This is a genomic window from Psychrobacter arcticus 273-4, assembly GCF_000012305.1.
Taxonomy (GTDB): Bacteria; Pseudomonadota; Gammaproteobacteria; order Pseudomonadales; family Moraxellaceae; genus Psychrobacter; species Psychrobacter arcticus.
In genome coordinates this window covers 1557130-1614800 of sequence record NC_007204.1, presented here as the reverse complement: position 1 = coordinate 1614800, position 57671 = coordinate 1557130, and the positions used below count along the sequence as shown (strand labels likewise).

At 42.6% G+C, this 57671-nt stretch carries 46 protein-coding genes and 1 pseudogene (2 of these 47 only partly in view); 32 read left to right on the top strand and 15 right to left on the bottom strand.

All coding sequences use genetic code 11. From position 1 onward, the window contains the following. Positions 1-651 carry the beginning of a phosphoenolpyruvate synthase gene (gene ppsA, locus PSYC_RS06920; protein ID WP_011280607.1) on the bottom strand. The gene continues 1734 nt to the left of window position 1, outside the view, so the window shows 651 of its 2385 coding nt (coding positions 1-651); it begins with the start codon at positions 649-651; the stop codon falls past the left edge of the window. A gap of 416 nt (positions 652-1067) precedes the next feature. Between ppsA and PSYC_RS06915 the strand changes: the two genes are divergently transcribed. Further along, positions 1068-1916 carry a posphoenolpyruvate synthetase regulatory kinase/phosphorylase PpsR gene (locus PSYC_RS06915; RefSeq protein WP_041753451.1) on the top strand — a complete coding sequence of 283 codons (849 nt, stop codon included), beginning with the start codon at positions 1068-1070 and terminating at the stop codon, positions 1914-1916. Between the two features lie 196 nt (positions 1917-2112). Further along, entirely contained in the window at positions 2113-3756 is a 1644-nt protein-coding gene (gene sthA, locus PSYC_RS06910; protein ID WP_011280605.1) for a Si-specific NAD(P)(+) transhydrogenase, read from the top strand. An 81-nt stretch (positions 3757-3837) separates the two neighbouring features. Here sthA and PSYC_RS12020 read toward each other — a convergent pair. Further along, positions 3838-3888: pseudogene (locus PSYC_RS12020) on the bottom strand (IS3 family transposase); the annotation flags it as partial. A gap of 379 nt (positions 3889-4267) precedes the next feature. Between PSYC_RS12020 and glpK the strand changes: the two are divergent. The 6 genes from glpK (at position 4268) to PSYC_RS06880 (ending at position 14628) form a co-directional block, all read left to right on the top strand. After that, a complete protein-coding gene (gene glpK / locus PSYC_RS06905; RefSeq protein WP_011280604.1) occupies positions 4268-5884 on the top strand; it encodes a glycerol kinase GlpK in 1617 nt (538 codons plus the stop codon). Positions 5885-6375: 491 nt separating this feature from the next. After that, positions 6376-6846 (top strand): hypothetical protein, encoded by a 471-nt coding sequence (locus PSYC_RS06900; protein ID WP_227500372.1) that lies wholly within the window; start codon positions 6376-6378, stop codon positions 6844-6846. 485 nt (positions 6847-7331) lie between these two features. Further along, the gene (locus PSYC_RS06895; RefSeq protein WP_011280602.1) at positions 7332-8357 is read left to right on the top strand and encodes an endonuclease/exonuclease/phosphatase family protein; all 1026 of its coding nucleotides are present in this window, start codon (positions 7332-7334) and stop codon (positions 8355-8357) included. A gap of 213 nt (positions 8358-8570) precedes the next feature. After that, on the top strand, positions 8571-9263 hold the full coding sequence (locus PSYC_RS06890; RefSeq protein ID WP_041757701.1) for a TetR/AcrR family transcriptional regulator: 693 nt from the start codon (positions 8571-8573) through the stop codon (positions 9261-9263). A 789-nt stretch (positions 9264-10052) separates the two neighbouring features. Beyond that, positions 10053-12866 carry a pyruvate dehydrogenase (acetyl-transferring), homodimeric type gene (aceE, locus tag PSYC_RS06885; RefSeq protein WP_011280600.1) on the top strand — a complete coding sequence of 938 codons (2814 nt, stop codon included), beginning with the start codon at positions 10053-10055 and terminating at the stop codon, positions 12864-12866. A gap of 25 nt (positions 12867-12891) precedes the next feature. Continuing rightward, positions 12892-14628: a 2-oxo acid dehydrogenase subunit E2 gene (locus PSYC_RS06880; protein WP_011280599.1), complete on the top strand. Its 1737-nt coding sequence runs from the start codon at positions 12892-12894 to the stop codon at positions 14626-14628. Between the two features lie 300 nt (positions 14629-14928). Here PSYC_RS06880 and PSYC_RS06875 read toward each other — a convergent pair whose 3' ends face one another. Next, entirely contained in the window at positions 14929-15558 is a 630-nt protein-coding gene (locus tag PSYC_RS06875) for an OmpW/AlkL family protein (protein ID WP_011280598.1), read from the bottom strand. A 278-nt stretch (positions 15559-15836) separates the two neighbouring features. On the opposite strand from PSYC_RS06875, the gene PSYC_RS11680 reads away from it, so the two are divergent. After that, positions 15837-15989: a hypothetical protein gene (locus tag PSYC_RS11680; RefSeq protein WP_187147091.1), complete on the top strand. Its 153-nt coding sequence runs from the start codon at positions 15837-15839 to the stop codon at positions 15987-15989. A gap of 146 nt (positions 15990-16135) precedes the next feature. After that, positions 16136-17113, top strand: a complete 978-nt coding sequence (locus PSYC_RS06870) for an ion transporter (protein ID WP_011280597.1) — start codon at positions 16136-16138, stop codon at positions 17111-17113. 265 nt (positions 17114-17378) lie between these two features. Here PSYC_RS06870 and PSYC_RS06865 read toward each other — a convergent pair whose 3' ends face one another. The 3 genes from PSYC_RS06865 to PSYC_RS06855 all read right to left on the bottom strand — a co-directional run bounded on the left by PSYC_RS06865 (position 17379) and on the right by PSYC_RS06855 (position 22229). Next, positions 17379-18047: a TerD family protein gene (locus PSYC_RS06865; RefSeq protein ID WP_011280596.1), complete on the bottom strand. Its 669-nt coding sequence runs from the start codon at positions 18045-18047 to the stop codon at positions 17379-17381. Positions 18048-18116: 69 nt separating this feature from the next. Next, on the bottom strand, positions 18117-19268 hold the full coding sequence (locus tag PSYC_RS06860) for a helix-turn-helix transcriptional regulator (RefSeq protein ID WP_011280595.1): 1152 nt from the start codon (positions 19266-19268) through the stop codon (positions 18117-18119). Between the two features lie 105 nt (positions 19269-19373). Further along, the gene (locus PSYC_RS06855; protein WP_011280594.1) at positions 19374-22229 is read right to left on the bottom strand and encodes an ATP-binding protein; all 2856 of its coding nucleotides are present in this window, start codon (positions 22227-22229) and stop codon (positions 19374-19376) included. Positions 22230-22593: 364 nt separating this feature from the next. Between PSYC_RS06855 and rsmG the strand changes: the two genes are divergently transcribed. The 11 genes from rsmG (at position 22594) to PSYC_RS11675 (ending at position 32688) form a co-directional block, all read left to right on the top strand. After that, the gene (gene rsmG / locus PSYC_RS06850; RefSeq protein WP_011280593.1) at positions 22594-23310 is read left to right on the top strand and encodes a 16S rRNA (guanine(527)-N(7))-methyltransferase RsmG; all 717 of its coding nucleotides are present in this window, start codon (positions 22594-22596) and stop codon (positions 23308-23310) included. Between the two features lie 133 nt (positions 23311-23443). Then, a complete protein-coding gene (locus tag PSYC_RS06845) occupies positions 23444-24223 on the top strand; it encodes a ParA family protein (protein ID WP_011280592.1) in 780 nt (259 codons plus the stop codon). Positions 24224-24370: 147 nt separating this feature from the next. After that, positions 24371-25498 carry a ParB/RepB/Spo0J family partition protein gene (locus PSYC_RS06840; protein WP_011280591.1) on the top strand — a complete coding sequence of 376 codons (1128 nt, stop codon included), beginning with the start codon at positions 24371-24373 and terminating at the stop codon, positions 25496-25498. An 88-nt stretch (positions 25499-25586) separates the two neighbouring features. After that, positions 25587-26231, top strand: coding sequence for a MotA/TolQ/ExbB proton channel family protein (locus PSYC_RS06835; protein WP_011280590.1), 645 nt, complete (start codon positions 25587-25589; stop codon positions 26229-26231). 178 nt (positions 26232-26409) lie between these two features. After that, complete coding sequence (locus PSYC_RS06830; protein ID WP_011280589.1) at positions 26410-26841, top strand: ExbD/TolR family protein; 432 nt, start codon at positions 26410-26412, stop codon at positions 26839-26841. Between the two features lie 135 nt (positions 26842-26976). Beyond that, positions 26977-28764 (top strand): lipid A export permease/ATP-binding protein MsbA, encoded by a 1788-nt coding sequence (gene msbA / locus PSYC_RS06825; protein WP_011280588.1) that lies wholly within the window; start codon positions 26977-26979, stop codon positions 28762-28764. Positions 28765-28773: 9 nt separating this feature from the next. Beyond that, positions 28774-29931 (top strand): tetraacyldisaccharide 4'-kinase, encoded by a 1158-nt coding sequence (gene lpxK, locus PSYC_RS06820; protein WP_011280587.1) that lies wholly within the window; start codon positions 28774-28776, stop codon positions 29929-29931. Positions 29932-29974: 43 nt separating this feature from the next. Then, positions 29975-30781, top strand: coding sequence for a 3-deoxy-manno-octulosonate cytidylyltransferase (kdsB, locus tag PSYC_RS06815; protein ID WP_011280586.1), 807 nt, complete (start codon positions 29975-29977; stop codon positions 30779-30781). Positions 30782-30925: 144 nt separating this feature from the next. Then, positions 30926-32044: a DNA polymerase III subunit delta' gene (locus PSYC_RS06810; RefSeq protein WP_041757699.1), complete on the top strand. Its 1119-nt coding sequence runs from the start codon at positions 30926-30928 to the stop codon at positions 32042-32044. A 138-nt stretch (positions 32045-32182) separates the two neighbouring features. Then, complete coding sequence (locus PSYC_RS06805; protein ID WP_011280584.1) at positions 32183-32530, top strand: PilZ domain-containing protein; 348 nt, start codon at positions 32183-32185, stop codon at positions 32528-32530. A 5-nt stretch (positions 32531-32535) separates the two neighbouring features. Continuing rightward, positions 32536-32688, top strand: a complete 153-nt coding sequence (locus PSYC_RS11675) for a hypothetical protein (RefSeq protein WP_187147090.1) — start codon at positions 32536-32538, stop codon at positions 32686-32688. Positions 32689-32714: 26 nt separating this feature from the next. Here the strand turns inward: PSYC_RS11675 and ppk2 are convergent, their stop codons facing one another. After that, a complete protein-coding gene (gene ppk2, locus PSYC_RS06800; protein WP_011280583.1) occupies positions 32715-33794 on the bottom strand; it encodes a polyphosphate kinase 2 in 1080 nt (359 codons plus the stop codon). Between the two features lie 155 nt (positions 33795-33949). Continuing rightward, entirely contained in the window at positions 33950-35530 is a 1581-nt protein-coding gene (locus PSYC_RS06795) for an acetyl-CoA C-acetyltransferase (protein ID WP_011280582.1), read from the bottom strand. A gap of 665 nt (positions 35531-36195) precedes the next feature. Between PSYC_RS06795 and PSYC_RS06790 the strand changes: the two genes are divergently transcribed. The 4 genes from PSYC_RS06790 to PSYC_RS06775 all read left to right on the top strand — a co-directional run bounded on the left by PSYC_RS06790 (position 36196) and on the right by PSYC_RS06775 (position 40893). Continuing rightward, the gene (locus PSYC_RS06790; RefSeq protein WP_011280581.1) at positions 36196-37596 is read left to right on the top strand and encodes a 3-oxoacyl-ACP reductase; all 1401 of its coding nucleotides are present in this window, start codon (positions 36196-36198) and stop codon (positions 37594-37596) included. 190 nt (positions 37597-37786) lie between these two features. Continuing rightward, on the top strand, positions 37787-38704 hold the full coding sequence (locus PSYC_RS06785; protein WP_011280580.1) for a MaoC family dehydratase: 918 nt from the start codon (positions 37787-37789) through the stop codon (positions 38702-38704). A 49-nt stretch (positions 38705-38753) separates the two neighbouring features. After that, positions 38754-39311, top strand: a complete 558-nt coding sequence (locus PSYC_RS06780; RefSeq protein WP_041757697.1) for a beta-lactamase hydrolase domain-containing protein — start codon at positions 38754-38756, stop codon at positions 39309-39311. 109 nt (positions 39312-39420) lie between these two features. Further along, positions 39421-40893 carry a serine hydrolase domain-containing protein gene (locus PSYC_RS06775; RefSeq protein WP_011280578.1) on the top strand — a complete coding sequence of 491 codons (1473 nt, stop codon included), beginning with the start codon at positions 39421-39423 and terminating at the stop codon, positions 40891-40893. A 196-nt stretch (positions 40894-41089) separates the two neighbouring features. Here the strand turns inward: PSYC_RS06775 and PSYC_RS06770 are convergent, their stop codons facing one another. The 3 genes from PSYC_RS06770 to PSYC_RS06760 form a co-directional block, all read right to left on the bottom strand. Continuing rightward, entirely contained in the window at positions 41090-42337 is a 1248-nt protein-coding gene (locus tag PSYC_RS06770; RefSeq protein WP_011280577.1) for a cation:proton antiporter, read from the bottom strand. Between the two features lie 347 nt (positions 42338-42684). Next, positions 42685-44571: a dihydroxy-acid dehydratase gene (gene ilvD / locus PSYC_RS06765; protein ID WP_011280576.1), complete on the bottom strand. Its 1887-nt coding sequence runs from the start codon at positions 44569-44571 to the stop codon at positions 42685-42687. Between the two features lie 180 nt (positions 44572-44751). Beyond that, positions 44752-45567 carry a hypothetical protein gene (locus PSYC_RS06760; protein WP_011280575.1) on the bottom strand — a complete coding sequence of 272 codons (816 nt, stop codon included), beginning with the start codon at positions 45565-45567 and terminating at the stop codon, positions 44752-44754. Between the two features lie 196 nt (positions 45568-45763). On the opposite strand from PSYC_RS06760, the gene PSYC_RS06755 reads away from it, so the two are divergent. The 5 genes from PSYC_RS06755 (at position 45764) to PSYC_RS06735 (ending at position 51342) form a co-directional block, all read left to right on the top strand. Beyond that, positions 45764-46204, top strand: coding sequence for an HIT family protein (locus PSYC_RS06755; protein WP_011280574.1), 441 nt, complete (start codon positions 45764-45766; stop codon positions 46202-46204). A gap of 221 nt (positions 46205-46425) precedes the next feature. Further along, entirely contained in the window at positions 46426-48474 is a 2049-nt protein-coding gene (locus PSYC_RS06750; protein WP_011280573.1) for a BCCT family transporter, read from the top strand. A gap of 143 nt (positions 48475-48617) precedes the next feature. After that, the gene (gene dusB / locus PSYC_RS06745) at positions 48618-49649 is read left to right on the top strand and encodes a tRNA dihydrouridine synthase DusB (RefSeq protein WP_011280572.1); all 1032 of its coding nucleotides are present in this window, start codon (positions 48618-48620) and stop codon (positions 49647-49649) included. Positions 49650-49869: 220 nt separating this feature from the next. Further along, positions 49870-50757: an SDR family NAD(P)-dependent oxidoreductase gene (locus tag PSYC_RS06740; RefSeq protein WP_011280571.1), complete on the top strand. Its 888-nt coding sequence runs from the start codon at positions 49870-49872 to the stop codon at positions 50755-50757. Positions 50758-51102: 345 nt separating this feature from the next. Next, positions 51103-51342 (top strand): hypothetical protein, encoded by a 240-nt coding sequence (locus PSYC_RS06735; protein ID WP_041757694.1) that lies wholly within the window; start codon positions 51103-51105, stop codon positions 51340-51342. 282 nt (positions 51343-51624) lie between these two features. On the opposite strand, the gene PSYC_RS06730 is transcribed toward PSYC_RS06735, so the two are convergent. From PSYC_RS06730 to PSYC_RS06715, 4 genes are all read right to left on the bottom strand, one after another. Further along, positions 51625-52020: a hypothetical protein gene (locus PSYC_RS06730; protein ID WP_011280570.1), complete on the bottom strand. Its 396-nt coding sequence runs from the start codon at positions 52018-52020 to the stop codon at positions 51625-51627. A gap of 111 nt (positions 52021-52131) precedes the next feature. Continuing rightward, positions 52132-52596 carry a hypothetical protein gene (locus PSYC_RS06725; protein ID WP_011280569.1) on the bottom strand — a complete coding sequence of 155 codons (465 nt, stop codon included), beginning with the start codon at positions 52594-52596 and terminating at the stop codon, positions 52132-52134. A 136-nt stretch (positions 52597-52732) separates the two neighbouring features. Beyond that, positions 52733-53263, bottom strand: coding sequence for an inorganic diphosphatase (locus PSYC_RS06720; protein WP_011280568.1), 531 nt, complete (start codon positions 53261-53263; stop codon positions 52733-52735). Positions 53264-53459: 196 nt separating this feature from the next. Further along, entirely contained in the window at positions 53460-54320 is an 861-nt protein-coding gene (locus PSYC_RS06715; RefSeq protein WP_011280567.1) for a lipoyl protein ligase domain-containing protein, read from the bottom strand. A gap of 523 nt (positions 54321-54843) precedes the next feature. Here PSYC_RS06715 and PSYC_RS06710 point away from each other — a divergent pair. Together PSYC_RS06710 and pncB are read left to right on the top strand one after the other, a co-directional pair. After that, on the top strand, positions 54844-56379 hold the full coding sequence (locus PSYC_RS06710) for a coniferyl aldehyde dehydrogenase (RefSeq protein ID WP_011280566.1): 1536 nt from the start codon (positions 54844-54846) through the stop codon (positions 56377-56379). 537 nt (positions 56380-56916) lie between these two features. Beyond that, positions 56917-57671 carry the 5' portion of a nicotinate phosphoribosyltransferase gene (gene pncB, locus PSYC_RS06705; RefSeq protein WP_011280565.1) on the top strand. 487 nt of this gene lie beyond the right edge of the window, so only the first 755 of its 1242 coding nucleotides appear in the window; its start codon is at positions 56917-56919; its stop codon lies beyond the right edge, outside the window.

The window sequence follows — 57671 nt, the reverse complement described above, 5'->3', positions numbered from 1 at the left end:
GACCACTTGATCAAAGCCACTTTCTGTATCTAGCGTGAACATAACACCAGCCGCGCCAGTTTCTGAACGTACCATACGCTGTACGGCAGCAGATAAAGCAACGCCTTCGTGCTCAAAGCCTTTGTGTACACGATAAGAGATCGCGCGGTCATTATAAAGAGAAGCAAATACTTCTTTAATCGCAATAAGGACGTTATCAATACCACGAATATTCAAGAAAGTTTCTTGCTGACCAGCAAATGAGGCATCTGGCAAATCTTCAGCAGTCGCAGAAGAACGTACAGCAACCGCAATCTCTTTACCATCGCTCATCTCTTCAAATGATTCACGCACTGCTTGCTCAAGATCTTTTGGCAGTTCTTGCTCAATAATCCAAGTACGGATTTTTTTGCCAGTTTCAGCAAGTTTGTTGACATCGTTAACATCTAAGGTTTTAAGCTCGCTGTTAATTTTGTCAAGTAAGCCAGTTTCTGTTAGAAACTGGTTAAAAGCATTTGAAGTTGTGGCAAAGCCGCCTGGAACACTAACGCCCAAATCAGATAGATGGCTGATCATTTCACCAAGTGAAGCGTTTTTGCCACCGACCATTTCAATGTCGTCTTTTCCTAACTGATCAAGGTTAATTACAAGTGCTGTAGATTGCGCTGCCATGATAACTCCAGAAAATAAGGTTATTTAGTAAAGATTATAATGGTCGATTATACCTCTATATTTTGAGAAATTCGAGAGGTTGAAGCAAAAAAATGATGAAAAAGGTACAAATTGTGAGATTTGCTACCTATTTATTAGGATAGGTCATAAATTTTGGCGCAATTAATGTTGATTTTGCTATGAGCTGCGATGTAAGTCTAAGTCTGTAACATTGGTTACTATTGCGCGCCTATTATGCGTATAATATTGCGTATAATATAAGGCATAAATTTGAGATGCATACGACCAAACTATGAGGCGCTAGATGCTAAAAATTAAAGGCTGCTATTGAGTTCTCAACAAAGGATTTAAACAAAGGTATCAACGTTATGTACGTAAACCATTCGTCACCACAACCCAATTCTACGATTCAAAATATGAAAGCACTAGAAGTTGATAACGCTCAAAACATAAGAACGGCGTTTTTTATCTCTGATGGCACGGCGATTACAGCAGAAACGCTTGGCCGTGCTATTTTAAGCCAATTTGCTTCAGTGCCCTTTGAGACTCGAGTGTTGCCTTATGTGGATAATTTAGAACGTGCTGAAGATGCGGTTGTGCAAATCAATACTGCCTATCAGCGAGATGGCTTGCTGCCACTGGTGTTTGATACCATTGTCAGTCCTGAGATTCGTGAGAAAATCAATTCGGCGCACAGCTGCAATTTGGATATGTATGAAGGTCTAATCGGTCGCGTAGCAGAAGAGACCGGCGTGGAGCCAGATGGGCATTCAGGTCATGCGCATGATAACGTTGACTCTGAGACTTACAAAGAGCGTATCGATGCGGTGCATTTTGCCTTAGATAACGATGACGGCGCGCGTACCCGTCATTATCATGCGGCAGATATTATTTTGATTGGCGTTTCACGCTCTGGTAAAACCCCAACGTCATTATATTTGGCATTACAATTTGGTATCCGAGCGGCCAATTATCCCTTAACCGAAGAAGACCTTAACGACAATCAGCTACCAAAAGCATTGCGTGAGCATAAACACAAGCTCTTTGGTCTGATTATCGATACGGATCGCTTGGTGAAAATCCGCCAAGAGCGCCGCGCAGGTAGTCGTTATTCAAGTTACCAGCAATGTCAGCAAGAGCAGCGCGCGATACAAGGAATTTATACCTCGCAAGGTATTCCAAGTCTCGATGTGTCAGAGATGTCCGTTGAAGAGATTGCCACGCGCATATTACAGATGACCGGTCTAAAGCGTCGTATTGGCTAATTAAGATCAATCACTATTTTTCGAAAAGTAGTATTTTAAAAAATAGCAGTGGCAGTCGTGGCTATATTGCAAAATAACGTATCACCACGTATGGTGAACAAACTTTAGTGCTATGAATATTTTTATCTAAACACTTATAAAGATAAAAGCATCCGTGAGCCAAAAAACAGATTCATAAATTAATAAAGAGGATACGATGGGAAGCAAAACGATAGGCGATGCGACTAATGATACTGGTAAAGACACTGAAACTGAGGTGTCTAATAAAGAAAGTGGTCGTGTGCTAAACCCTGAGCATACTGAAGGTAAAAATAAGAAAGAGAGAGTCGAGCAAACGCATGAACAGGTCAATGACGACATCATGCACCATCCAGACTTGGTCAATCCACTAGATGATACTCGTATTGATGTAAAATCGGGCTTTACAAAGGACTCACAACGTCTAAAAAGTGATAAGCACGAGTTTGAGTACGATGCTGTCGTATTAGGTGCAGGTCCTGCTGGTGAAGCGGCTGCCATGAAACTTGCCAAATCGGGCAAGAAAGTGGTGGTTATCGACCCGCGCGAGCAAGTAGGCGGTAACTGTACTCACGTTGGTACGATTCCAAGTAAGGCTTTGCGTCAGTCGGTCTTTAACTTGATTAACTTTCGCCGTGACCAGATGTTTACCAAAGCAATGGACTATCATCAAGTCCCGCTGAATATCGTACTTGCCAAAGCTCGAAAAGTGATTCTTCAGCAGGTTCAAACTCACACCCGCTTTTATGAGCGCAACCAAATCGAAGTGATTCATGGTTGGGCAAATTTCATCGATAAAAACACCATACGTATCGAGATTGATGAGAATACTTTTGAAACCATTACCTTTAATAAGGCGATTATTACGGTAGGTAGCCGTCCGTACCGACCTGATATCTTAGACTTTGATCATCCGCGCGTGTTTGATTCTGATAAAATCCTCCAGATGGATTATGTGGTTAAGAAAATCATTATTTATGGCGCGGGTGTGATTGGTTGTGAATATGCCTCTATTTTCACCGGTCTTGGCTATAAAGTGGATTTGATTAATAATCAAAACCAGCTGTTGAGCTATCTGGACAGTGAAATCAGTGACGCCATTGCTCATGACTTCCGTCAGTTCGGCGTAGTCATCCGCAGCAATGAAGAGATTGACCATTTAGAGACGCATGATGACTGTGTGATTTTGCATCTAAAAAGTGGCAAGAAAATCAAGTCAGATGCCATTTTATGGTCAAATGGACGCTCGGGTAACACTGAAGGGTTGAATTTAGAATGCTTAGGTCTAAAGGCTAATAGCCGTGGTCAGCTTAAAGTCGATGATACTTACTGTACCGAAGTTGAAAATATCTATGCTGCTGGTGACGTTATCGGTTGGCCGTCATTAGCTTCTGCGGCTTATGACCAAGGGCGCTGTGCTGCTGCCTTTATGGTCGGTGACCGTGATGCAGAGCCAGTATCAAGCGTACCGACGGGTATCTATACCATACCTGAAATCTCATGTATCGGTAAAACGGAACAAGAATTAACCGATGCTAAAGTGCCCTATGAAGTGGGTCAGGCATTCTTTAAACATCTGGCACGCGCGCAAATCATCGGTGAGCGTTCAGGGGTTTTAAAGATCTTATTCCACCGTGAGACGTTAGAGATTTTAGGGATTCACTGCTACGGCAATCATGCCTCAGAGATTATTCATATTGGGCAAGCAGTGATGAAATGTAATGCCACGCTTGAATACTTTGTGAATACGACCTTTAACTATCCAACGATGGCAGAAGCCTATCGCGTTGCCGCATTGAACGGTCTTAATCGTGTGTTCTAGCGATTAACGATATTAAAGCGAGTCAATAAAAAAGCCCTCTCAATAAAATGAGCTGACCCCCAAATTTTGGACGGTTTACGTTTATTTCAAGGACTGAGTTCTGTACTGTACAGGACTCAGTCCTTTTAGTTTAAGCTAAATACGTTCATGATGGTAGTAATGAATATATAGTTGAAATACTTTAAAGTCGCTACCGTATTGCTGGTGTAAATTTTTTGCAGCCTCTGTCTGCGTAGGCACAGCAAGCAAGAAAAATTTGCACCAGCAATACGTGTTGTATCGATATTACTTTTCACCGACTATACTTATGTTATCGATGATTATAAAGATAATTAGGGGATCGAGCCTATCTGCAGAATCCTACCGATTGCCCCATCAACCTATGGTTATGTGTCGCTTTTTGAGTTTGAAAGACGGTATTATGATAGTTTAATCCTGTCAGGCATCGCTGCTTGACTCAAGTAAATTAGCCTCCGATAAAGTCGGGGCGGTTCAGGACGGGATGTGAGCGATGGCAGGATATATTTTAGCTTTAGATCAAGGGACAACCTCGAGTCGAGCGATATTGTACGATGATCATGCGTGCCCAATTAAAATGGCACAACAGCCAACGATTTTAAAAACGCCGCAAGCAGGCTTTGTTGAGCAAGATGCCCAGCAAATTTGGCAGACGCAAATCAGCTGCGCCCATGACGTCATTAATCAGGCGGGGCTGCTCGCTACCGATGTTAGTGGTATTGCGATTACCAATCAGCGTGAGTCTATTGTCATATGGGATAAGCACACAGGTAAGCCGCTTGCGCCAGCCATTATTTGGCAAGACAGACGTACGGCGAGTTACTGTCAATTGCTTGCTGATGAAAACTTAATGGCCACGACGCAAGTTGTTACAGGTATTAGCAATAACAGCAGCCAAGGCAATATGGCAAGTGAAGTACAACGTATCACAGGTTTGCGCTTAGATCCGTATTTTAGTGCCAGCAAAATCGCTTGGCTATTAGAGCACAACCCTAAGTTGAGCGTACGCGCCAGTAAAGGTGAGATAGCGGTTGGCACGATAGACAGCTGGCTGATATATAAGCTAACAGGCGGTGAGCATGTCATTGATGTAACCAACGCTTCTCGTACCTTGTTATATGATATCCATAAGCTGGCATGGTCGGAGGAGTTGTGTGCCCGATTTGGTATACCCATAAATATTTTGCCTAAAGTTCTACCATCTGATGGCGACTTTGGCAAAACTAAAAAAGGGCTGTTTGCTAAGCAAATTCCTATACATGCGGTATTGGGCGATCAGCAAGCGGCGCTTTTTGGGCAAGGCTGTCTTGAGGCAGGTATGGCAAAAAATACTTACGGTACGGGCTGTTTTATGTTGATGAATATCGGTCAAAAACCGATGCTTAGTGAGCATAAGCTATTGACGACCATTGCATGGCAACGAAAATCAGCACCAACTCGTCCCGACCATTTATCATTTGAGCAAATCGTGCAATCTGGTAAACGTATGCTACAGCCTCCCAACAGAGAAGTGACTTATGCGTTAGAAGGCAGTGTATTTATGGCAGGCGCAATCGTACAGTGGCTGCGTGATAATCTGGGTATGTTCCAAAAGAGCGGGGAAGTGGAAGATTTAGCGCGGCAAGTTGAGAGTAGTGAGGAGGTAGTGTTACTACCAGCATTTACGGGACTGGGTGCCCCTTATTGGCGCTCAGACATCAGTGCCAGTATTACTGGTATGAGCCGCGGTACGACCAAAGCGCATATTGCACGGGCGGCATTAGAGGCTATTGCTTATCAGACGTATGATGTGCTCATCGCCATGCAAAAAGACAGCCCGCAGGCACTCACTGAGCTAAGAGTAGATGGCGGCGCAGCAAATAATGATTTGCTGATGCAGTTTCAAGCAGATTTACTAGGCGTGCCGGTACTACGCCCAAAAGACACAGAGATTACAGCAAAAGGGGTTGCGTTACTTGCTGGTTTAAAGACAGGTTTATATGATGATACCACGATGCAAGCCTCCTGGCAGGTGGATCGAATTTTTGAGCCTAGCATGTCTATAGATGTGCGTGAGCAGCATCTTAATAAATGGCAACAAGCTATCAGTAGAGCGTTAATGACTCCTTGATTGCTATGATAGATATTATTTTGCATATTGTTTTAATAGCCGTTTTCAGTATTGTGTAGTCAATTCACCTAAAAACTACGTCAGCCGACAAAATATTGGTAGAGATACAGACTGTAACGCAATATCATCGCAATTTTGACACAGTTTACATATTCGACCTATCTGTGTTTGCAATCAGCTCCTATACTTTAGGAGATTTAATAAAACGCTTAATCTAGCTTATATTGCTATTAAGTGGATTGATGATAAATAGAATATATAACAAATCAATTAAGGAAGATCTTATGAATAACGATGGCCGCATTACGGACCCTAATAACCGTGTAATTACTGATGACTATCTTGAAGTTGGCGACAGAGAGCGTATCATCGATGACAATGAGCGCCGATTGACTGGTAGTGATCATGTCATCAATAATACTGTTATTAGACATGAAAATGACAATATCATAGAGGATCATGATGCGATTGATCGTAAAGCTATCAAACATATGTCAAAAGAAACCAGAGATGATTTGAATGCTGACCCAATTACAGGTGAGCCAGGCTCACATCCAGTAGGTACAGGTGTCGGTAGTATTGGCGGCGCAGCAGCAGGCGCAGCTATAGGTACAATAGCTGGCCCACTTGGAACGCTGATTGGCGGAGCCATTGGTGCAATCGTTGGTGGCGGCGCAGGTCATGCGGCAGCCGAAGCGATTGATCCAACGCGTGAAGAAGCGTATTGGCGTGCAGAGTATGCCAATGCCGATTACTATCAAGAAGGTCATGACTTCGACCGTGACTTACATCCAGCCTATGCGGTAGGTTATGCAAACCGTGCACGTTATCCTGCCGATGCCCGTTTTGAAGATCATGAGGCAGAGTTAGAGCGCTCATGGTTCAATGTGAAAGGTGAATCACGTATGGAGTGGAATGAGGCACGTAGAGCGTCTCGTGATGCGTGGAATCGTATTTCTTAATGTGTTTATGCTGATTTTAATAAGACATTAAGTACTCAGGTTAGATGGTTTATCAAAGCAGTAAGCGAATAATATAATTGAAATACTTTAAAGTCGCTACCGTATTGCTGGTGTAAATTTTGTGCAGCCTCTGTCTGCGTAGGCACAGCAAGCAAGAAAAATTTGCACCAGCAGTACGTGTTATATCGATATTACTTTTCACCGACTATATTTAAGTGCTGCTAATGGTTTACTTGCTTCAAGTAAGTAAACACGACTAAAGCTTACTGTCTTATTACTAGATTTAGTTCGATTGTAGATGTTTTTTTGTTAGCAGACGCAATAATTCGAATTTATGCTATTTTAAAGCCTCCAAAGATTTCTTTGGAGGCTTTTTTTCTATATATTACTATGTATGAATATATAGTATTTAATATGCTTTATTGTTAAAATTAGCCAATAAGTAATCATTAAAAACCGTATTTCAAAATAATAATAGGCAGTTTATGACCAATAATAATGAAAGTAATCATAAGCAGTTTTATATAGCAACAGCCAACCTGCTCAATTTTGCCAATCCAAATCGTCTCTATTATCCAAATGCACCTGCTTACAGTAATCATGAATACGAACATAAGTTGCGTGGTATCACAGATCTACTATCAAAGGCACATGCTGATATCATTGCGGTACAAGAAGTATGGGACAGTGAGGCGCTAATCGCATTGGCCGTATCATTAGGTTTTAAACCTGAGCATGTGGTTATTCCGCTGGCAAGTAATGATAGTGCAAGCCCCTATACGCAAGGCAAAGGGGCGCAGAATACCCCTGCTGTTGGGATCATTAGTCGGTTTGCGCACTTAGAGAGTCGCTTACTTGAAGATATTTTGCCAAAAGCCATCATTAATATTCCAGATATAGGTCCTTATCAACGCTTTAATCGTCCGCCACTTGTATTACGCGTCGATGCGTTTGGTCAGCCGATAACGATTATTACCGCTCATCTGAAAAGTAAACGTGCTTTTTTCTTACGTGATGAGGCAGGTAATTTGTTGGAAGATATGGATGATCCAAATATTCGTATTCGTGCCAAGCTGCGTAGTTTGTGTATGCGTGCTGCAGAAGCGGCTTCTATCAGGCTTTCTATCATAGATAGGTTACAGCATACTCGTGAGCCTTTGATTTTGCTTGGTGATATGAATGATGTGACCGAAAGCGTTACCACTCAGTTGATGACTGAGACTGGTGAAGTTAATTATGACAAGAGCATGCGCGACGTTGCCCTGTTTGATGCTGCTCGTATTCAAGCCCGTTATGGTTGGATGAAAGATGTGGCATATACCCACATTTACCAAGGTATGCCAGAAGTGATTGATCAATTATTTGTCTCTGAAGAATTTCTACCTGATAGCAAGTTTTCGCTCGGTCAGGTTGAACGCGTTGACTATTTTAACGACCATTTAAAGTGGGATTATGCAGATAGAGTGATTGATCATGGTATTATAAGAGCGAAAATAAAGCTTCACAATTAACGCTATTTTATAATTAATTGCTGAATTGTTTTTTAACCTATTCTTGTCCCTTGCTTGATAGTGTACAAGCGTTTATTATGCCTCCTCGTTGAGTATAGTAGCGGTACTATCATCCGACATTCAGTTGATAGAAATGGTCCTTTTATTTAGGGCGCATACTATCCGATGAACACTATATTTATAAAGATAGGGCATAACATTAAGAGATTTATCATGAGTGAAAATAAAGACGACAAAATTGAAGATGTACTGGTAGACTCGGAGCTGGCAAAAAAGTTGGTGCCTAATAAGTTTAAATTTACTAGTCAGCAAGGTCGCGCGCGCCGTCAAAAATTATTGATGGGTGCTAAAAAGTTGAGTGAAACCCAATCTATCAATGATATTACGCTTGCCGCTGTCTGCGAAGAAGCGGGTATTCCAAGAGCGTCTGCTTATCATTTCTTCCCTAATATTGAAGCCATATTTTTAGCGCTGCGTTTTTTAAATGCTATTGATATCTTAGACGTATTAAGAACGGTTGAGACGGTTAAATATGATAGATGGCAGGGATATCTCACGGCGCTAATTGATCGCTGTGTACAAATTTTTGATGAAGATCAAACCAAAGCTAAATTGATTTATGATACCAATACACCTGATTTTGAAGGCGACAGTTTTGGTGAGCATATGGATCACCAAGTGGTCAGATTGGTGTATGATCGTTTGGCTGAACGCTATGAAGTACCTAAGTTTGAAGATATTCAAGATGTATTATTGATTGCTTTTAGTATTGTAAATGCTATTTTTACGGTTTCTTATCGTCGTCATGAGCGCATTACCGATAAATATTTGCAAGAAGCGAATACCGCATCTATCGCTTATCTGCGTTGCTATTTGCCAGAGAAGCTACCGCGTAAAAACCGTTAAGCTGTATATTAAGTTTTGCAGATAGATATTGAAAAAATCCGACATATAAATGTCGGATTTTTTTTATTTTTCAACTTATATGCATGAGCTTTATAAAAAACTTACAGCGGTAGCCCATTATATAGTCGGTGAAAAGTAATATCGATACAACACGTACTACTGGTGCAAATTTTTCTTGCTTGCTGTGCCTACGCAGACAGAGGCTGCAAAAAATTTACACCAGTAGTACTGTAGCGACTTTAAAGTATTTCAACTATACATTTGATCGGGTGGCGATAATACTTGACCTGAACCGCCCCATATTAAGCAATAATTTTGTAAATTTCTCAGAAAGCAGATGAGTGGCAGACTTATTATGACCAAATACATTTTTGTGCTAAATATAACTTTCATTACTCATTGCAAAGAACTTCCCAACAAACTTCTTAAATATCTCCAAAAAAATAATCACTATTTATTTTAAAAATACTTGTCATATTGGCATTTCTCTATAGCTATAAACAATCTGTTAATAAACCCCTATAATAAAGCGTCAATATCATTTGATGATGAAAGTCGCATATCGGCTGTCGTTTACTTTTACTACGATGTCTGTTTGAACCCCATGCCAAGCTACAGTTACTGTTTATTAGTAACTGGTCTGTAAGAACCACGACATATAATGGAATGACGAGATGCAGCAAGGAAGGCATTAGGTAAATCGTTTGCTTACGAAAATATGTATAACTCTGTGATTTAATAATACCCTGCCATCGTGTAGGGATGACTGATAAAAAAGGATTAAGAAAGATGAATTATTACAAGGATGCTGATAGCAGCGAAACGCAGGAATGGCTGCAAGCTTTTGAGTCTGTGATTAAGCATGCTGATAAAGATCGTGCGCAGTTCTTATTAAAAGCCTTATACAATATGGGGGTGCAAGAAGGCCTGCCATTTAACCGTTTAGATACGGCTTATATCAATACCATCGCCGTTGAAGATGAACCAATGTACCCAGGTGACTTGACGATCGAGCGCAAAATTCGTGCTCTGATTCGCTACAATGCTTTGGCAATGGTAATGCGTGCCAATAAAAACGACGATGATTTAGGCGGTCACTTAGCGACATTTGCTTCAAGTGCTACCCTTTATGAGACAGGTTTTAATCACTTTTTTCGTGCTGCCAGTGATCATTTCGGTGGTGATATGATTTATTACCAAGGTCACTCAGCGCCTGGTATCTATGCACGTTCTTATCTAGAAGGGCGCTTAACTGAAGAGCAGCTAGACAATTTCCGCCGTGAAGTTGGTGGTAAAGGTCTGTCAAGCTATCCGCACCCGTACCTAATGCCTGATTATTGGCAGTTCCCAACGGTTTCAATGGGCTTAGGTCCTATCATGTCGATCTACCATGCCCACGTCCATCGTTACATGGAAAACCGTGGTCTGCTTGAAAAAGAAGGTCGTAAAATTTGGACCTTCTTAGGCGATGGCGAAACCGATGAGCCAGAAAGCTTAGGTGCAATCTCGCTTGCTGGTCGTGAAAAATTGGATAATCTTATTTGGGTGGTCAACTGTAACTTGCAGCGCCTTGATGGTCCTGTTCGCGGTAATGGTAAAATCATTCAGGAACTTGAATCAGTATTCCGCGGCGCAGGCTGGCGTGTGATTAAAGTTGTCTGGGGCGGTCAGTGGGATACTTTGCTTGATAAAGACGTCTCAGGTGCTCTTAAATACCGTATGGAAGAAGTGGTCGATGGCGAGTATCAGCTATATGAAGCGCGTACGGCTGAATTTACTCGCGAGCATTTCTTTAACAAGTATCCTGAGTTAAAAGAGATGGCAGACGCCTTGACGGATGAAGATATCTCACGCCTAAACCGTGGTGGTCATGATCCTATGAAAGTTTACGCGGCGTTTAGTGAAGCCATGAAAACCAAAGGTCAGCCAACCGTTGTTTTGGTCAAAACTGTTAAAGGCTATGGTCTATCTACCCAAACCCAAGCGGTGAATAAATCGCATCAGGTCAAAAAACTTGATCAAGAAGCCTTGATGTATTTCCGCGATCGTTTTGATTTGCCGTTTACCGATGAGCAATTAGAGACGTTACCGTTTTATCGCCCTGAAGAAGGTTCAGCGGAGATGAAATATCTCAAAGGTCGCCGTGAAGCCTTGGGTGGTCATCTTCCAAATCGTCGCAGTGGACATATTCCATTGAATATTCCTGATTTGTCTATCTTTGATCGTGTCTTAAAAGGCAGTAACGGTAAAGAGCAATCAACCACCATGGTGTTTGTGCGTCTATTATCAGCGATGCTAAAGAATAAAGACATCCAAGATCGCGTTGTACCTATCGTTCCTGATGAAGCCCGTACTTTTGGTCTAGAAGGGATGTTCCGTCAATTGGGTATCTATTCGGCAGTTGGTCAAAAATATACGCCAGAAGATAGTGAAGCCTTGATGGGTTATAAAGAAGCCATCGATGGTCATATGTTAGAAGAAGGCATCAACGAAGCGGGCGCGATGAGTGCTTGGATTGCATTGGCAACCAGTTATTCTGTCAATGCGTTACCGATGATTCCGATGTATATCTATTACTCGATGTTTGGTTTCCAACGTATTGGTGATCTAGCATGGGCGGCAGGTGATTGTCAGGCTCAGGGTTTCTTACTGGGCGCTACCGCAGGTCGTACGACGTTGAACGGTGAAGGCTTGCAACATCAAGACGGTCATTCACAAATTCTATTTAACGTGGTACCAAACTGCGTAACCTATGATCCTTGCTTTGGTTATGAGTTGGCAGTGGTGATGCATGATGGTCTGCGCCGTATGTATGGTGAAGGCGAGCGCGTTTATTATTACTTGACCTTGATGAATGAAAACTATGAACAGCCTGAAATGCCAGAAGGCGTAGAGGAAGGCATTAAGCGCGGTATGTATTTACTAGAAGATAATAGCTCAGCGCAAGTTCAGTTATTAGGTTCTGGTGTCATCTTACGTGAAGTACAAAAAGCATCACAAATTCTAAAAGACGATTTCAATATTACTTCAAATGTTTGGAGTGTGACCAGCTTTAACGAATTGACTCGTGATGGTATGGCTTGTGATGATTATAACCGCTTGCATCCGATGGAAGAAGAGATAGTACCTTGGGTTACTGAGCAGTTGGCGCCGCACGAAGGTATCGTCGTTGCCGCAACAGATTATATGCGTAACTACTCAGAGCAAATCCGTGCTTGGTTACCTGACAACCGTCCTTATACCACGCTTGGTACAGATGGCTATGGTCGCTCAGATACCCGTGAGAATCTCCGTAGCTTCTTCCATGTTGATGCCGCACACATCGTTGTCGCTACGCTAAAACGCTTGGCAGATGAAGGCGAAGTTGAGATGCGCTTAGTCAAAGATGCGATTTCAAGCTTTGGTATTGAAGCCGATCAGCCACCTGCATGGCAGCAGCAGTCTTATTATGATCAATTCCCAGATGCACCAGCACCTGATAATGTTAATCCAAGTCCGGTACCTGAGTTTATTAGTGAAGAGGATGAAGAGATAAGCAGTGAAGGGCGCGCCGAAGACAAAGCCGATGCGACCTTACTTAATAATGATGACGTCACAGAATAATAACCATAAGACAAGGAGAACAAGGATGGAAATTAAAGCCCCCGATTTGGGTGTTGATAGCGCCGAAGTCAGTGAAATTATGGTTGCAGTTGGTGATGTCATCGCAAAAGACGATAATATTATTTTGCTTGAGTCAGATAAAGCGTCAGTTGAAGTACCAAGCTCTGCTGCTGGCAAAGTAACTAAAATTAGCGTTGCGGTTGGCGATCAAGTCAGCGAAGGTATGGTGCTGATTGAGCTTGAAAGCGAGACTGAGAATCAAGATGATAGCCAAAGCACAGAAGCAGCTGTCGCTGATACTCAAGATAAGTCTCGTGATACTGAGCAAGAAGAAACGCAAAAAGAAGAGCAGAGTGATAAAGTAACAGCTGAGTCAAATACCGCTCAGCCTGCTCAACAAGCCGCAACAGCAACCACTCATGCGCTACCAGATTTAGGCGTCGATGAAGCGCAAGTTTCTGAGATTATGGTTAGTGTCGGTGATATGGTCACTGCCGATCAGTCTATCTTGCTGATTGAGTCGGATAAAGCTTCGGTTGAAGTACCAGCGCCGCAAGCAGGCAAAGTTGAAAAAATACTGGTACAAACTGGCGATATGGTTGCCAATGGTCAAGACTTTATTGTCATCATTGGTCAAAGCTCAGATAATACCAATATTACAAGTGAAGCCAAAGCAGAAGATGCGCAGTCGCAAGATCCAAAACCAGCGGCTACTGATGAAAAGGCTGATGCCAGTCAGAAAGCAGATAAGCAAGTAACGACTGCACCTAAACAAGCCGCTAATGCGACGACCAGCGCAAGTAATAAGCTGACCGAAGCACAAGTCAATGAAAAAATGGTTGATGTCTATGCTGGTCCAGCTGTCCGTAAGCTTGCGCGTCAGTTGGGTGTGGATATTAGTGAGGTGGCAGGTTCAGCACTGAATGCGCGTATCTTAAAAGAAGATTTATTTGCGCATGTCAAACAAAGCCTAACGACACAGCAAGCTTCTCCAGCTACTGCAACCGGTGCATCTAGAGCCAGCTTACCAAGCTTGCCTGATATGAGTAACGTTGAAATTTGGGGTGAAACGGAAACCCAAGATTTAACACGCTTGCAAAAGGTGTCTATACCGCAGCTTAATTACAATACTTACTTGCCACAAGTGACGCAGTTTGATTTGTCTGATATTACTGAGACAGAGCAGCTGCGTAGCGAACTTAAAGGTGGTATGAAAGCTGAAGGTATTGGACTGACAATTTTGGCTTTTATCGTCAAGGCAACTGCTTATGCATTGACCCAGCATCCACGCTTTAACAGTCATTTAAGCGATGACAATACGCAGGTTATCCTACGTAAAAGCGTGAATATGGGTATTGCGGTAGCAACAGATGATGGGTTAATCGTGCCAGTGATTAAAAATGCTCACGAAAAAGGCATTAAGCAAATTGCGATTGAAATCGGCGAGTTGGCAATCAAAGCCCGTGATAAAAAGCTGAGCACCAAAGACTTACAAGGTGCTAGCTTTACCATATCAAGTCAAGGCATCTTGGGTGGTACGGCGTTTACGCCATTGGTAAACTGGCCGCAAGTAGGTATTTTGGGTGCATCAGAAGCGACTATGCAACCGAAATGGAATGCTGCTAAGCAAGCCTTTGAGCCGCGCCTCATGTTGCCATTGTCATTATCATACGATCACCGTGTGATTAACGGTGCTGATGCGGCAGTATTTACCCGCTATGTCGCAACATTGCTTGCTGACCCGCGCCGCATTTTGCTATAGGTTTTACGACTACTTAAAATAATATGAATAATAAAAAGACTGTCTGCGGATGGTCTTTTTTATATTTGCTATTTCATCAGAATATATAGTCGGTGAAAAGTAATATCGATACAACACGTACTACTGGTGCAAATTTTTCTTGCTTGCTGTGCCTACGCAGACAGAGGCTGCAAAAAATTTACACCAGCAATACGGTAGCGACTTTAAAGTATTTCAACTATAGATAAATGACAGACACTAAAAAGCCAGCAATTAAGCTGGCTTTTTTATTCATAATCTTTAGCTTATGATACGGCTAAATTAGAACTGTTTGACAAACGCAACGCCATAAACCCAAGGGCTAATGTCGATTTCACCAATATCAGTACCATTTAGAGTAGCATCAGTTTTGATGTCCATATAACGCGCATCGATACGGAAAGCCTCAGTTGGGGCAAAAGGTATGTCTAGACCGATATGACCAGCTATACCAACATTATCGTCAAGCTTTAGATCAGCGCCAGGCTGATTAAGTTTTTCCTTGAAGAAAGTCGTATAGTTCACACCAACACCTATAAACGGTTTCACATTCATAGGCAAGTTATAATCATCGAAGTGATATTGTAGAGAAAGCGTTGGTGGTAAATGTTGAGTTTTCCCTGTAAGTATTTCTTTACCAGTAGCATCATTTAGTGTGAAATCATGATGAAAAGGAATTGCAGCTAGTAGTTCAACACCAACGTTATTAGCGATAAAGTATTCACCACTGATAGTTGGGCGTACATCGCCATCAACATCAACAGATAAACCATTGTTTAAAGTACCGTTATCACTTTTTGGGTCAACATAGTGTGCACCAGCGGCAACTGTCCAAGTACCTGCAGGCACAGCAAAAGCAGTGGTCATAGTAAGGGCAGTAGCAGCAGCTAAAACTAGGGATTGTAGTTTCATCGTTTAATTCCTCAACGTTATAAATGATGGTCGCTAACTCATGAGGGATGGCATAAGTTGGCGATACATAATGTTAGGCTAGGGATTAACCTGTAACATCTGCTATCTATTATAGTACAAAATCCTTACTAAAAGTAAGGTTTTAATCTGAAGGTTAAGATATTTATGCGTAAAGTTACAACTAGAAGGGTTTGGATACGTTAAAATTTAGAACATATCATATGTTTATTTAGCGTTTTTGATATTATTAATGCGCTGTTACTGTTTAAAGGAGTTGGTTGTTAATGATGTTGGGCTACTGTAGTAATTCTCCGCTGCGCTGTGCAAATGCTCGCTCATTAAAAGTGTTGGATGAGATAGATTCCTGTTGCCCAGATTATGGGTTGTTTTTAGTACCTGCGCAAAAACTCAGTCATGAGCTGCGTGCTTAAGAGCGATTATTACGCATGGCTGTTTTTGCAGTTGCCATCATATTGGTCTTGGTCACGCACATTTATTACATAAAGTTAGTATAATAAAACTCTCATAACGGCTTTTTTGTTCATCCAAGCTCGGTGTTACACCGCATAGGGACGGCATGCTATTCCAATCTATACGGCGCTTGCGTCTTTTTGTCTATAACATTTTGCAAAACGATGAGCATGACACGCTCTTTAGTCGCTGTGTTGATTATTTTCTTATTTTTTTGATTATGGCAAACGTCACTGCGGTTATCGCCGAGTCTGTTGACACTTGGTACTACCCTTATCAAGAGTACTTTACGTGGTTTGAGAACTTCTCTATTGTGATATTTTCCATTGAATATCTGCTTCGTCTATGGAGTGTCGCTGAAGCCAAGCCAAGCAATACTACGTGGCGACAGCGCTGGGATTGGCTAAAAAGTCCGTCAGCATTAATCGATTTGATTGCCATTGCCCCTGCATTTTTGAACTTCTTTGTCAGTATAGACTTGCGTTTTTTACGCATTTTGCGCCTGTTCCGTATTCTTAAGCTCACCCGTTATTTTGCTTCATTACGTATTTTGTTAGTGGTGATTAGTAAAGAAAAAGGCTCGTTTCAAGCTGTTATTTTTATCTTGATAATCATGATTGTGACGGCCTCTAGTGGGATTTATTTGGTAGAAAATCATGCACAGCCAGAGGAGTTTGAGTCGATACCAAAAGCCATGTGGTGGGCGGTAGTCACTTTAACGACAGTGGGTTATGGTGATGTGACGCCGATTACTAATGCGGGCAAAATATTAGGGGCTATCATTACTATACTGGGTGTAGGTATAGCAGCATTGCCTGCCGGTATTTTGGCAACGGGCTTGGCAAATGAGCTCAGTCAGCGCCGTGAAGAGCTTGAACAAGACTTTCGGGGACAACTTATTGATAGTGATTTTGATTTGGTACAAAATCAGATGATGATTGAGAAAATCCGCCGCGAGCTTGGCTTAGATAAAGAGCAAGCACAGGACATTGTGCTGCAAGTACTGCGTGAGCAAGAGCTTGAGCGCCGTGAAAGAGACGTGCAGCAAAAGAATTTTTGTCCGCATTGCGGCGAGCGCTTATAGTAAAAAAATATCAGTTATCAGCGATTCTCTTTTATATCCTAGGTTATAAAATAAGGAACTGTATATAAAATAAAAGATGGTCAATTGCTTTGTATAGCGATTGAGCATTTTTTATTAAGCGTAAAGCACTATTTTAGAATATAGTTGAAATACTTTAAAATCGCTACCGTATTGCTGGTGTAAATTTTTTGCAGCCTCTGTCTGCGTAGGCACAGCAAGCAAGAAAAATTTGCACCAGTAGTAGGTGTTGTATCGATATTATTTTTCACCGACTATAGATTGCTTGTGGAATCGGTAAGGCACGAGCCAATTCGTGCGCCACTTGCTGAGCCGCTAGCGCCAAATCTGTCGCAGGGAGCGGTAGATTCTGTAGCGTTAGATGCCAGTCATCTACTTCTCGGCGCAAATGTGCCACCCATAGCGTCAGGCAATCACGCGGCAGCTGTTTTAAGTTGACCTCAAAAGAGCGGTTGCCTTCATCATCGCTTAGATGAATCTCACCCTTTTTAACTCTGGTAAAGGGCTGTCCGTGATAGGAGTTGGCAATCAAAGCAATGTGGGTGATATGAGCAGGGATTTCATCCAGATATAGCCGGATTTGCTCTTGATCAAGGGGTGCAAGGTACATGGCTTGGTCACCGCGGTCTTTACCGTTCAGACTGTCGCCTTGATGGCATATCGATTCGGCTTTGTCACGCAGCTTTTTAAACCAAACCATATCACTAATGGTGCAATTGTCATCATATAACACGCAAGCCAAATCAAGATCTATAGAGTTGGCATTTTTGTTAAAACGCTTCTTTAAGTTTTTAAACAAGCCTTTTTGCTCAATCTTGGTAAATTCATAATTGAGACCAAAAAATAAAGTACCTGCATCTAGACCCAACCCTCTTAAGCTGTCTGACAGTAGTGGCGATGGGGTAGTGGTCGACATAATAATCCTTTTGATGCATAGTTTTTTTATGAATGGGTTAGGTAGTTGTAAAGATCGTATAAAAACAGGTTAGATAGCATCTGCTGTTTTATCTAATACCGCTTGATAAAGTAGCTCTGGCTTGGCATCTAGCAGACCATTCCCAAAACCTCGCAACCACCAGACCAGTTGCGAGGTTAGGTTCACAGTTGCTTGTATGGTCAAGCTTTCATCACTATTGATGGTGACAATTTGGTCATCACTAAGCTTACTTTCGGTCAAGCTCTTGCCTGCTTGTTTGGTAAATTGTAGCTCAATCGGTGTATATTTGCCATGATTGGCTAATGGGCTAAATAAAGGATGGCTAAAGCCCATGCCACCTGCATCCAGATAATTATCTAGTTGGAAGTTATCAGGCGTTTTTGCGGCGCTCTCTAATATCTCAACGCTGGCAAATCGATGTAGGGCAAAAATGCGAATGATATTTTCGCTATCATCGGTACGGGTCGCGAGCAGATAAATAATCACCCCACGCTGAATGATAGCAATAGGGTTTAAGGTATATTCGCTGGCTTGTGATTTATTGCTGCGGGTATAGCAGGCTTTGATTTGTAGTTGATAAAACAGAGCGTGATAAATATTGTCTTTACTGTCTAAATCGATATGTGGGGCGATCAACGGCTGAGTTGCAGGCTCAATACGAACCCTATCAATCCATGAATGGGTCACTTTGCTATTTTTGAGCTGGCGCCGTGCCAAATCAAACCAAGGAAATAGCTCATCTAAAATAACTGGCGGTAGCAGCTGGCTTAGATTGGCCTCAACCATATTGAAGGCGACCGCTTGCGATAAATTCATATGCGGCAAGCTTTGTAGCGGTGCATCATCTTCCCAGCGCCAGCCTTGCGGGTTGGCGTTGTTTTTTTCGATAGGAAAGCGTTTGGCAAGAGCGTTTAGGTCGCGCTGTACCGTGCGTAAACTGATATCAAAACCTGCCAATATCAGCTGCTCATAGATATGGGTCGTACCTACCCAGCGATTGCGCTGCAATTGTGACAACACTTGCCACTGCCGCGCTGTCGTGGCAGCGCCGTGACGATTATCGGCTGCATCATCAGAGGCTTTATTGTCTGAAGTTGCAACAGAGTTTGCTTGCTCATCAGTAGCCTGTTGATTGTCGAGACTATCGTTGTCAAGACTATCGTTGTCAGTATGAGCAATGTCGGTATGAGATACAGTCATGAAAAGATAACCTTTGTAATGTCACGATTATAAAGTCAGCGGGTCATTCATATTAGTATGAGCACGACATCAACATATGATCGTTATAGCTAAATACCCTAACGTCTAGCGTGCTTCATCTATAGTGATTTCTTCTACGATGATGTCATTGTGCTCTTTAATAGTAATAGCCTTGTCTTTTTTAGCTGCTTTTTTCTTGTCTTCTTTTTTTTGCCGTTTGGCTTGGCGCTTTTTTTTAGCTTTCTTTTTTGATTTTTTATCGTCAATGTCATCATCTGCATTTTGGTTGTCATCCCATAGCATCAAACGACTTAAGACTTTACCGAACAGTGTCTCTTTGCGATATCGACTTTTCTTATTCACCGTATCGACAGGTAATCCCGTCATCAATGTGAGCGCTTCACTGAGCGTGTGCACCCCATATATATGAAAGCTACCTGCTTTAACGGCAGTAATAATGTCATCACGCAGCATAAGCTGTTTAACGTTTGCCATAGGAATGACCACGCCTTGCTGTCCAGTCAATTCTTGCTCGCGGCACGCATCAAAGAAACCAGCAATCTTGGAATTGATGCCGCCGACGGCTTGTACTTCGCCGAGCTGGTTCATAGAACCTGTAATCGCAAGAGATTGATTAATGGGTACGTTTGCTAAAGCAGATAATAGGGCACAGCCTTCGCTGACGGTTGCGCTATCACCATCAATATGCGCATAGCTTTGCTCAAAGGCCAATGAAGCACTAAAGTTTAGCGCATGGTGCTGACTAAATAACGCCCGTAAGTAGCTGGTCATAATCAACATACCTTTGGCGTGTAAGCTACCGCCCAAATCAACATCACGCTCGATATCTAGAATTTCACCAGTACCAATATTTGGCTGAATGACCGCCGTGAGACGGGCAGGCATGCCAAATTCACTATCGGCATAGCTCACGACTGTTAAAGCGTTGACTTGTCCAACCGCTTTTCCTTGAGTCTGGATAAGCTGCTGACCATTTTTGAGCTCGTCCCAATATAGGTCACGCAAATATCCTGAGCGCTCATCCATATCTTCAATAGCTTGTACCACATGCTTAGCACTGACGATATCCTGTCCGCCCAAACGCGCATGGCGGTTAGATTCATGCAACAGCTTAATAAGTAAATCACTGTGCAGACTCAGACGGTCTTGGTCCTCTGCTTGCAGACTTAGATGCTCAAGCAGGGTTGCCTGTGCCCTCCTATCAAAAGGATAAAGATTGTCATAATCGATGATGTCTGCCATCTTTCCGACCAACGCTAGCTCGTGTTCATGAGTGCGCACTACATCATCGTGAAAATCAGCACGTACCTTAAATACCGCATCAAACTCCGGCTCAAGCTCTAGTAATTCATAATATAAATCGGCTTCACCCAACAAAATGACCTTTATGTCAAGATCAATCGGCGCAGGCGATAAGGATAAACTTCCTGTTAAGGTCAGCATCTGCTCAAGACTTGATAGTTTGATTTTGCGAGATTGCAGTGCACGCTTAAGACCCTGCCAAGCATAAGGGTGCTCAAGCAAATGACTGGCTTCAAGCAGCAGATAGCCACCATTGGCACGATGTAAAGCGCCCGCACGAATCATGCTGACATTGGTAGTGACTGTGCCTAATTGGGTGATTTGCTCTACATGACCCAATAGATTTAAGTGAGTGGGCAGGTCTTCAAAGATAACGGGCGCACCACTATCAGGCTCATGGCTGCTAATAACATTGACCGCATAGCGGCTAGGCGTCGTGGCGAGCAATGCCGTTACAAACTCTTCATCATCTCCATTAACGATACGCTCGACATGAGTAATCATATCGGCAAAGACTACCTTTAGATACTCAACAACAAGTGGGTGAGCGCTGAACTGCTCATAAATAGGTGTGAATAACGGCTGTAGCGCCCGCTTAGAAATATTACGATGTAACAACTCAATTGCATCGTTAGCTTCATCTTCTAATTGCTCTAAAGCAATGGTCAGCTGACTAAGCCGCTTTTGCATATGGTTTTTTTGGGCAAAATTATTCAGCTCAGTCTCATATTCACTGCTGTATGCATTATTGTCAGCTTCAGTATTGCGAATATCGATGCTCGCAGTAGCCGCTTTCTTATCGCGATTTAGTACGTTCTTATCTTTAGCAGCAGTGTCGCTATTTTCTGTCGCGATCTGGCTTGGATGAACAAAAACGGCTTTATTGTCAAATGGGCGAAAGGTTAACGCCAAGTCATACTGTTTGCCCTCAGCATTGAGCGCATCATAGGCGTGGCTTTCTTTTTGATGCGTGTCATTTTTGATGGCTTCTATTTTGCTTTGATACTGGTCGCTACGAAAACGTTGACTCAGCCGTTTTTTGGCTTGTTGCCATAGAGTATTGACTTGTTGTTGCAAGACAGCGGCCTGACCAGCAGGTAAGCGTAGTGCTAACGGAGTCCGTGGATCAGTAAAATTGTGTACATATACCCAATCATCCGGCGTCGGTGCATCGGCTGCGATAAGACTGAGCAAGCGACTAATCACGGTACGTTTACCCAAACCATTTTCGCCTGCTGCAAACACATGATAGCCACTAGCATGGATATCGAGGGCGGTATGCAATGCCTTAAGCGCTCGCTGTTGCCCAAAACCAATATCTAAATCTGGTGCGCTGCGGGTATCGGCTGGCAGCAGACTAGGTTTACTATAACGCTTAAGCTGGTTTGCCGCGACAAGACAGCGCTGACTGACTTCTATGAATATAGGATGAGGCGTAGCATCAGCGTCGTCATTATTTTTTTCTTTCGCTGTCATTTCACGAGCCAGATTTTTACTGTCTAATAGTTTATTAGGTGACAGTTTATTAGATAACAGTTTATGAGAGGTATGTTTACTACTCAAGTCACTAGCAGGCGTTACCATATCGCTGGTGTTTTTCGGGTTTTGATTCATCAGTGTGTTTGTCTGTTCAGTCATAAGCGTATGTTGAGTCGTTTTTAATAGGTGAGTGGTTATTGATTTTTTAATGCTTGGTTTTTATATTTAATTCTTTATGGTTAATTATTTAATAATGGATAGAACATCTTACAAGATATAGCTGTAGCTTAAATAGGTCATTAAGCACAATTTTGTATCATATATAGATCAATGTTTTAGCCAATAACAGTGTGCTTACTTTCACCTTGATATGACAGTGTTAAGGTTATCAAGGAAGAATAACGGCTCAATATAGGCGTAGATAGTATAAGATGGCGTACATTGGCGCAATCTGCAACTATTCAATAGGCAGCCTGCATGATAAAATAGACGGTTCACATGTCAAAAACGGATAAACCCTTGTATGTCAGACTCTACTAAGCCTTCTTTACCATCTGCTAGCATAGGTAATATCCATATTGATCCGACAGGCTTCGTAAAGCTTGGCGCACAATTACCGACATTGGCGAATATCTTAGCGCAAGCAATAGACGAGTTGGGTATAACATTGAGTGCCCAGCAGCAGCGCACCTTATTATTGTATTTAGACCAGCTTTTATTATGGAATAAAGCGTATAATCTGACCGCGATTACTGATCCGGTAGAAGCACTTATCAAACATGTTATCGATTGTTTGGCTATTATAACCCATTTACCCTCAGGGTCGCTGCTGGATATTGGTACCGGTGCCGGCTTGCCAGCGGTTATTATTGCCATTTGTCAGCCTGAGCGCTCATGTACAGCGCTTGATAGCAATCAGAAAAAAATACGCTTTATTAAGCAAATCAGTAGCGAGCTTGGTTTGAGTAATATGCAGCCTATCGCATCGCGCATTGAAGCGCACGAGGTAAGCTATGATGTGGTCACCTCTCGAGCATTTGCCAGTTTGATAGATTTTGTTGAAGTTGCCCAGCCGCGATTGGCAGATAATGGTTATTTATGTGCGATGAAAGGTAAAGCGCCTAGTGAGGAAGAACGGCACGTTTTAGGTAACGATTGGCAGTTTAAGACCATTAAGCTGAACGTGCCACGTTTACATGATAGTCGTCATTTAATTGAATTGTCTTATAAAAATGTCTAAGCTATGAGCACAGCATTTACCATAAAATCCTCTTATTTTATGCTGAAACATCATCTGTGCTAATGTTTACGTCTTCAGCAAAAGAGCGCGTTAGTAAAATCAGTAATAGATCCTAATTAAATTGAGTGAGTGTATGGAAATCATAGCGATTGCGAATCAAAAAGGCGGCGTGGGTAAAACCACAACGGCGGTAAATTTGACCGCCAGCTTGGCTGCCAAACGCAAGCACGTACTGCTCATTGACTTAGACCCACAGGGCAATGCGACCAGTGGTACGGGTGTCGATAAAAATGAGTTGACACTGACGATAGCAGATGTGCTCCTCGATGGCGTCTCTCTATCTGATGCTATTGTCAGTAGCCCTGCAGGGTTTGATGTCATCGGTGCCAATCGTGATTTGGCGGGTATGGACATCACATTAATGAGCAAAACCAATAGCCATGAGTTGTTTAAGACGGCGATAGCAGACTTGATTAAAGATCAAGCAGTGGCACAAAAACCCGCCTATGATTATGTGGTCATAGATTGCGCGCCCAGTTTGAATTTATTGACGATTAATGCTTTGGTGGCAACTGATAGTATTATTATTCCGATGCAATGCGAGTATTATGCGCTAGAAGGGTTGGCGGACTTGTCGCAAACGATAGAGCGTTTAACAGAATTGAACCCTAAACTATATATTCGCGGTGTGGTCAGAACGTTATTTGATGCGCGCAATACGCTCGCCCGTGATGTGTCTGCTGAGTTAGAAACGCACTTTGGCGATGTTATGTATCAAACCATTATTCCAAGAAATATCCGTTTGGCCGAAGCGCCTGCGCATGGTCTACCGGTCATTGCCTATGAGAGATGGTCAAAGGGCGCACGTGCCTATCAAAAATTGGCCGCTGAAGTCATGAAACAAAGTCGCTAGTTATCTTAGGATAAGACAAAATGACCGATTATAGAAAAGTAATGGGTCATTAGAGCAATCGACTGAATAACAAAACATTGAACATCGTATTCATCATTGAATTTAAAAACATTTGGCTTTTATTTTAGCGTTATAGGATAGGTAATCATGGCGAAAAAAAGAGGGTTGGCTGCCAATCGAGGTTTAGACGCCTTATTAGGGTCAATCAAAAAAGAAAAGCAAATTACCGCCTCTGCCTTGCAAGACGATATGGCTGCGAGCGAGCAGGCTTTGTCAGCTGATCCAATAGAGACAAAAGCGACGGTCAAAACTTTCGAAACTGCAATTAATGCAAAGTCTACAGCCGTTAAATTTTCTGCTGCTGAGCCAAAAGATGCCAGTCAACGTAAAGCGCGTACTATAAATAAAAATGTCGCCAATACCAATCGTGTAAATAGTATAGAAAATAGCGGTTCAGAGGACCAAATCAGTTTGGTGCAAATCGATGTCACGCGTTTGCAAGCCGGTAAGTACCAGCCGCGCCGTGATATGAGTGAAACGGCACTGGCAGAGTTGGCATCTTCTATTGAGCAGCATGGTGTCATGCAGCCGATTGTCATTCGTCCATTACTGGCAAATGAAGACAAAAGTGAAGCGTTTGTTACTCACGAAATCATCGCCGGTGAGCGCCGCTGGCGTGCGGCAAAAATGGCAGGCAAGTCAGTTATTCCAGCGATTGAGCGTGCTTTATCAGATGAGCTGGCGATTGCGTTGGCATTAATTGAAAATATCCAGCGTGAAGACTTATCGGTGATTGAGCAAGCAGCGGCGTTACAGCGTTTCCACACAGAATTTGGTATGAGTCATGCCATGATTGCTGAAGTCGTCGGTAAAGCACGTACCACGGTATCAAACCTTTTACGTTTAAACCAGTTGCACGACACGGTCAAAGATCACCTAGCTACTAGTGCCTTAGACATGGGTCATGCGCGTACTCTTTTAGCGTTATCATCTGAGCAGCAGCCTATCATCGCTCAAAAAATCATTGATGGCGGTATGACAGTACGCGAAGCTGAAAAACTCGTTAAATCTATTTTGCAGCCAGCACCAAAAGCCAGTCGCACCGAACAAGTGCAGTCTCGTGATGTCGAACGTTTAACCCAAAGATTGACAGATATGCTCGGCGCTGAAGTGAAGCTTAAGCATAAAAAAGACGGGCAGGGCAGCGTTGAGATATTCTTCCACAGTCAAGATCAATTAGCCGCTTTAATTAAGCATATAGAAGCACAGGCTTGAAATGGCTTAAAATATTGAGTGCATTTTGGTGCCTGTTTAAACTGTCTTGATGACAGCTAATTTTATCAAAATATAAAAGAGAGTTGATATGTGGGAGTTGGTAAAAGCGGGTGGTTGGCTCATGACACCTATCGTATTGTGCTCTATTTTGGCATTAGTGATTATTATTGAGCGTAGCCATACCTTACAGTTTAACAAGGTTGCTCCTAATAGATTGCGCGAGCAGTTGATAACGCGCCTTCGTGAAAATGGTGATATCGGTCGTACGCAGCTGATGAATGTCAAAGAAAAGACCGCGCTAGGTGATATCCTAGCGACAGGTTTACTTTATCGCCAGTACGGCTTAGAGTCGATGACCATGCATATGCAAAACCGTGCCAGCGTACAAGTGCATCAATTAGAAAAAAACATCAATATGCTCGGTACTATTGGAGCGATTGCACCTCTACTTGGCTTGTTGGGCACGGTGTTGGGCATTATCTCTTCATTTCTGGCCATTACCGATGGCGCGATGCAAGACCCAACGATGCTTGCTGCAGGTGTGTCGCAAGCCCTGATTACGACTGCTGCTGGTATGATAGTTGCTATCCCAGCGCTGGTCGCCTATCGCTATTTTCAGCGCCGTATCATCGATATCAATGCGCAGTTTGAAACCCAAGCAGGATTGATGGTTCAAGAGTTGTATGACTATCAACTGTTAGAAAACACTCATATTCCTACTACATCTAGGTAGGTCGCTCATATTGCAATAGATGCTAGCATAAGAGATCAGCAATCAATGGACGGATTTGGTTTAGATAAAATGGTGATGACTACTTTATAGCTATTTTTTTGCATCAAAATATTGGCATTATGAAAATTATGCATCGAGCACATTAGTATCGAATATCAAATATATTGAAGAGAGTGACATGCGCTTTAGAAAACCGACCGTTGAGCCGCTTGAAATTAATCTGACTCCGATGATTGATTGTTTATTGTTTTTAATCGTGTTTTTGCTATTGGCAACCTCTTTCAATCACTTTAGCCGCTTAAACATTATTTTGCCTGAAGCTGAAGGTGTGGCGCTGACTGAAGATAAAAACAGTATCGAGGTAGCTGTGCAAGAAGATGGAAGCTACTTGGTCAATGGTATCACTCTTGCCAGTAGTAATGAGGCGGAACTCACCAGTATATTGCAGCAAGAAGCAGGCAGTAATCGTGATATGCTTTTTGTGATTGCTGCCGATGCCAATGCCACACATCAATCAGTGGTGCGAGTGATGGATATCGCTGGCAAATTGGGCTTTTTAAATATAAACATCAGTACGGTTGTACCACTTGGTCAAGCATTACCACAATAAATACAAATAGTATTTTAAAATGCGATAAATAATAGCATTAAGCGTTAGCGCTGATTTCTATTATTAGATATTTCTACTTTTCACTGTTTGATCAGTGCCATTCACTCTTGTTCTTATACTTAAATTGAGGCTTTTATGAGCCAAGCTTATCAACCTGACTCTACAAAAACTTCTGCTAAAAAATCATCAGCGGTGACGTTAAATCCGCCTAAACGCAAGACTCTTATGCGTTTGTTGGCTTATTTAAAACCATACTGGTGGGCAATATTGCTCACCATTACTGGCTTTGCTATTAATGCTGGTACAGAGATTTGGATTGCCAAACTCTTGCAATATATTACCGACGCTATCAATCAGAATGATCAAAGTAAGCAGGGTTTATTTCCGTTTATTATTGTGATGCTGTTCTTTGTACGTGGTGTGGGCAGCTTTTTGGGTAATTACTATACGGCATTGGTATCGCGTAATCTTGTTTATGAGCTACGCGTAGAGGTGTTTAATAAGCTGCTGCGTTTGCCAAGCTCGTTCTATTTGGCCAATCCGGCAGGGACGATTTCATCTAAACTTATTTTTGATGTCGAACAGGTGACTGCTGCCAGTACTGATTCGCTTAAGACATTATTGCGTGATGGTTTGACAGTGATTGCCTTGATGGGCTTTTTGCTTTATAGCAACTGGCGTTTGACGTTAATTTTGTTTGTTGTGCTGCCACCGATTTTATGGATTATCCGTGTGGCGTCAAAGCGTTATTTGAAGCTTTCCAAAGGTATCCAAGCAACAATGGGTGGTGTTAGTCATATTACCAATGAAGTCATTAATGGCTATCAAGTGGTTAAGAATTATGGTGGACAAGCATATGAGTCTAAGCGCTTTGATGAGGTATCAAAAAAGAATCTGCGTCAAGGTATGAAAATAGTCGTTACCAATAGTATTAATACCCCTGCCGTACAGCTGTTAATGGCAGTGGCAATGGCCGTCGTGGTTTGGCTGGCATTGCGTCCTGCAGTCATAGACGATATATCAGCAGGTCAGTTTATCTCTTATATCGCCGCCGCAGGTCTATTAAGTAAGCCGGTACGTTCATTGACGGATGTCAATCAACAGTTGCAAAGAGGGATTGCGGCCGGTGAGTCGATATTTGCCTTACTAGATGAGCCGGAAGAAGAAGACACCGGTGTGCTTAGCCCTGCCTTGGTAGGTGAGATAAAACTGGATAATATCAGCTTGGTTTACCCAGACTCAACCGTAGCACTGCACGACTTTAATTTGGATATACGTGCAGGCGAGACAGTGGCACTGGTTGGACGTAGTGGCGCGGGTAAATCCTCTTTAGTCAATTTGCTCACACGTACGTTATCCACTTCTTCAGGGCAGATTACATTAGATGGTATGCCCATCGAAGACATTAAGCTTGAAAGCTTACGTGCTCAGATTGCTATGGTCAATCAGCAAGTGGTACTGTTTAATACGACCGTCTTTAATAATATTGCCTATGGCAGTTTGGCTCACAAAACCCCAGCTGAAGTTGAGCAAGCAGCAAAAGATGCCTTTGCTCATGATTTTATTATGCAAATGCCAAATGGTTATCAAAGTGAAATCGGTGCTGAAGGTTTGCAGCTCTCTGGCGGTCAGCGTCAGCGTCTATCGATTGCACGTGCCCTGCTAAAAGACGCCCCAATTTTGATATTGGATGAAGCCACCAGTGCTTTAGATAATGAATCAGAATATTACATTCAAAAAGCACTTGATAATATTATGAGGAATCGCACGACACTGGTTATTGCCCATCGATTGACCACGATTGAGTCCGCTGATCGTATTGCTGTTTTAGATGGTGGTCGAATTGTTGAGCTAGGTACCCATGCTGAGCTGATGCAATTGCATGGTCACTATGCGCAGATGTATGCGCGTGATTTTGAGTAATCATGAGTCATGAATATTGAAACGACAATAACGCGAGCATGGCAACGTCAAGCGGCTTGGCTTTGGTTGCTATTGCCAGTGAGTTGGCTATATTCACTGCTGATGATATTGCGCCGTCAAGCTTATAAAGCAGGTATTTTTTCCAGTTACCGTGCGCCTATTCCGGTCATGGTTATCGGCAATATCACCGTGGGCGGTAGTGGCAAGACGCCATTGATTATTGCTTTGGTCCGTCATTTGCAGCAGCAAGGCATTAAAGTAGGTGTCATCAGTCGTGGTTATGGCGGTGATAGTAGCCAAATGCCAGCATTGGTTAATACAGAGAGCGTCCCTAATATCGTTGGTGATGAGCCATGCTTGATTGTCAATATGACAGGAGTGGCAATGGCGGTATGTCCGAACCGGCAGCAAGCAATGACCACTTTGCTAGCGTCTTATCCGGACTTGCAACTGATTATTGCTGATGACGGCTTGCAGCATTATGCACTGCAACGTGATATCGAATGGATTGTAGTAGATGCGGCACGCGGATTTGGCAATAAACAGCTGCTACCTACAGGGTTTTTACGTGAGCCCATGTCACGCCTAAAAGGTGCCAATGTCGTTTATCATCAAAAGGCAGATTCTTTATCCAGTACTGATGATAAATATGATGATACTTGCCCTCCGACAAAGCGTCTAAGGATGCATCTACAGCCCGATAATCTAGAGCGGTTATGGTCATTTGATACTCAAAGCGATGGTTTAGCCACAGTAAAGGCTATGGCACCTGAGAAAGGCAGCCGGGTACATGCGGTTAGTGGTATAGGGTATCCTCAGCGTTTTTTTGATACGTTAGATACGCTTGGTTTTCAGGTCAGCCCGCATCCTTATCCTGACCATCATGACTTTAGTCTGACTGAATTGTTGCGTTATACCGAGCATCCTATTATTGTGACCAGTAAAGATGCCGTAAAAATAAGAGCCTTGTTAATGCAAGAGACTATCAATCAAACCAATCAAACCAATCAAACGCTGAGTGATGAATATAATGAGCTGGGCAGCAGATTATGGGTATTGCCAGTGACGGCAGTATTATCAGACGGTTGTTATGAAATTTTACAACAGCAATTGCAAACTTTGAACATCGCTATAAGCAGTAAAGAGCATGAGAGAGTAATCACATAGCACTTATAACATAAAAATTTAGAAAGTTTTATAGGAACAGAAAATGTCATCAGCGCTTATGCCCGTCAGAACTCATATCGTCATTCCTGCGCGTCTAAAAAGTACGCGTCTGCCCAACAAGCCATTATTAACCATTCACGGCAAGCCCATGATACTTTGGGTGGCTGAAAAGGCACAATTGGCGGATTTTGCCGATGATATGTGTATCGCAACCGATGATGAATCAGTCGCTAAAGTCTGCGCAGAGGCAGGCTTTGATGTGGTGATGACACGTAGTGATCATGCTTCGGGTACGGATCGTTTGGCTGAAGTGGCTGCTATTAAAGGTTGGGCTGCCCATGACATAGTGGTTAATATGCAAGGTGATGAACCACTGATACCGCCATTATTGTTAGAGCAGGTCAAAACATTATTGGTGCAAGATGCAGAGAGCGTCATGGCGACCTTGTGTGAGCCAATCGAAGACTACAATACTTTTATACACCCATCGGTTGTCAAGGTTGTCAGTCAAAATACTAATAACCAGCAGCGAGCAATTTATTTTAGTCGCGCGCCAATTCCTTGTGATCGTGATGTGGTCTTGAGTGATGAAGATAATACACAAGCACCAAAAAATGCCTATCGTCATTTGGGCTTATATGCTTATCGTGTCAGCCTGCTGCAGCAGTTTGTCCATTGGTCACAAACCCCGCTTGAGATACTAGAAAGCCTAGAGCAGTTACGTGTGTTAGAAAATGGCGGACATATCGCCATTGCTAAAGCTGCCTGCCCATTACCAGCAGGTGTCGATACACAAGAAGATTTGGATCGTCTAAATGCTATGAGTTTGACGGCTTTCCAAGATGATTAATATAGAATAGCCTAAGCAAGAACAATACGGTTGCTATTAAAGTTGTTTTGCTTAAGTTTTATAGCGTTATTTTTATTCCAAATTACTCTTAGAAATTACCTTTATTCAAAGTTTTTGTTCATTGAGAGATATTAAGCGATAGCCATGAGTGAGCTTACAAATATGACAGATGATATATATTTTGCGCCACTACTGCCATGGCAACACGGACTTTGGTCGCAGCTGACAATGCGGGTATTAGCACAGAAGCAATCTTTACCTCATGCGCTGTTGGCAGCTGGTATGCAAGGCATGGGCAAGCGCGCTTTTGTATGGCGTTTAGTGGCTTGGCTATTATGTCGCGCGCGTGATGAGCATCCACTAGGCGCTTGCGGTCATTGTGAAAGCTGTCAATGGCTTAGATCTGGTACACATCCAAGCTTGCAAGCATTGCCGTTAATTAGCCTGCCTATCAGTGCTGACAATGCTCATACTCAAGAAGTGGCAAGCGGCACAGCGAAGGATAAAAAAACTACTAAAGCCGCGAGTAACGGCTCATTAAAAATAAAAGTGGATGAAATTCGTGCCTTGCAGCCTTTTATTTATCAGGGTGGGCAGGGTATGCGCATTTGCGTACTCGATCACGCTGAGCAAATGACAATTGCCGCTGCCAATGCGCTACTTAAAACCTTGGAAGAGCCCCAAGCCCAAGTCCATTTATTTCTGATTAGTGATGCACCTGCGCAGTTGCTACCAACGATTAAAAGCCGCGTTCAGCAGCTGTCATTACAGACGATTGACCCTGCTATCGCAGTGGATTATGTGACTAAAGTATTGGGCAGCACTGTCCATCGTGAAGCGCTTGGTACAGATGTCATTGAGCAGCTTATCCAGTTGGCAAATGGCGCGCCTTTAGCAGCTGTGGCACTGGCTCAAGCGCCATGGTATAGCAAGCGTGCATTATGGCTGACGACATGGCAGGCATTACGTAGCGGTAAGCGCAGTAGCGTAGCGGCAAGTGACTATTGGCAAATACATCTTGGTATTGCCGAATTTATCCGGCTGTCTGAACTCATGGTAATCGATATACGCCGTGTTGGTTTGGGGTTTGAGGCACAGCAAAAAGACATTAATTTTTCGACCACTTTAAATGGTTATCAACCTATCGATAATGAGCTAGAGGCGTTTGCGCATAGCTTACAACAGACAAAAATTGCGCTGCAACAAAACGTGCAAGAGAAATTTGCCTATGATAAGCTGATGCAAGAATTGGCTTGCTTGTAATAGACAATAAAGTCTGAAAATGCCGCTACATAATAGTAAATGTTATTAAACTCACTATTAATATGTAGGTGTTAAGCCTAAACAACAAAACCCTGTGTTGGAAAATACTGTAAACCTCATTGATAAAGGAAGCTGATTATGGCAATGCCAGGGCGTGGTGGGATTTTAACCTGTCATATTGAGAATATCGATATGCTATATGCAAGCTATCTGTCTTTTGTTACCAGTGGGGCATTGTTTGTGCCGTCTGATCGAGTGCAAAAACTGGGTGATGAAGTCTTTATTGCTGTCACTTTGCCCAATTCTAGTGAGCGTTTGCCCATGAATGGCAAGGTGATTTGGGTCAATTCTAAAACCCAAAGTAGTCGACCAGTGGGTTTTGCAGTACAAATGGGCACGGATATTACGGGACTAAGAATCAAAAACGAAGTTGAGCGTCTATTGACAGGTAAGATTGATAGTTTGCAGGCTACTTATACCATGTAGTTTTCATGTTTACACCTATGCTTAGCAGCAATCATAATATAGGTGGTAGTGGTAGTGGTAGTGGTAGTGGTAGTGGTAGTGGTAGTGGTAGTGGTAGTGGTAGTAAGTATCATATCAAGCATATAATAAAACAGCCTTATAAGGCTGTTTTTTATTAACAGTATAGTTTTAGATGGTGTGAGTGCTAGTAGCGCGGCGGCACGTACATATCATCAGGAATAGGCTCGCGATAGTATTCATCATCGCGCTTACGATCAGGCAGCTCCACCTCATCTCTTGGCACTTCTTTATAAGGGATTTGCTCAAGTAAATGGGCAATACAGTTGAGCCTGGCACGTTTTTTATTATTACCCTCGACCACCCACCAAGGCGCTTCAGGAATGTGAGTACGCTCAAACATGGTCTCTTTTGCTTTGGTGTAGTCTTCCCAGCGCCGCCGTGATTGCAAATCCATCGCCGACAGCTTCCATTGCTTTAATGGATCATGAATCCGGCTCATAAAGCGAGAATGCTGTTCATCATCAGTAATTGAAAACCAATATTTTACCAAGCGAATGCCCGAGCGTACCAGTATACGCTCAAACTCTGGTACCGATTGGAAAAATTCTTCGTACTGCGCATCCGTACAAAACCCCATGACACGTTCGACACCTACACGGTTATACCAACTACGATCAAATAAAACAATCTCACCAGCAGCAGGTAAATGTGCCACATATCGCTGAAAATACCATTGCGATTGCTCACGTTCAGTGGGTGCGGGGAGTGCTGCGACTCTACAAACACGGGGATTTAATCGCTGGGTAATACGTTTGATCGCCCCACCTTTACCCGCAGAATCACGCCCTTCAAATATCACCACAATGCGCTCGCCGCGATCGACCACCCAATCTTGTAATTTGATAAGCTCGCGTTGCAAGCGTACCAGTTCTTGAAAATAGGTGCGCCGATCTAGCTGTTCTTGCTCGCTCATCTCATAGCCGTTAAAACGAAAATCACGTATGTAATCATCGACTTCATTTTCAAGTTCTTCATCATACGTATCGATTAAGTCTTGGTGCATTTTTCGACGCAGTTCATCATCAAGAACTTCTTTTTCGATACGTTCAGAAAGGATGACTTGCTCCATATTGTACTGATCTAAGTGCTCCTTAGTCGTTAGAGCTTGAAAATCAGGTGTTATACATGGTTTTGTCATAACCAATTCTTCCGAGCCAAAAATGACTTGCTTTATTTTTTTCAATAAACCTTTTGTCTTACGCATAAATATTACCTTTGTTTGGCGTATCGGCTTTTTTAGGAGATTATTATCTAGGTCATTTCTATAATAACAAAGTATAGACAAAAAAAACCACCCTCTAATCTATAGACTAGGGGATGGTTTAAAATTCTAAAGCTATTTATCTGGCGGCTAAAAAACTATTTTTCTAGGATACAAGTCACACCTTGACCACCCGCCGCGCAGATAGAGATCAGTGCACGACCTGAACCTTTTTGATCTAGTAATTTAGCAGCGGTAGCTAGAATACGAGCACCGGTTGCAGCAAATGGATGACCTGCAGCAAGTGATGAGCCGTTGACGTTTAGTTTGCTACGATCAATCGAGCCTAATGGCGCATCAAGTCCTAGACGCTCTTCACAGAATTTCTCGTCTTCCCATGCCGCAAGGGTTGATAACACTTGTGAGGCAAAAGCTTCGTGAATTTCATAAAAATCGAAATCTTGTAGTGTCAGACTAGCACGCTCAAGCATACGCGGTACAGCGTAAGCTGGCGCCATCAGTAGACCTTCTGTATCACCAGATTTACCAATGAAGTCGACCGCGGCTGTTTCTTGATGAACGATATATGCCAATGGTTTTAGACCATGTGCGGCAGCCCACTCATCAGTACCCAATAGGATGCAAGATGCACCATCTGTCAATGGGGTAGAGTTAGCAGCAGTCATGGTTGGCTTGGCATTCTTTTTACCAAAGACAGGCTTTAGCTTAGCAAGCTTCTCTAAAGTCGTATCTGGACGCAAGTTGTTATCGCGAGTCAGACCTTTATACGGGGTGATTAGATCATCAAAGAAACCTTCGTCATAAGCGCGTGTTAAGTTTTGATGACTATCAAAGGCAAGTTTGTCCTGCGCTTCACGGCTGATGTTCCATTCAAGTGTGGTAATCGCTTGATGGTCACCCATTGATAAACCAGTACGTGGCTCACCATTTTTCGGGGTATCAAGTAAGTCTTTTGGATTCAGACCCATCAATGCTTTTAGGCGTTGTTTGTTGTCTTTAGCCGCACCCAATTTGATCAATACTTTACGTAAGCCATCGCCGACTGCGATAGGCGCATCAGAAGTGCTATCAACACCGCCGGTAATGGCTGAATCGATAATACCAAGCGCAATTTTGTTGGCAGAAGCAAACGTCGCTTGCAAGCCAGTACCACACGCTTGAGAGATATCATACGTTGGGGTATGTGGATTAAGCGCGGTATTTAATGTCGCTTCACGAGTAAGGTTGATATCACGGCTTAGTTTCATGACTGCACCAGCAACCACTTCACCAATTTTTTCGTCTTGCAAGTTATAACGCTCAACCAAACCATCTAACGCGGCAGTTAGCATATCAGTGTTGCTGACATCAGCATATGAACCGTTTGAACGAGCAAATGGGATACGGTTGCCACCTAGGATAGCCACACGGTTCTGGCCTGAGCTAAGTTTGCTCGTGCTGGCTTTTTTAGCCGCAGTATTTGTTTTCTTAGCAGGAGCCACATCAGAATTTTTAGCCGCTTCTTTTTTAGTGCTGGCAGCTTTTGGCTCTGCTGCTTTGGCATCTGTTTTTTTAGCATCAGTGGCGTCTGATTTCACCGCAGTATCAAATACAGTGGGCTTCTTTGATTCTTCAGTTGCCGCTTTGCCAGTAGCAGTATCGGTGCTTTTTGCATCACTGGCTTTTACCACAGTGGTTTCGATAACAGGACTATTTGGGTGATTGTTTTTGTTACTCATAATATTATCCTTAAAAAATATGGGTAGAAAAAAGAGATTGATAAACACACAATATATTTAAAAAATTCTTAAAATCTTTTGAACACGTACAAGTCGCTAAAAAACAAAAGTACCTAGAATAGTTTAGGTACGTATTACGATTTATTGCGCTTTATAGTACACATTATCGCCGTACAGCAGAAGATGATTTTTATAACCTTACTGTATATCTTTAGCAAACGATATGATGCTTAACTATAGAGATTGCAGCATTTACAGGAATAAATGCAATCCTTATGGGCTGGCTAGTATTGATTAAAAGCATTGCATAATGGCAGGTTTGATAATATATTGTTATCGATAAATGAGTTTTCTATAACTTATAGGTCTTATTTTAGCACAAACAAAAATTCTTTAACGCCAGAAAAGTAGACCATCTTGTATACTGGCTTGTCTATATATTGTTATGGATATTAGTGATTTTTGGACTTATTTGGCATGACTGTGTATAGTTAAGACCGTTTTTAACCTATTTAATAAGCACCTATTATTTATAAATGATGATGTTAATGGCGCCTTGTATGGGCAGTTTTTATAGGTAATGCACTTTAATAGCGCGGATTTCATCATAGATACATTTTATTTTTGTTTGCTACTATTCTACCCATCAATGAAAGGATTGTATTATGTCAGACCGTTATGGTGATTTTGTTCAGTCGTCTATTGGTAAAAAGGTCGCAAAGAATCTAGGCTTACCGATGCCAGTAGATCTTGACCGCTTTGATAGTGGACAGCCTTTGGTACGTGGTAGCGTGCTGGTTGGTCGTGCTCATGGTGACGATAACGCAGTTAGTGCGTCAGTGGCTCGTATTTTGGCAGAGCTGCATACTGAAGTCTTTGTAAATAGTCGTGATAACGTAAAAGATACCCTGTCGGACGCAGGCGTTAAAGCCAAAGCCAATACCGGCAGTGATGACAAATTTAAAGTATTATTGTTTGATGCCAGCAATATTAGCAACGCTGAAGAGCTCAAACAAGTGTATGAGTTCTTTCATAGTGTTGCACGCCGTGTCGAAAAATCAGGTCGAGTGATCGTCATTGGTCGTCCACCAGAAGCGTTGACAGATATCGAAACGGCATTGGCGCAGCGCGCGCTTGAAGGTTTTGTAAAATCGGTTGGTAAAGAATTTAAGCGAGGTATTACTGCCCAGCTTATCTATGTTGCAGCAGGTGCTGAGCATAATTTAGATTCAACGCTGCGATTTTTTACCTCAGCGCGTTCAGCTTATGTATCAGGACAGGTCGTACGTGTCAGTAATGGCGCCAATATCAATGTCGATTGGAACCAGCCATTAGGTGGCAAAACCATGCTAGTTACTGGTGCAAGTCGCGGTATTGGTGAAGCAATCGCCCGTGTTTTAGCTCGTGAAGGCGCGCATGTCATCTGTTTGGATGTGCCGCAGCAGCAAGCTGACTTGCAAAAAGTGGCCAGCGAAATCAGTGGTTCTGCTTTGACAGTAGATATCACCAGTGCTGATGCAGGCAAAGAAATCGCAGAAGCGGCGAAAAAACGTGGTGGTTTAGATTCAGTGATTCATAATGCTGGTATCACCCGCGATAAAACACTGGCAAATATGGATGAGAAGCAGTGGGATATGGTACTCAATATCAATTTGGGTAGTATCGCTAAGTTAAACCACTATTTACTAGATAATGATGTATTAAAAGATGATGCGCGTATCGTCTGTGTGTCATCAATCTCAGGTATCGCTGGCAACTTGGGTCAAACCAACTATGCGACATCAAAAGCAGGTGTCATTGGTTTGGTCAATGCGACCGCCAAGCAGCTAAAAGGCAATGCAAAAGGCATGACCATCAATGCAGTTGCACCAGGATTTATCGAAACGCAAATGACCGAAGCAATTCCATTTGCTATTCGTGAAGCAGGTCGCCGTATGAACTCAATGAGCCAAGGCGGCTTGCCAGTCGATGTTGCAGAAACCATCGCATGGTTTGCATCACCTGCTTCTGGTGGTCTAAATGGCAACGTCGTCCGTGTTTGTGGTCAGAGCTTATTGGGTGCATAATTGTCCTCATATCAGATGACAATAAAGGATATGTGAGCCATAAAACTGGTAGTCAATTGCCTTTATTAAACAAGGTATTGAAGTTAGCTCACATATGCTTACGAAAAAGCTGCCCAAGGGTGGTTTTTTTATGATAAAAACACACTAATAATAAACCAAAAAACTGCTCAAGCCCTACTTAGGATTTCTTATGTCAGACAAACATTATGACGCGTTGCCAAAAGCACATACCACCTATGCCAATATTGTCAAAAGCCTATTGCCTATTGGTAACAATGGTAAAATCAGCCGCGACGAATTGCCGCAAGCGACATATTTTGTAGACGATTTGCACATTGATCAAAACAATTTAAACGATTATCGCAAAATTTGCGGCTTTGCGGATAATGGTAATGTTCCAATCACTTACTTTTCGGTACTGTCACAGGCGCTACAAATGAATATGATGGTTAAAGAACCATTTCCGTTTGCCATGCTAGGGCTAGTACATGTCGATAACAGCGTGACCCAGTATCGTGCTATTGGCGAGATTGAAACGGTTGCTATGTCAGTGATGTTCGATAATTTACGTGATCATGCCCAAGGTCAGCAGTTTGATTTTGTCACCACGGTAAAATCAGCAGACGAAATCATTTGGGAAGGCACGTCGACTTATCTATCACGTAGTAAAAAACCTGCCACTAGTAAGGATAAGAAAAGTACCCCACGTCCAGTGACTGTTAAGCCATCAATCAATAAAGAAGGTGTGCACAGTATTTTTGAAGTCCCAGAAGATATTGGTCGCCGTTATGCGTTTGTTTCTGGGGATTTTAACCTTATCCATTTGCATCCACTATCAGCGCGTGCCTTTGGTTTTCCAAAAGCTATTGCTCATGGTATGTGGTCAAAAGCTAAGTGTTTGGCGATGATGGGCGAGCTGCCTGATGCTTGTACGGTTGAGGTGTCATTCAAGCTGCCGATTTTCTTACCGTCTGAAGTAGAACTTATCACTGATCCGTTAGCGCAGTTATCAAGCACAGAAGATACCTGCCAGTTTGGTTTGTTTAGTGCAAAAAATGACAAGCCGCATCTTGCTGGTGTGATTGCCTTACGGGATGAAAATAAGTAAAATATCACTTTCATATCACAAACCACTGCTAACGAACACATTTATCCTTATGACTTTACATAAAAATGCGAAAAGCACAGTCCCCTCTGATCATTTGGCTGTGATAGAAAAATCAGCGGTTGGTGATGCTAGCAGTACCGACACTAGTAGCAACGATAATGGAATCAATCTTGCCACCATATTCGAGCCGTATTTTCGTCCTGATGAAAATACCATCGTATGCGGCGCGCTTGATGATGAAAAGGTGGCTGCATTGGCGGCAGCTGGGGTTGAATTGATTCTTAACTTGCAGCCTGATGCAGAGCTGTGCTTCGATGAGCGTACGGCTGTAGAGCGCGCCGCTATGCAATATGAGCATCTACCTATAAATGGTGCTGCTGACTTGAAGCAGCTTAAAATACTGGCGTTTGATAACATACTACGTCAGTACCATGGCAAAAAAATTGTCATGCATTGTGGCTCTGGTAATCGTGTTGGCGCTGCCATAGCGCTACGGGCTGGTTGGTTACGCGGACGTAAAATGGATACGGCTATGGAGCGTGGGCGCAGTCATGGTTTGACTAAACTTGCAGAAGAGGTTCATAATCGATTGTTAGTGCCGCGTTAAATCATAAATATCCTTAACAATAAAAAAGGCGACCATAGAGTTGCCTTTTTTATTGTTTGTTACATTTAAAATAAATAATTTCATAAATATAAAATCGAGCAGGGCACTTATGACAAATAATAATGACGATAACTATCAAAGCAGTCATCAAAACGCTGCCGCAGATAATGATACTGACAATCATATCCAACATCGTTTGCAACAGTTATTGGCATATCTACAGCTTGATGATGCGCCAGCAGGCGGAGCATTAGTGGTTTATCAAGCTGGCACGTGTATTGCGCAAGCAAGTGTGGGACTGGCACGTGCCGATTTGTCATGGAGTCCGGATACTTTATCATTGAACTTTTCGACCGGCAAAGGCGTCTTAGCAACACTGATTCATGTATTGGTCTCACAGCAAAAGCTGGATTATGACTTACCGATTGCTCACTATTGGGCAGCATTTGCCGCGCAAAATAAACAGAAAATTACTTTACGCAGTGTGATGACGCATCAAGCCAATGTATTTTCTATTCAAAGTATCGACATCGATAATGAAACCGTGCTTGATTGGGATGTTATGCTAGAGAAAATTGCAGCAATGTCGATTACCCTGCCTGAACATGCAGAATTATACGGCAGTGCATATAGTGCCTTGGTTTATGGTTGGGTACTGGGCGGTTTGATAGAAGCCGTTACTGCGATGCCATTGGCTCAAGCATTACGCCATTACCTAACGGAGCCGTTAGGTATTGCAGACAGTTGCTATTTTGGCGTACCAGAAAATCAGGTCGACAAGGTTGCACGATTGGTTAAAAACTTTGAGCCAGTAGAAGAAGCGCCAGAGAAAGCACAAGAAAGCTCACAACCGCCGCCACGCTCTCGTCGTCATAAACCAGTTTTAAAACCAGATTCAGTAGATACCTTGCGGACTTATAGCAATTTAACGAGCTATGCCTGCTGGCAACAGCAAGCAGCCAATCAGTATACAAGCCAGTTAGAAACAGCTGATAATAACGATCAAGTAGTTGAAGTATTGCCAACATTGGATACGGCACAAATCAACCGTTTATACTTTGATAACAGTCAGCTTAATCTTAAAAACTATAAAGCCGCCTTGCTACTTGCTAGCAAAGAGCCAATCGACTATTACCATCCTAAGACTTTACAAGCCACTATCCCTGCTGCCAATGGCGTCGCATCAGCACATGCACTGGCGACGATTTATGCGATGCTGGCTAATGGAGGCGTATGGCAAGGAAAAACGCTCATTAATGAAACAACCTTTAAGCAGCTATCAACGCCGCAAGTTACTGGCATGGATGCCGTTATGCCCGCCCATATGGATTGGCGCCTGGGTTATCATCGCCGCTTTAGTATATGTCAAAATAATGTTATTGATATAACCGCCAATGATAGGTCAGCCCATATGCCGCAAAGTTTTGGGCATATGGGCTATAACGGCTCGGTTGCGTGGTGTGACCCTGAGCGTCAGCTGTCGTTTGCCTTTATTCATAACTTTGATGTGACTATGCTCAATGATATCCGCCAGTTTGCGCTGACGGAAGCAGTATTAAGTCTGATTGATGCTGAGCTTTAATAATCACTAATGCTTTATATGACTAGCAGTTTTTCTGTATGAACAATAATATTTATATAGTCGGTGAAAAGTAATATCGATACAACACGTATTGCTGGTGCAAATTTTTCTTGCTTGCTGTGCCTACGCAGACAGAGGCTGCAAAAAATTTACACCAGCAATACGGTAGCGACTTTAAAGTATTTCAACTATACCATTAGTATGTTTTCTTGGGCGTCATTTTAAGCAGCTGCTTTGCCGTTAAACCGTGGATAAAAATAGAAGATAAAATCACAATTGAGCACACTATCCAAAGTTTGAGGGCATCTTCATCGTTAAAAAATCCTTGGTTGAGGGCATAAGATAAATAGTAAAGGGTGCCGATGCCGCGGATACCCAGTGCTGATATGGCGTATTTTTCAGTGCGCGGTAGATTCAGTCCTGATAAAGCAATAAATCCGCCAAGCGGACGAATCAGTAATAAAAAAGTAAAGCTGACGATATAGACGCGCCATGTCAGCTCAACGCCAGCTTGCAGACCTTGCCCAAGAAACATGCCAAAGATGACAAGTACCAGTGACATCAGTAGACCTTCTGATTGCGCAGCAAAATCATGCAGTTTATGATGGTAGGTGTGTTCAGATTCTGAACGCCGAAACGCAAATGCAGCGACAAAGACGGCGATAAAGCCATAACTATGGACGTATTCTGCCAGCCCATATGCCACCAAAGTCAGGGCAATGACGACATATCCTTGAGACATAGTCGTCTCACGGCTGTACTTCGAGAACACCAGCTTTGCCATGACTTTGCCAACGACAATACCTACCAGTAACCCTGCACCGATTTTCCACAATACATCATGGGTAAACCAAGACCACAGCATCTCCCCCGTAAAACGCTGCCCTTCGCTATAGGCTTCTGCAATCTTAATCGCAAGATAAACGAAAGGGAATGCCAGCCCATCATTTAACCCCGCCTCTGAGGTTAAGGTAAAGCGGGGCGTATCTTCGCCTCCGGTATTAGGCGGTCCAACTTGAATGCTAGAGGCCAATACAGGATCTGTTGGGGCAAGGACTGCGCCCAATAAAATTGCTGCGCCTATCGTCATACCAAAAGCATAATAACCTAAGACTGCCATTGCAAAAATACCGATGGGCATGGTAATCAGGAGTAGGCGCATCGTCGGACGCCATAATCGCCAAGACAGCTCAGTGTCAATCTTGATACCCGCACCGACCAAAGAAACCAGCACCACAATTTCGGTCAGTTTTTCGATAATCAGTCCATTATCTAGAGGGTTCAAAAATGACAAACTTGTCCAAAAATAGCCCATCAGTAGACCAAAGCTCAACTGCAGCATCGGTAAAGAGATAGGCGTACGTTTAAAGAGAATCGGAAATAGTGCACCGAATACGAAGGCAATGCCGCAGACCAATAAGAATAAACTATAATTTTCAATCATGAGGTTGGTGCACACTGTTATATAGTCGGTGAAAAGTAATATCGATACAACACGTATTACTGGTGCAAATTTTTCTTGCTTGCTGTGCCTACGCAGACAGAGGCTGCAAAAAATTTACACCAGCAATACGGTAGCGACTTTAAAGTATTTCAACTATATTTGATTTAAAGTTTAAAAAAGTTACACTTAATAGCCGTTTATAATGACGATAAAAACATCTGAATATTGCAAAAAATCGTTATCAGATAGTGATTAAATAGACAGATACGTTGTTTTTTGGTGAAAAAAAAGCCTGCATTGCGCAGGCTTAATATGATTGGTTGAAAACTTTACGTTAAGTGAGACTTTTAACGTTCAACTTGGCTGACGTCACGTACAGCGCCCGTATCGGCACTGGTGGTCATTGCGGCATAGGCACGTAGAGCAGGAGACACATGACGATCTCGGCTGACGGGTTTCCAAGCATCACGACCACGACTGTCCATCTCTTCGCGGCGAGCGGCTAACTCTTCATCACTGACCTGCATATTGATGGTACGGTTTGGGATGTCGATATGAATAGTATCGCCTTCTTGCACTAGACCAATGGCACCGCCTTCAGCGGCTTCAGGGCTGGCATGACCAATAGACAAGCCTGATGTCCCACCAGAGAAGCGACCATCTGTAAGCAGCGCACATTCTTTGCCTAAGCCTTTTGATTTTAGATAAGTCGTCGGGTAGAGCATCTCTTGCATACCAGGACCGCCTTTTGGACCCTCAAAACGAATGATAACCACATCGCCTGCGACGATTTGATCATCAAGCACCGCCGCTACCGCGTCATCTTGTGATTCAAATATGCGCGCACGTCCGGTGAAAACTAAGATGCTGTCATCAACGCCGGCAGTTTTGACCACACAGCCACGCTCAGCAATATTACCGTACAGAACCGCAAGACCGCCATCTTCTGAATAGGCATGCTGGGCACTACGGATACAGCCGGATTCACGGTTGACATCCAGATTTGACCATTCTTTTGATTGCGAAAATGCCTCAGTAGTCCGTACGCCACCAGGGGCTGCGATATAGCGTGCACGCGCTTCAAGATTGTCAGGATTCATAATATCCCATTTATCAATCGCTTCTTTCATCGTAGCACTATGAATAGTCGGCAAGTCGGTGTTGAGCAAACCAGCACGGTCAAGCTCGGCCAATAGCGCAAAGACACCGCCAGCACGATGCACATCTTCCATATGATATTTTTGTGAAGCAGGGGCAACTTTAGCCAAACAAGGGACACCACGACTTAAACGGTCAATATCGTGCATCTTGAAGTCGACTTCTGCTTCATTAGCAGCAGCAAGCAGATGCAAGATAGTATTGGTCGAGCCACCCATCGCGATATCTAAGGTCATAGCGTTTTCAAAGGCGGCTTTGGTCGCGATAGAGCGCGGCAGTACTGAATCGTCATCTTGCTCATAGCGGCGTTTGGCTAGTGACACAATAGTGCGACCCGCTTCTAAGAATAACTCGCGGCGCAGTGAGTGGGTTGCTAATAGCGAACCGTTGCCCGGTAATGCCAATCCTAATGCTTCGGTCAAGCAGTTCATAGAGTTGGCCGTGAACATACCAGAGCACGAACCACAAGTAGGGCACGCTGAGGCTTCAATAGCGGCGACGTCTTCATCGCTAATGCTATCATCTGCAGCGTCCATCATTGCATCGACTAAATCAAGCTTACGAATGGCGCCGCCGCTACTGTCTTCATTATTATGGCTTTTACCGACCGTGCTGGCTAGGATTTTGCCCGCTTCCATCGGTCCACCTGAAATAAATACTACTGGAATATTGAGGCGCAGTGCTGCCATCAACATACCAGGGGTGATTTTATCGCAGTTAGAAATACATACTAGCGCATCGGCGCAGTGGGCATTGACCATGTATTCCACAGAATCTGCAATCAAATCTCGACTCGGTAGTGAGTACAACATGCCGCTATGACCCATCGCAATACCATCATCGACCGCAATGGTATTAAACTCTTTTGCCACACCGCCTGCTTTTTCAATTTCACGTGCAACCATTTGCCCCAAGTCTTTTAGATGCACATGGCCGGGTACAAACTGAGTAAAGGAGTTGGCAATTGCAATAATAGGTTTGCCAAAGTCGCCATCAGTCATGCCAGTTGCACGCCATAGGGCACGAGCACCTGCCATATTACGACCGCCGGTAGAAGTTTTTGAATTATAATCCATGTGGTATTCCTTACAAATGAGCGAGATTTATTAAGATGTGCAGCATCCACTGCAATGTTGATAGTGTGCTTTTTATACAGGGAGAGTACTAGTGAATAATACTAAGTCGTTACCATACCATTAGATATGAGTAACTGAAAACCATTAGCCCATAACGAGCAAGACTTAAGGGTCAATAATTTATGCAATTCGCTCCAAAATAGCGGTCTCAAACCAAGGGAGCTCGCCTTTATCTGCTTCTAGCTTGGCAATGACCACCAAGGCATGAGTTGCTGGTAGGTATTGATACTCCGTATTGGCTTCTATCATTAATGGCAGCGGCTTATTGGTTTCTGTATCAATACTTTGTTCGTCAACACTAATTAGTGATTGATTATTGTTTTTATACAGGATATCAATACGACCAAAAAACTGCCAATCTTTGAAAGCAGCAAGGATGGCATCGTCTTTATCTTGGGTATAAATCTGCTGCGTCTTTTTACCGGTATTGGTCCAATGCAAGCGGACAGCGAGTTGTAATGCTTCGCTAAACACCACTAATGAGCCAACCACCTTGATATGCCACGGTGTCGATAATAACGCTTCGTCAATACCAATCAGCTTGGCAGCATCATGAGCACACATGGGCGTATTGAACTGTGCAAGTAAGCTTGGGATCAGCGGATAATTGGCTTTGATACTCTCGTCCAAGCTATCGTAATGATATAAAAATGGCAGTGGTAAGTCTTGGGTAACGGTCTTTTGACTGATTTTACAGTTATGAATACGCCAGCTGATGGCTTTATCAGTCAATGCTTGCGCTAATATAATGGCATTTGGGTCAGTGACTGCAAGGTTATTAGCCCCAAGCATTTGCTTGTCCATATCATTGTTGGTCGCAGTGTCATTGACAGACTGTATATGAGTGTCAGTATTATTAGATAATTGAGTTGGCAAGGCAGTCAAATCCATAATGGTAAGGTCTTCGAGAGAGTAGATTAATATAACATTTATCATGCATGGCTCGTCAATAAATTAATCAATAATCAAAACGGTTGGTTGGGTGATAGGGCTTAAGTGTCTATTATCCAGTACTTGTACTTAAGTGAGATTTCGTCCACTATATTTGATGATGTAAGTATCCGTTTAATACTCGCTATCCACTTAATACTAACTTCGATTCAATACTAATACAGGTTTAAGGAATAGAATAATGAGCCAAGCCAATCCGCAAACTGCTTATAAAGACGATAATATTTTTGCCAAAATGCTCGATGGTGATATCCCTTGTCATAAAGTTTATGAGGATGACAAGACTCTTGCCTTTATGGATATTATGCCGCAGGCAGCAGGGCATGTTTTGGTCATTCCTAAGCAAAAAGCGGTGGATTTAGCTGAGCTTGAACCTGAGTACGCGGCAGCTGTGTTGATGACGGCCAAAAAAGTCATGCAAGCCCAGCGTCAGGTATTTAATCGTGAAGGCATTATTCAAATGCAGCTCAACGGCGCAGAAGCGGGGCAAACGGTATTTCATTATCATGTGCATCTGATTCCCTCTAGCATTCATGAGCTTGGTCGCCATGCCGTCACACAAGCAGATCATGTAGAGCTTGCAAAAACAGCTGAGCAATTGGCAGCAATTATTAATGCGTAAGTTTAAAAGCGTCAATTTGCGTTCTGAGTCAAAATAATAAATACCATTTATTATTTGAATAAAAACAAAAAAAGGCAACTAACAAGTTGCCTTTTTTGTTTTTAGGTAATAGTACTGTAACAATTAGTTCAAGTAATGTGACAAATGGGCAGCAATACTGGGGTTTGTAATCAGTTTATGGTAAACATTAGGTCTACTCGATCGTTAATAAGAATCCGCTTATGAAGAACAAATCCTCCCGTTCCACTATTTTATTACCGGTATTTGTGCCGGCAGCAGTCATTATGCTGCTATTAGTGATTGGTACAGCCATTAATCCGGAGTCTGCTGGCGAGTTGTTTAGCACCGTTCTAAGTTTTACCACCGAGACTTTCGGTTGGTTCTATATGTTAGCAGTGGCCATATTTTTGATGTTCATCATTGTCTTGGCGTTCTCTTCTTATGGCAGTATCAAACTGGGTCCAGATCATGCGGAGGCAGAGTATAATTTTCTTGAATGGTTTGCCATGCTGTTTTCTGCAGGGTATGGCATCGCTTTACTATTCTATGGCGTAGCAGAGCCAGTTATACACTTTGCCAGTCCGCCGCTCTCAACACCGCAGACTATTGAGGCCGCCAAAGAAGCAATGCAAATTGCCTATTTTCACTGGGGCTTTCATATTTGGGCGATTTATGGCGTGGTCGGTTTGTCACTGGCATATTTCTCTTTTCGTCATGGCTTGCCCTTGTCAATGCGCTCAACACTATACCCATTAATTGGTGATAAAATTTATGGTCCGATTGGACATACCGTTGATGTATTTGCCATTGTGGGCACGATGTTCGGTATCGCGACCAGTTTGGGGATTGCTGTATCGCAAATCAACGCAGGCGTAAATTATCTATTTCCAAATACGGTACCGGTCAGCATGACGGTTCAGGTTATTATTATTGCGCTGGTGACACTAGCAGCTTTGATATCTGTCCTCGCTGGCATGGACAAAGGCGTAAAGCGACTATCGATTTTGAACATGGTGTTAGCAACGGGACTGATGCTGTTTGTCTTTATTGTGGGTCCAACCATATTTATTCTCAACGCCTTTATGGAAAATACAGGCAGCTATTTAGGTAATATCGTTGAGCGTACTTTTAGCTTGCAAGCCTATCAATCGAGTGATTGGATCGGTAGTTGGACGCTCTTTATCTTTGCATGGACGATTGCTTGGGCGCCCTTTGTCGGATTGTTTATTGCTAAGATTAGTCGGGGGCGTACTATCCGTGAATTCGTATTGGGCGTAATGTTGGTACCAACATTCTTTACGTTCTTTTGGTTCGCAGTTTTTGGCGATACAGCGCTGCATATGATTATGGTTGATGGCTACGATGCGCTTATCACTGAAGTACAAAATAACCAAGCGATTGCATTGTTTAAATTATTAGAGAACTTGCCTTTCTCTCAGATAGTGTCGTCATTGACAGTATTATTGATTATCACTTTTTTTGTGACCTCATCAGATTCAGGGTCGTTGGTTATTGACTCCCTTGCAGCGGGTGGACGTAGTGATACGCCATGGTGGCAACGTACTTTTTGGGTAGTGACTGAAGGCGCAGTTGCCGCTGTTCTGTTGGTAGCTGGTGGATTAACAGCGTTACAGACCGCAGCTATTGTCAGCGCCTTACCCTTTGCTGTTATTATATTGATTTCAATATTTGGGATGTGGCGTGCGCTACGTATTGAAGGTCATCGTAACCAGAGTCTAGGTAACGATAATAGAATCCCGCCGCATCTGCTTAAGCCATCCGCATGGCGTGAGCGCATTGATTATATGACGGATAAGCCGACTCGCGATAAAGTTTTAAGCTATATCCAAGAGACTATTATGCCGTCTATGGTAGAAGTCTCAGAGAAGTTTGCAGAAACTGGCTGGACGACTGAAGTCAATTATGATGCGATTAATAATCGCGCGGTATTGGAGTTACAACGAGGCAGTGATGTCGAGTTCTGGTATGAGGTACGCTTATCTGAGCATGATACGCCAGATTATTACACTGAAGATAACGCTGATAAATTACCGCAACAGCATGATCATCGCGCTGAAGTATATCTGCGCCGTGGTGGTCAGACCTACGACTTATATGGTTATGAGTCCGAGTCAGTCATCAATGACATTATTGATCAATTCGAGAAATATCTACACTTTGTGAACGTCTCGCCAGATATTCTACCGTGGCGTATGCAAGAGCATGATGAAGATATTACACTGGAGCAGGGCAGTGTATTTGATAAATAATCCTTTCTAATAGCATGTTAAATATTAATAAATTCTATTAGATGAGTAAATGATGGCATAATCCCTTGCAATATGCGCACGAATCCTTAGAATAACGGCTTGTTTTCATTGACTGATTTTAATTAACAGCAAGCCGTTTTTTTATGTCTATTAATTCTCCTATTTTACCTTCGTCTCTGCCTATGTCTCAGCATCCTTTATTGCAACCATTAGTGATTGGCGGCTTAACGATTGAAAACCGTCTGATAGTCGCACCGATGGCTGGTGTGACAGACAATCCTTTTCGCAGGTTGTGCAAGTCCTTTGGTGCGGGTCATGCAGTCAGTGAGATGATTATCGCTGATACGGCATTGTATGCGCGCAAAAAATCGCTGTACCGTGCCAATTTTGATAATGAGATTGCGCCTATTTCTGCCCAGATAGCGGGCGCAGAGCCTGATAAATTGGCAGAAGCGGCACGTTATCAGATTGATAATGGCGCGCAGATTATTGATATCAACATGGGATGTCCTGCCAAAAAAGTCTGCCGTAAATTGGCAGGCTCTGCATTGCTACAAGATGAGGATTTAGTAGCACGTCTATTAGATGCCGCCGTGAATGCCGTCGATGCTCCCGTCACTTTAAAAACGCGATTAGGCTATGAGAATGGACGTGAGAACATTTTGCGCGTTGCAAAGCGAGCAGAACAAGCAGGCATTGCTGCTATTGCTATCCATGGACGTACGCGCGAAGATATGTATACCGGAGAGGCACGTTACGATCTAATACGTGAGGTGAAAGAAAGTATTAGTATTCCAGTCATCGCAAATGGTGACATTGATAGTGCGCAAAAAGCGCAGCGCGTCTATGAGTTGACCGGTTGTGATGCAGTAATGATTGGGCGAGCCGCTCAAGGACAACCATGGATATTTCGTGATATTGAGCATTTTTTGCGGTCAGGGGAGACGCTGGCGCCGCCCAGTGTTAGCGAAATAAAAAAAATTGTACTGACGCATTTAGAAGAGCTGTACGGTTTTTATGGTGAATATTCAGGCTGTCGTATTGCTCGCAAGCATATCGCTTGGTATACCACTGGTATTCCGAACTCTAACGCCTTTAGACAAGCGATGTATGGTGAGGAAAGTACTGCTGGTCAGTTTCGTGTGGTGGAAGATTTTTTGCACGCCCATGAATAATAAGTAAAGATAATATGTCGAGCACAAAGTAATCCATACTTCATCTAATACATACTTCATCTAATAAGAGTGTCTATTCATTTCTTGAGTGCTATTCATCTGGTTTCTTGTGTCATTTGGCTTAATTGATGACACGCCCTATTTATTTCCTTTAACCTATATTTCTTTGTTATGATTTAGGTAAATATTAACGGAAGTCTGATTTTTAAAAGGATGCTTCATGGCCAACCCCTCAAAAAAAGCAATCAGCAAAGCAGTTCAAGACAAGAATATTATTATAACGGGGGCATCAAGTGGTATTGGTGAGCGTACCGCTTTTTTGCTTAGTGAATGCGGTGCTCATGTCATTTTGTTGGCACGTACTGAAGAGAAGCTAAAGGCCGTTAAAGAAGGTATCGAGGAGCTTGGTGGCAGAGCCAGTTATTATCCTTGTGATTTGACCAATATGGATGAAATTGAAACAGTCAGCGCACAAATTTTGGCTGATTTTGGTCATGTTGATGTATTGATAAATAATGCTGGTCGTTCAATTCGACGTTCGGTTCACGAGTCTACTGAACGTTTCCATGATTTTGTGCGCACCATGGATGTCAATTACTTTGGCGCAGTCAAAATCATCCTTGGATTTTTGCCGACGATGATTGAACGTCAAACTGGTCAAATTGTTAATATCTCATCGATTGGTGTATTGGCAAATAGTCCGCGTTTTGCAGCCTATGTCGCATCAAAATCAGCCTTGGATGCCTTTAGCCGTTGCCTAGCCGCTGAAGTCAAAGGGGATAATGTGACGATAACCAATATCTTTATGCCATTGGTACGCACACCGATGATTGAGCCAACCAAGCTTTACCGTTATATGCCAGCGCTTATGCCAGATGAGGCGGCGATGATGGTCGCCAAAGCGATTGTTCATAAACCAAATAGTATTGCCAGCAACATGGGTAAATTCGCGTCGGCTACTTATTCATTAGCACCAGCGATTAACGTTGGTATTCAGTCAATGGGTTATCGTATTTTTCCAAGCACTCGTGCTGGTCTGACTACCGATAAAAAACCAAACCTTGCTCAGCGCGCCTTTGCAAGAATACTTCCTGGTGAGTATCACTAAAATAGGGGTTTTACTAGCCCTTAAACAATAAAAAGGATACTGGAGTATCCTTTTTTAATGTCTTCAAAAGTATTGATTTTCATATAAATGGGTAGGATAGTGGCTATTTGTTCTTGGCTTCTTATTGAGGTCAAAATTTATTTATAACTATTTATCATAACGTTTCTTATGGGAAGAAGGGCGGTTCCCTAGTGAGGACTTGAATCTTTGGCTGTAGGTTAATGGTATCAGTATCTTGAGTTATTTAGGTAGTCGCGGTGTACTTGGTAATGTACACGAAGCAAGCTTTTCAAGATTCAATCGAATTACTCTTAATTATCTTAAACAATTTAACAGGTCACTTGTATGAGTGTTTTATTCGATGAAGCTTTAGATGCTCTTAAAGAAGTTAGAATATTAGCCGATGAAGAGTCTAGGAAAGTAATGGATCAGTTTGTTAGCTCATTTCCAATACGAACTAGTGGTAGCGGAGGAATTGACTGGAACAAGGTTGATAAAAAAGTGCTGCTAAACTGTATAGAAGAAACTAAAAATCAAATAAATCTCACACTGACAGATACAAATAAATCTCACACTGACAGATAGTTGTTTTGTTATCTGGAATGATGCAGCATACCCGATTATAGAGACTACTGTTGAAAGTATAGTAAATGCTTTTGACGACGTTACAGCTGTAAGTTTTGATACATGGATATTCATCCCAAAAAATAATAATGTAATTGAAAGTACTCCCTCCAGCTTAAGAATGACTACATTTTTTTAGGGTTTATTTGCATATTCTATTCATGTTCGGTGCGCTATACAGGCATCGAACTGCTAGTGTTCGATATGAAATTAATAACTATAAAACTCATAACATAGGCCATTTCAACACTCAAACAACATTTCTGTTTCTAAGCGTGGTGTTTTACTTATAAGAACCATCCAATTAGTTAGTATTTTATAAAAGCTAGAAAAATTCATTGTTTCTTCTAGTTCTGTATCGTCATAACCCCAATAAATTAATACTTCATCCTTTCTAACTTCTGCTCCCCAAGATTGCCCCCACATGTCGTAAAAGTCCAAGCTCCCTTGTTTTACCTTTTTAATTTCTTTAATCCCTTCATCCATCCAGTTTCCTAGATAGCTCAATCCAAGTCCTCCATCATCATTCAAGAAATTAAAAATTAGTCCCTTTATATTTGAACTGTTTTCTAAAATTATACCTTCTGGATATAAATCTCCATTATTCCATCTATCAGTCCAAAACAACTTAACTAACATACTATTGTCCTTTTAAAAGGGTATAACCCAACGGAACCAGCTATTTTATCCTTAAAGCCTATTATCAGGCCACTCAAAATAGACCGCTATAACGGAACCACTTAAAACAGACTAGCCAAACACACGCCACATTATCCAAAATAGCCCTGCCATAATGATAGCAATGATGAGTAGTCGCTTTGCCCAATAGGGCAGTAGGGGTTTTTTATAGCCCAAATCATTAAGCTGGTTGTTAAGACCCTCTTGCAGACTTTGAAAGTTTTGCTCAGACGGCGTGCTTTTAACTCGGCTTTTAATTAAGCGCTCAGTATCGTCCTCGGCTTGTTCTCTATCAAAGCTAAAGGCTTGACTGGGAATTCCTTGTTTATTGGCGATACTGTTTAATTTTTGCTGCTGCTGAATTTTGAGAGCAAGCTCGTATGCATCTATGCGAGATTTGGCATCATCCATGCTGATATTCTCATCAGCGGCTAAAGTCTTAATAGCCATGACCAAATTGCCTTTTTCGACCATCATTATAACGGTCTTTGGCAATTTTACTTTGGCAGGTTTTGAGCCTGAATCAGAATCAAACATGACTGTCCTTATTTGAGCATGATAATAAGTAGATTGAGGTATTATAACCCTGTTATGCAGGCAAAATTCAAGCAAAAAAAATACCGCAGTCATCATCATGTCTGCGGTATTTTTATCAATTTTATTTCATTTTAATTTATAAATCTTTCCAGCGCTGGATAGATTCTTTGATAACTTCTTTGGCTTCTTCCACGTCACCCCAAGATTCAACCACAGTAGTACCTGGTTTTTTAAGGTCTTTATAATGGCTGAAATGGAACTCTAACTGATTGATCAGCTGCTTTGGTAAGTCCGCTAGACTGTTATAAGCATTGCCTGTATCACGGTCGTCAGCAGGTACCACAACGATTTTGTCATCGACTTCGCCATCATCAACGAACTTCATCACACCGATTACTTTGGCTTTTAAGAAAATTCCAGTCGGTAACGGCTGTTCAGTGATGATAAGCGCATCAAGCTCATCGCCATCTTCATCAAGAGTTTGTGGGATAAAACCATAGTTGCAAGGCTTGGCAAAAATCTGTGGATCAACACGATCAAGCTCAAATACGGCCAACTCGCGATTCCACTCAATTTTATGGCTACTACCGGTTGGGATTTCTACTACGACATTAATAATGCCACCGTCGACGTCGCCTGCGTCCAAAATTTTATTAAAATCTGCCATAAAATACTCCAATTTGCTTTTGTTATGAATAATTGAGTCGTAAAAGGTTAAAGTCGGCGTACAAGGTTTGTTACTGCGCCCAATTTGTGCCGTGTGCGATTATAACAAGTTTGAATTAAATTTTCTCATAATGCTTAAGTCTAAGCGCGCACGATATTATGCAAAAAAAGATTATGCAAAAAAAGAATCAACGGTCTTATTTTGGCGCTAATTCACGCAATGGGATCACTCCTGCATGACGCTGTGCAATATTGTCGATGAGCTTTTGCGTAAATTGCTCATAGGTAATCGTTTTTGCGTCATCGGTAAGCGTAGGGTTATTTGGCTGTGGAGTGGTCGCTTGATTCATATTAACAAAATCCGCCAAACGCAACATTTGCATGCCAGCGTAACCACAAGGATTGATGGCATTAAATGCTGATAAATCACAATTTAAATTAATGGCAACACCATGGTAGCTAAAACCATGCTTGATTTTAAAGCCAAGCGACGCAATTTTGCCAATCATAATGGTATTATCAACTTTTATCTCATCAGTAGAGCGATGAGCACTGTCAATTTCTGCAGCCGTATCAGCATATATATAGACACCAGGCGCATCACGGCGGGCACGGGCGCTGATATGGATGGTGTCAGTCGATGCTGGGCTTTTGAGGCAGTCATTGACCACATCCTCAATCGCTTGCTCAGCATGAGAGACCATATTACGCACACTCCAGCCCACACTGTCCAAATCAAACAGCCAATACATAACCAGCTGCCCGTGCCCGTGCCATGTAACCTGACCACCACGATCCGTTTTGATGATAGGGGTATTGGTACGTTGTAATATATGCTCTTCTTTACCTGCTTGCCCAAGGGTATAAACGTCATTGTGATCGACAATCCATAACTCATCAGGCGTACGCAACCCTTGCTCTTTTTTAAGAGCGATACGCGCTAAGGTACGTGATAACATGGCATCGAGGGTAGGCACATAGTCAGCAGCTGTGATTGATTTTGTGATGAGGGTATCATTAAGTGGTTGCGTATTAAGCGCCTGCATAGTATTTGGCATGAGAGTGGCTGTCTTATATTTTTGTTGTGTAAAAGGGGCTATCTATTGTTAATATTACAGTCATTGAGTGTAGCAGTTTTCATATTGTCGCCCAAATTTTAATTTGGATTATATTTATCTATAAAAATATTAAGAGATAACATATCCAAAAAAAGCCACCTTGCAGTGAGCGGATACGCATCGTATACAAACCCATGGATGCATTAAAGATGCTGTTCACTCAGGGATCAATGGGCTACATTAAATAGTACCAAACAAAAGTAATATCTAAGAGAATGGTATTCTATAAAATGGAATTTTAGCCGTATTCACTATTAGGCTTTATATAGTTGAAATACTTTAAAGTCGCTACCGTATTGCTGGTGTAAATTTTTTGCAGCCTCTGTCTGCGTAGGCACAGCAAGCAAGAAAAATTTGCACCAGTAATACGTGTTGTATCGATATTACTTTTCACCGACTATAGTTATAGCGTCTTAAATTTAACAAAGCGTGCCGACTCTCACGTATATGACAAGGAAGATATATGACAGACAGCGATCAAAACAATCAGGTTCAAACGATACATCCTAGCTACGATGAGCACAATGAGCACAATGAGCACAATGAGCACAATGAGCACAATGAGCACAATGAGCACAATGAGCACGAAGGGCTTAGTATTATTAAAACCGTGGCGGATATGCAGTCACAGTTTTTACGCTTACAAAATTTAAGCCGTACTCAGCCGATTAATGATTGGGCGACTCGTAGAGACCAACTAGATAATCTGGAGCTGATGCTGAGTGATAACCAACAACTGCTTGCTAATGCTATCAGCGCTGATTTTGGCTATCGTAGTGAATCAGAAACTCAATTTGCCGAGCTGTTTCCGAGCTTTACGGGTATCAGTCATGCCAAAAAGCACGGTAAAAGGTGGATGAAGGCGCAGCGAGTATCGAGTTCAGCGCTATATATGCCAGCACATAATGAGATTTTGCCACAGCCATTGGGTGTGGTCGGTATTATGGTGCCTTGGAACTATCCCTTATTTTTAGCAATAGGACCGATGATTGATGCGCTTACCGCTGGCAACCGCATCATGATTAAAATGAGTGAAGCGGCTCCGCAATTTGCGCAAACGTTTGCAGAAACTATTTCGCGTTATTTTTCAGCAGATATGGTTTGTGTGGTCATCGGTGAAGTTGAGATTGCCGCAGCCTTTAGCAAGCTGCCCTTTGATCACTTGCTTTATACCGGCTCTACCGCCGTTGGAAAAAAGGTGATGGCCGCGGCAGCGCCGAATCTGACACCTGTCACGCTTGAGCTTGGTGGTAAGTCACCAGTAATAGTACTAGAGGGTGCTAACTTAGAAAATGCAGTCAATCGTGTGATGATGGGCAAGACTTTAAACGCTGGTCAGACTTGTATCGCACCTGACTATGTACTGATTCAGCGCCAATATCATGATGAATTTGTGCGTCTGGCAAAAGAGTGGATGGAGAAACACTATCCCAATATTGAAAGCAATCCTGATTACTCGCGCATTATTAATGCTCAGCAGTTCAAGCGTGTCAAAGGCTATTTGGACAGTTTGTCAGGCGAGGGTATCCACCGGTTAACGGATGCAGAAGCCAGTATTGAAACTCGCCTCATGCCACCGGTCATCGTCAGCGAGCCTGCGCCTGAGAGTGATGTGATGCAAAACGAGATATTTGCACCCGTTTTACCGCTCATGCACTATGATACTCTTGATAATGCGATTGCATTTATTAACGCCCGTCCACGCCCATTGGCACTATATGTCTTTGGCGATAATAACCGTGATATCGATAAGGTACGCACCAATACGGTATCGGGCGGTCTGTGTATTAATGAGGTTATTATGCATGTGGCGCAGCATGACTTGCCATTTGGCGGTGTTGGTGATTCAGGTACAGGCGCTTACCATGGCAAAGCTGGCTTTGAGCGTTTAAGTCACATGAAACCTATCTTTGTACAATCCAAATTGAATGGTTTAAATATATTATTACCGCCATATGGCGGCTTGTTTAAAAAGGCAATGGCGCTGTTTTTGAAATAGTATTTTTAAAATATAGTTGAAATACTTTAAAGTCGCTACCGTATTGCTGGTGTAAATTTTTTGCAGCCTCTGTCTGCGTAGGCACAGCAAGCAAGAAAAATTTGCACCAGTAATACGTGTTGTATCGATATTACTTTTCACCGACTATAGCTGTTCTAAGGTAGTCACTATTTAATCAATGGCTACTAACTGTTAACTGATATGAGGCTCCGCTCATATTAGATGATGGTGAGCGATATTATAATTAACAGTATCTACTGAGTGAACTGACCCCTATAAGTTGTGTCCAACTTATAGGGGTCAGTTCAATTCTTAGCGTCTTTTTTATAGGTGATAGGCGACTATAATGTGGTAAATAGCCCTATGAATCGTAGTAATTTTGCTGCAATGCATAGTGAACTCTGAAAAATAACCTAAATTTCGTTATACTCAAACGCTTATGATTTATCTATTAGTAATATATTATATCGTTACGTCCACCTATTTTGTCGCTTGCTTCGTTTAGCGATCTTTCATCTTTGTATTTAAGGCTGTAACATGACCGTTACCCATACTTCTACAACTTTTGAGCCCATTATTACCTCGTTACTTGATAACGATTTGTACAAATTTACCATGCTGCAAGCCATGCTACATCAGTTTCCGCAGACTCATGGTGTCTACCGCTTTCGCTGCCGTAATAATAAAGATGCCGCTTATCCACTTGCTGATATCAAAGACGCATTAGAAAAACAACTAGACAGCTTATGTGAACTGCGATTTTTAGAAGATGAACTAGAATACTTGCGTGGTTTACGCTTTATGCGTTCAGACTTCGTTGATTACTTGGAGTTGTTTAAGTTAAAACGTCGTTTTATCACGGTGACTACCGATGATAAAGGTCGCCTATTTATCGATATCGAAGGTCCGATGATTCAGGCGATGTTCTTCGAAGTGTTCGTGCTAGCCATTGTTAATGAGCTATATTTCAAGGCGTTAACCGACGCTAGCGTACTTGAAGAAGGGCAGCGCCGCCTAGATGAAAAAGTTGAATTATTGCATCGTTATGCTGCCGAACAAGCAGGCAACAGCCGTGATATTCCGCCTTTTATCGTCGCTGATTTTGGTACACGTAGACGGTTTAATAAAGACTGGCAAGCCCATGTGGTTGAAACTTTGCACAAGGCTGAACCAAAAATAGTGGGCGGCACCTCCAACGTTTATTTGGCAAAAAAGCTTGGCATGACGCCAATTGGTACGATGGCACATGAGTTTATGCAGGCATTTCAGGCATTGGATGTGCGCCTACGTGA

What these genes read in the sequence shown, in the direction of transcription:
- PSYC_RS06915 (WP_041753451.1), top strand. Translation starts at nt 1,068, where the DNA reads ATGAAAGCACTAGAAGTTGATAACGCTCAAAACATAAGAACGGCGTTT.
- sthA (WP_011280605.1), top strand. Translation starts at nt 2,113, where the DNA reads ATGGGAAGCAAAACGATAGGCGATGCGACTAATGATACTGGTAAAGAC.
- glpK (WP_011280604.1), top strand. Translation starts at nt 4,268, where the DNA reads ATGGCAGGATATATTTTAGCTTTAGATCAAGGGACAACCTCGAGTCGA.
- PSYC_RS06900 (WP_227500372.1), top strand. Translation starts at nt 6,376, where the DNA reads ATGTCAAAAGAAACCAGAGATGATTTGAATGCTGACCCAATTACAGGT.
- PSYC_RS06895 (WP_011280602.1), top strand. Translation starts at nt 7,332, where the DNA reads ATGACCAATAATAATGAAAGTAATCATAAGCAGTTTTATATAGCAACA.
- PSYC_RS06890 (WP_041757701.1), top strand. Translation starts at nt 8,571, where the DNA reads ATGAGTGAAAATAAAGACGACAAAATTGAAGATGTACTGGTAGACTCG.
- aceE (WP_011280600.1), top strand. Translation starts at nt 10,053, where the DNA reads ATGAATTATTACAAGGATGCTGATAGCAGCGAAACGCAGGAATGGCTG.
- PSYC_RS06880 (WP_011280599.1), top strand. Translation starts at nt 12,892, where the DNA reads ATGGAAATTAAAGCCCCCGATTTGGGTGTTGATAGCGCCGAAGTCAGT.
- PSYC_RS06875 (WP_011280598.1), bottom strand. Translation starts at nt 15,558, where the DNA reads ATGAAACTACAATCCCTAGTTTTAGCTGCTGCTACTGCCCTTACTATG.
- PSYC_RS06870 (WP_011280597.1), top strand. Translation starts at nt 16,136, where the DNA reads ATGCTATTCCAATCTATACGGCGCTTGCGTCTTTTTGTCTATAACATT.
- PSYC_RS06865 (WP_011280596.1), bottom strand. Translation starts at nt 18,047, where the DNA reads ATGTCGACCACTACCCCATCGCCACTACTGTCAGACAGCTTAAGAGGG.
- PSYC_RS06860 (WP_011280595.1), bottom strand. Translation starts at nt 19,268, where the DNA reads ATGACTGTATCTCATACCGACATTGCTCATACTGACAACGATAGTCTT.
- PSYC_RS06855 (WP_011280594.1), bottom strand. Translation starts at nt 22,229, where the DNA reads ATGACTGAACAGACAAACACACTGATGAATCAAAACCCGAAAAACACC.
- rsmG (WP_011280593.1), top strand. Translation starts at nt 22,594, where the DNA reads ATGTCAGACTCTACTAAGCCTTCTTTACCATCTGCTAGCATAGGTAAT.
- PSYC_RS06845 (WP_011280592.1), top strand. Translation starts at nt 23,444, where the DNA reads ATGGAAATCATAGCGATTGCGAATCAAAAAGGCGGCGTGGGTAAAACC.
- PSYC_RS06840 (WP_011280591.1), top strand. Translation starts at nt 24,371, where the DNA reads ATGGCGAAAAAAAGAGGGTTGGCTGCCAATCGAGGTTTAGACGCCTTA.
- PSYC_RS06835 (WP_011280590.1), top strand. Translation starts at nt 25,587, where the DNA reads ATGTGGGAGTTGGTAAAAGCGGGTGGTTGGCTCATGACACCTATCGTA.
- PSYC_RS06830 (WP_011280589.1), top strand. Translation starts at nt 26,410, where the DNA reads ATGCGCTTTAGAAAACCGACCGTTGAGCCGCTTGAAATTAATCTGACT.
- msbA (WP_011280588.1), top strand. Translation starts at nt 26,977, where the DNA reads ATGAGCCAAGCTTATCAACCTGACTCTACAAAAACTTCTGCTAAAAAA.
- lpxK (WP_011280587.1), top strand. Translation starts at nt 28,774, where the DNA reads ATGAATATTGAAACGACAATAACGCGAGCATGGCAACGTCAAGCGGCT.
- kdsB (WP_011280586.1), top strand. Translation starts at nt 29,975, where the DNA reads ATGTCATCAGCGCTTATGCCCGTCAGAACTCATATCGTCATTCCTGCG.
- PSYC_RS06810 (WP_041757699.1), top strand. Translation starts at nt 30,926, where the DNA reads ATGAGTGAGCTTACAAATATGACAGATGATATATATTTTGCGCCACTA.
- PSYC_RS06805 (WP_011280584.1), top strand. Translation starts at nt 32,183, where the DNA reads ATGGCAATGCCAGGGCGTGGTGGGATTTTAACCTGTCATATTGAGAAT.
- PSYC_RS11675 (WP_187147090.1), top strand. Translation starts at nt 32,536, where the DNA reads ATGTTTACACCTATGCTTAGCAGCAATCATAATATAGGTGGTAGTGGT.
- ppk2 (WP_011280583.1), bottom strand. Translation starts at nt 33,794, where the DNA reads ATGCGTAAGACAAAAGGTTTATTGAAAAAAATAAAGCAAGTCATTTTT.
- PSYC_RS06795 (WP_011280582.1), bottom strand. Translation starts at nt 35,530, where the DNA reads ATGAGTAACAAAAACAATCACCCAAATAGTCCTGTTATCGAAACCACT.
- PSYC_RS06790 (WP_011280581.1), top strand. Translation starts at nt 36,196, where the DNA reads ATGTCAGACCGTTATGGTGATTTTGTTCAGTCGTCTATTGGTAAAAAG.
- PSYC_RS06785 (WP_011280580.1), top strand. Translation starts at nt 37,787, where the DNA reads ATGTCAGACAAACATTATGACGCGTTGCCAAAAGCACATACCACCTAT.
- PSYC_RS06780 (WP_041757697.1), top strand. Translation starts at nt 38,754, where the DNA reads ATGACTTTACATAAAAATGCGAAAAGCACAGTCCCCTCTGATCATTTG.
- PSYC_RS06775 (WP_011280578.1), top strand. Translation starts at nt 39,421, where the DNA reads ATGACAAATAATAATGACGATAACTATCAAAGCAGTCATCAAAACGCT.
- PSYC_RS06770 (WP_011280577.1), bottom strand. Translation starts at nt 42,337, where the DNA reads ATGATTGAAAATTATAGTTTATTCTTATTGGTCTGCGGCATTGCCTTC.
- ilvD (WP_011280576.1), bottom strand. Translation starts at nt 44,571, where the DNA reads ATGGATTATAATTCAAAAACTTCTACCGGCGGTCGTAATATGGCAGGT.
- PSYC_RS06760 (WP_011280575.1), bottom strand. Translation starts at nt 45,567, where the DNA reads ATGATAAATGTTATATTAATCTACTCTCTCGAAGACCTTACCATTATG.
- PSYC_RS06755 (WP_011280574.1), top strand. Translation starts at nt 45,764, where the DNA reads ATGAGCCAAGCCAATCCGCAAACTGCTTATAAAGACGATAATATTTTT.
- PSYC_RS06750 (WP_011280573.1), top strand. Translation starts at nt 46,426, where the DNA reads ATGAAGAACAAATCCTCCCGTTCCACTATTTTATTACCGGTATTTGTG.
- dusB (WP_011280572.1), top strand. Translation starts at nt 48,618, where the DNA reads ATGTCTATTAATTCTCCTATTTTACCTTCGTCTCTGCCTATGTCTCAG.
- PSYC_RS06740 (WP_011280571.1), top strand. Translation starts at nt 49,870, where the DNA reads ATGGCCAACCCCTCAAAAAAAGCAATCAGCAAAGCAGTTCAAGACAAG.
- PSYC_RS06735 (WP_041757694.1), top strand. Translation starts at nt 51,103, where the DNA reads ATGAGTGTTTTATTCGATGAAGCTTTAGATGCTCTTAAAGAAGTTAGA.
- PSYC_RS06730 (WP_011280570.1), bottom strand. Translation starts at nt 52,020, where the DNA reads ATGTTAGTTAAGTTGTTTTGGACTGATAGATGGAATAATGGAGATTTA.
- PSYC_RS06725 (WP_011280569.1), bottom strand. Translation starts at nt 52,596, where the DNA reads ATGTTTGATTCTGATTCAGGCTCAAAACCTGCCAAAGTAAAATTGCCA.
- PSYC_RS06720 (WP_011280568.1), bottom strand. Translation starts at nt 53,263, where the DNA reads ATGGCAGATTTTAATAAAATTTTGGACGCAGGCGACGTCGACGGTGGC.
- PSYC_RS06715 (WP_011280567.1), bottom strand. Translation starts at nt 54,320, where the DNA reads ATGCCAAATACTATGCAGGCGCTTAATACGCAACCACTTAATGATACC.
- PSYC_RS06710 (WP_011280566.1), top strand. Translation starts at nt 54,844, where the DNA reads ATGACAGACAGCGATCAAAACAATCAGGTTCAAACGATACATCCTAGC.